The sequence below is a fragment of the Pseudoalteromonas sp. NZS37 genome, from assembly GCF_015864265.1.
Lineage (GTDB): Bacteria > Pseudomonadota > Gammaproteobacteria > Enterobacterales > Alteromonadaceae > Pseudoalteromonas > Pseudoalteromonas arctica.
Map to the genome: position 1 here is coordinate 1 of NZ_JADYXL010000006.1, position 57,671 is coordinate 57,671.

The 57,671-nt window shown below is 39.1% G+C and carries 48 protein-coding genes (1 of these 48 running past the window's edge); 27 read left to right on the top strand and 21 right to left on the bottom strand.

Features of this window, described 5'->3' with window-relative positions; translation table 11 throughout:
- Positions 1–156: 156 nt before the first annotated feature.
- The 5 genes from serA to metK all read right to left on the bottom strand — a co-directional run bounded on the left by serA (position 157) and on the right by metK (position 4,593).
- Positions 157–1,386 carry a phosphoglycerate dehydrogenase gene (gene serA, locus I6F47_RS12515; RefSeq protein WP_024594074.1) on the bottom strand — a complete coding sequence of 410 codons (1,230 nt, stop codon included), beginning with the start codon at positions 1,384–1,386 and terminating at the stop codon, positions 157–159.
- Between the two features lie 9 nt (positions 1,387–1,395).
- Positions 1,396–2,049: a ribose-5-phosphate isomerase RpiA gene (rpiA, locus tag I6F47_RS12520; RefSeq protein ID WP_101217710.1), complete on the bottom strand. Its 654-nt coding sequence runs from the start codon at positions 2,047–2,049 to the stop codon at positions 1,396–1,398.
- 53 nt (positions 2,050–2,102) lie between these two features.
- Positions 2,103–2,699: a 5-formyltetrahydrofolate cyclo-ligase gene (locus I6F47_RS12525; RefSeq protein ID WP_197183959.1), complete on the bottom strand. Its 597-nt coding sequence runs from the start codon at positions 2,697–2,699 to the stop codon at positions 2,103–2,105.
- Positions 2,700–2,717: 18 nt separating this feature from the next.
- Positions 2,718–3,266, bottom strand: a complete 549-nt coding sequence (locus I6F47_RS12530; RefSeq protein WP_197183960.1) for a hypothetical protein — start codon at positions 3,264–3,266, stop codon at positions 2,718–2,720.
- Between the two features lie 175 nt (positions 3,267–3,441).
- Positions 3,442–4,593, bottom strand: coding sequence for a methionine adenosyltransferase (metK, locus tag I6F47_RS12535; protein WP_101164183.1), 1,152 nt, complete (start codon positions 4,591–4,593; stop codon positions 3,442–3,444).
- Between the two features lie 304 nt (positions 4,594–4,897).
- On the opposite strand from metK, the gene tkt reads away from it, so the two are divergent.
- From tkt to I6F47_RS12570, 7 genes are all read left to right on the top strand, one after another.
- Positions 4,898–6,889 (top strand): transketolase, encoded by a 1,992-nt coding sequence (tkt, locus tag I6F47_RS12540; RefSeq protein ID WP_101217713.1) that lies wholly within the window; start codon positions 4,898–4,900, stop codon positions 6,887–6,889.
- A gap of 184 nt (positions 6,890–7,073) precedes the next feature.
- Entirely contained in the window at positions 7,074–7,388 is a 315-nt protein-coding gene (gene ppnP, locus I6F47_RS12545) for a pyrimidine/purine nucleoside phosphorylase (RefSeq protein ID WP_002958974.1), read from the top strand.
- A 177-nt stretch (positions 7,389–7,565) separates the two neighbouring features.
- Entirely contained in the window at positions 7,566–7,922 is a 357-nt protein-coding gene (hpf, locus tag I6F47_RS12550) for a ribosome hibernation-promoting factor, HPF/YfiA family (RefSeq protein ID WP_007584763.1), read from the top strand.
- 202 nt (positions 7,923–8,124) lie between these two features.
- Entirely contained in the window at positions 8,125–9,300 is a 1,176-nt protein-coding gene (locus tag I6F47_RS12555; protein ID WP_121954520.1) for an NRAMP family divalent metal transporter, read from the top strand.
- Between the two features lie 64 nt (positions 9,301–9,364).
- Positions 9,365–9,820, top strand: a complete 456-nt coding sequence (locus I6F47_RS12560) for a GNAT family N-acetyltransferase (RefSeq protein WP_197183961.1) — start codon at positions 9,365–9,367, stop codon at positions 9,818–9,820.
- Between the two features lie 334 nt (positions 9,821–10,154).
- A complete protein-coding gene (locus I6F47_RS12565; protein ID WP_149603689.1) occupies positions 10,155–10,553 on the top strand; it encodes a hypothetical protein in 399 nt (132 codons plus the stop codon).
- 460 nt (positions 10,554–11,013) lie between these two features.
- A complete protein-coding gene (locus I6F47_RS12570; RefSeq protein WP_197183962.1) occupies positions 11,014–12,384 on the top strand; it encodes a serine hydrolase domain-containing protein in 1,371 nt (456 codons plus the stop codon).
- A gap of 60 nt (positions 12,385–12,444) precedes the next feature.
- Here the strand turns inward: I6F47_RS12570 and I6F47_RS12575 are convergent, their stop codons facing one another.
- From I6F47_RS12575 to I6F47_RS12585, 3 genes are read right to left on the bottom strand one after another with little or no spacing between them, the layout of a single operon-like run.
- A complete protein-coding gene (locus I6F47_RS12575; protein ID WP_197183963.1) occupies positions 12,445–13,632 on the bottom strand; it encodes a vWA domain-containing protein in 1,188 nt (395 codons plus the stop codon).
- Position 13,633: 1 nt separating this feature from the next.
- Positions 13,634–14,482: an AAA family ATPase gene (locus tag I6F47_RS12580; protein ID WP_010554437.1), complete on the bottom strand. Its 849-nt coding sequence runs from the start codon at positions 14,480–14,482 to the stop codon at positions 13,634–13,636.
- Between the two features lie 52 nt (positions 14,483–14,534).
- Positions 14,535–14,774, bottom strand: coding sequence for a DUF1653 domain-containing protein (locus I6F47_RS12585; RefSeq protein WP_010554438.1), 240 nt, complete (start codon positions 14,772–14,774; stop codon positions 14,535–14,537).
- A 60-nt stretch (positions 14,775–14,834) separates the two neighbouring features.
- Here I6F47_RS12585 and I6F47_RS12590 point away from each other — a divergent pair, with 60 nt between their 5' ends.
- The 11 genes from I6F47_RS12590 (at position 14,835) to rpoS (ending at position 22,420) form a co-directional block, all read left to right on the top strand.
- Positions 14,835–15,314 carry a DUF2947 domain-containing protein gene (locus I6F47_RS12590; protein WP_010554439.1) on the top strand — a complete coding sequence of 160 codons (480 nt, stop codon included), beginning with the start codon at positions 14,835–14,837 and terminating at the stop codon, positions 15,312–15,314.
- A 74-nt stretch (positions 15,315–15,388) separates the two neighbouring features.
- Positions 15,389–16,024: a hypothetical protein gene (locus I6F47_RS12595; RefSeq protein WP_002958964.1), complete on the top strand. Its 636-nt coding sequence runs from the start codon at positions 15,389–15,391 to the stop codon at positions 16,022–16,024.
- A gap of 37 nt (positions 16,025–16,061) precedes the next feature.
- Positions 16,062–16,349 (top strand): cell division protein FtsB, encoded by a 288-nt coding sequence (ftsB, locus tag I6F47_RS12600; RefSeq protein WP_007584772.1) that lies wholly within the window; start codon positions 16,062–16,064, stop codon positions 16,347–16,349.
- Positions 16,339–17,040, top strand: coding sequence for a 2-C-methyl-D-erythritol 4-phosphate cytidylyltransferase (gene ispD, locus I6F47_RS12605; protein ID WP_165722867.1), 702 nt, complete (start codon positions 16,339–16,341; stop codon positions 17,038–17,040). Before ftsB ends, ispD begins: the two co-directional genes overlap by 11 nt.
- Positions 17,037–17,534, top strand: coding sequence for a 2-C-methyl-D-erythritol 2,4-cyclodiphosphate synthase (ispF, locus tag I6F47_RS12610; protein ID WP_010554441.1), 498 nt, complete (start codon positions 17,037–17,039; stop codon positions 17,532–17,534). The genes ispD and ispF overlap by 4 nt, the downstream gene beginning before the upstream one ends.
- On the top strand, positions 17,531–18,583 hold the full coding sequence (gene truD / locus I6F47_RS12615; protein WP_197183964.1) for a tRNA pseudouridine(13) synthase TruD: 1,053 nt from the start codon (positions 17,531–17,533) through the stop codon (positions 18,581–18,583). Before ispF ends, truD begins: the two co-directional genes overlap by 4 nt.
- The gene (gene surE, locus I6F47_RS12620) at positions 18,564–19,328 is read left to right on the top strand and encodes a 5'/3'-nucleotidase SurE (protein WP_007584778.1); all 765 of its coding nucleotides are present in this window, start codon (positions 18,564–18,566) and stop codon (positions 19,326–19,328) included. Before truD ends, surE begins: the two co-directional genes overlap by 20 nt.
- Positions 19,318–19,956, top strand: coding sequence for a protein-L-isoaspartate(D-aspartate) O-methyltransferase (locus I6F47_RS12625; protein ID WP_007584780.1), 639 nt, complete (start codon positions 19,318–19,320; stop codon positions 19,954–19,956). The genes surE and I6F47_RS12625 overlap by 11 nt, the downstream gene beginning before the upstream one ends.
- A 9-nt stretch (positions 19,957–19,965) precedes the next feature.
- Positions 19,966–20,544 carry a YqaA family protein gene (locus tag I6F47_RS12630; RefSeq protein ID WP_007584782.1) on the top strand — a complete coding sequence of 193 codons (579 nt, stop codon included), beginning with the start codon at positions 19,966–19,968 and terminating at the stop codon, positions 20,542–20,544.
- Between the two features lie 41 nt (positions 20,545–20,585).
- On the top strand, positions 20,586–21,410 hold the full coding sequence (locus I6F47_RS12635) for a peptidoglycan DD-metalloendopeptidase family protein (protein ID WP_165736245.1): 825 nt from the start codon (positions 20,586–20,588) through the stop codon (positions 21,408–21,410).
- 35 nt (positions 21,411–21,445) lie between these two features.
- Positions 21,446–22,420 carry an RNA polymerase sigma factor RpoS gene (gene rpoS, locus I6F47_RS12640; RefSeq protein ID WP_007584786.1) on the top strand — a complete coding sequence of 325 codons (975 nt, stop codon included), beginning with the start codon at positions 21,446–21,448 and terminating at the stop codon, positions 22,418–22,420.
- Positions 22,421–22,510: 90 nt separating this feature from the next.
- Here rpoS and mutS read toward each other — a convergent pair whose 3' ends face one another.
- The gene (gene mutS, locus I6F47_RS12645) at positions 22,511–25,096 is read right to left on the bottom strand and encodes a DNA mismatch repair protein MutS (protein ID WP_197183965.1); all 2,586 of its coding nucleotides are present in this window, start codon (positions 25,094–25,096) and stop codon (positions 22,511–22,513) included.
- A gap of 21 nt (positions 25,097–25,117) precedes the next feature.
- On the opposite strand from mutS, the gene I6F47_RS12650 reads away from it, so the two are divergent.
- Both I6F47_RS12650 and recA read left to right on the top strand, forming a co-directional pair.
- Positions 25,118–25,606: a CinA family protein gene (locus tag I6F47_RS12650; protein WP_165722864.1), complete on the top strand. Its 489-nt coding sequence runs from the start codon at positions 25,118–25,120 to the stop codon at positions 25,604–25,606.
- A gap of 68 nt (positions 25,607–25,674) precedes the next feature.
- Positions 25,675–26,718: a recombinase RecA gene (gene recA / locus I6F47_RS12655; RefSeq protein WP_024591486.1), complete on the top strand. Its 1,044-nt coding sequence runs from the start codon at positions 25,675–25,677 to the stop codon at positions 26,716–26,718.
- Positions 26,719–27,099: 381 nt separating this feature from the next.
- Here recA and I6F47_RS12660 read toward each other — a convergent pair whose 3' ends face one another.
- The gene (locus I6F47_RS12660) at positions 27,100–29,223 is read right to left on the bottom strand and encodes a TonB-dependent siderophore receptor (protein WP_101217727.1); all 2,124 of its coding nucleotides are present in this window, start codon (positions 29,221–29,223) and stop codon (positions 27,100–27,102) included.
- 220 nt (positions 29,224–29,443) lie between these two features.
- A complete protein-coding gene (locus tag I6F47_RS12665) occupies positions 29,444–30,610 on the bottom strand; it encodes a DcaP family trimeric outer membrane transporter (RefSeq protein WP_010554447.1) in 1,167 nt (388 codons plus the stop codon).
- 440 nt (positions 30,611–31,050) lie between these two features.
- Between I6F47_RS12665 and acs the strand changes: the two genes are divergently transcribed.
- Positions 31,051–32,991 (top strand): acetate--CoA ligase, encoded by a 1,941-nt coding sequence (gene acs, locus I6F47_RS12670; protein ID WP_121955524.1) that lies wholly within the window; start codon positions 31,051–31,053, stop codon positions 32,989–32,991.
- A 104-nt stretch (positions 32,992–33,095) separates the two neighbouring features.
- Positions 33,096–33,746 (top strand): response regulator transcription factor, encoded by a 651-nt coding sequence (locus I6F47_RS12675; RefSeq protein WP_007584799.1) that lies wholly within the window; start codon positions 33,096–33,098, stop codon positions 33,744–33,746.
- Between the two features lie 181 nt (positions 33,747–33,927).
- Here I6F47_RS12675 and purU read toward each other — a convergent pair whose 3' ends face one another.
- Complete coding sequence (purU, locus tag I6F47_RS12680; RefSeq protein WP_197101406.1) at positions 33,928–34,758, bottom strand: formyltetrahydrofolate deformylase; 831 nt, start codon at positions 34,756–34,758, stop codon at positions 33,928–33,930.
- 213 nt (positions 34,759–34,971) lie between these two features.
- Positions 34,972–36,858 carry a hypothetical protein gene (locus I6F47_RS12685; protein ID WP_165722861.1) on the bottom strand — a complete coding sequence of 629 codons (1,887 nt, stop codon included), beginning with the start codon at positions 36,856–36,858 and terminating at the stop codon, positions 34,972–34,974.
- Positions 36,859–37,075: 217 nt separating this feature from the next.
- Between I6F47_RS12685 and I6F47_RS12690 the strand changes: the two genes are divergently transcribed.
- On the top strand, positions 37,076–38,050 hold the full coding sequence (locus I6F47_RS12690; protein WP_197183966.1) for a DNA topoisomerase IB: 975 nt from the start codon (positions 37,076–37,078) through the stop codon (positions 38,048–38,050).
- Positions 38,051–38,098: 48 nt separating this feature from the next.
- Here the strand turns inward: I6F47_RS12690 and pelG are convergent, their stop codons facing one another.
- The 8 genes from pelG to I6F47_RS12730 all read right to left on the bottom strand — a co-directional run bounded on the left by pelG (position 38,099) and on the right by I6F47_RS12730 (position 52,766).
- Positions 38,099–39,463 carry an exopolysaccharide Pel transporter PelG gene (gene pelG, locus I6F47_RS12695; RefSeq protein ID WP_007584803.1) on the bottom strand — a complete coding sequence of 455 codons (1,365 nt, stop codon included), beginning with the start codon at positions 39,461–39,463 and terminating at the stop codon, positions 38,099–38,101.
- Positions 39,451–40,968 (bottom strand): GT4 family glycosyltransferase PelF, encoded by a 1,518-nt coding sequence (gene pelF, locus I6F47_RS12700; protein ID WP_165722858.1) that lies wholly within the window; start codon positions 40,966–40,968, stop codon positions 39,451–39,453. Before pelF ends, pelG begins: the two co-directional genes overlap by 13 nt.
- On the bottom strand, positions 40,961–41,944 hold the full coding sequence (locus tag I6F47_RS12705; RefSeq protein ID WP_197117782.1) for a HEAT repeat domain-containing protein: 984 nt from the start codon (positions 41,942–41,944) through the stop codon (positions 40,961–40,963). Before I6F47_RS12705 ends, pelF begins: the two co-directional genes overlap by 8 nt.
- Positions 41,941–43,239, bottom strand: coding sequence for a PelD GGDEF domain-containing protein (locus tag I6F47_RS20725; RefSeq protein ID WP_197183967.1), 1,299 nt, complete (start codon positions 43,237–43,239; stop codon positions 41,941–41,943). Before I6F47_RS20725 ends, I6F47_RS12705 begins: the two co-directional genes overlap by 4 nt.
- Entirely contained in the window at positions 43,236–43,751 is a 516-nt protein-coding gene (locus I6F47_RS12715) for a protein PelC (RefSeq protein ID WP_197117784.1), read from the bottom strand. The genes I6F47_RS20725 and I6F47_RS12715 overlap by 4 nt, the downstream gene beginning before the upstream one ends.
- Positions 43,752–43,765: 14 nt before the next feature.
- Positions 43,766–47,047 carry a tetratricopeptide repeat protein gene (locus I6F47_RS12720; RefSeq protein WP_197117786.1) on the bottom strand — a complete coding sequence of 1,094 codons (3,282 nt, stop codon included), beginning with the start codon at positions 47,045–47,047 and terminating at the stop codon, positions 43,766–43,768.
- A complete protein-coding gene (locus I6F47_RS12725; RefSeq protein WP_197117788.1) occupies positions 47,047–49,755 on the bottom strand; it encodes an endo alpha-1,4 polygalactosaminidase in 2,709 nt (902 codons plus the stop codon). The genes I6F47_RS12720 and I6F47_RS12725 overlap by 1 nt, the downstream gene beginning before the upstream one ends.
- 305 nt (positions 49,756–50,060) lie before the next feature.
- Positions 50,061–52,766, bottom strand: a complete 2,706-nt coding sequence (locus I6F47_RS12730; RefSeq protein WP_197183968.1) for an endo alpha-1,4 polygalactosaminidase — start codon at positions 52,764–52,766, stop codon at positions 50,061–50,063.
- Between the two features lie 525 nt (positions 52,767–53,291).
- On the opposite strand from I6F47_RS12730, the gene I6F47_RS12735 reads away from it, so the two are divergent.
- The 4 genes from I6F47_RS12735 to I6F47_RS12750 form a co-directional block, all read left to right on the top strand.
- Entirely contained in the window at positions 53,292–54,959 is a 1,668-nt protein-coding gene (locus I6F47_RS12735; protein ID WP_197183969.1) for a methyl-accepting chemotaxis protein, read from the top strand.
- Between the two features lie 120 nt (positions 54,960–55,079).
- Complete coding sequence (locus I6F47_RS12740; protein ID WP_231609222.1) at positions 55,080–55,616, top strand: MarR family winged helix-turn-helix transcriptional regulator; 537 nt, start codon at positions 55,080–55,082, stop codon at positions 55,614–55,616.
- A gap of 117 nt (positions 55,617–55,733) precedes the next feature.
- Positions 55,734–56,483, top strand: coding sequence for a serine/threonine protein kinase (locus tag I6F47_RS12745; RefSeq protein ID WP_197183970.1), 750 nt, complete (start codon positions 55,734–55,736; stop codon positions 56,481–56,483).
- Positions 56,484–56,797: 314 nt separating this feature from the next.
- Positions 56,798–57,671, top strand: partial view of a magnesium transporter gene (locus I6F47_RS12750; protein ID WP_007584828.1) — the 5' portion only. It continues 479 nt past the right edge of the window; 874 of the gene's 1,353 nt are visible here — the first part of the coding sequence; it begins with the start codon at positions 56,798–56,800; its stop codon lies beyond the right edge, outside the window.

Sequence of the window (57,671 nt, forward strand, 5' to 3'; positions counted from 1 at the left end):
AGTGTTGCTTGCAGTGCTTGTTCTATATTCACAAAAAAATCCGTAGTTAGTTTCCTAACTACGGATTTTGCATGATCGTTTGGATCGGTCAACCGGTCATTTTCTTAACTGATCGGCATTATCCATAAGGACCCTTTTTAATATCAAAAGTACTTATTAATGTAAAATACGTGCTCTAATTGTACCCTCAACAGCGCTTAGTTCTTTAAGTGCTACTTCAGATTGATCTGTATCTACATCAATAACTACATAACCAATAGATGCGTCTGTTTGTAGGTATTGCGCAGCAATGTTAATACCATGCTGTGCAAACGCTTGGTTAATTTGCGTTAGTACACCAGGGCGGTTGTGGTGTACGTGTAATAAACGGCTACGATTAGCAAGCTCAGGCAGCGATACTTCAGGGAAGTTAACGGCAGTAATAGTTGAGCCATTATCTGAGTATTTAGCCAGTTTACCCGCTACTTCAATACCAATGTTTTCTTGCGCTTCTTGTGTAGAACCACCAATGTGCGGCGTTAAAATAACATTGTCGAATTGGCGCAGTGGCGATACAAATTCTTCATCGTTAGATTTTGGCTCAGTAGGGAACACATCGATTGCTGCACCACTTAGTTTTTTCTCTGTTAGTGCTTCTGCAAGTGCATCAATATCAACAACAGTTCCGCGTGAAGCGTTGATCAAAATAGATCCCTGCTTCATAACAGCAAGTTCTGCGCTACCAATAAGATTTTTAGTTTGCGGTGTTTCTGGTACGTGTAAACTAATAATATCAGAGCGTTGTAATAGCTGAGTTAGGTTGTGAACTTGCTTTGCATTACCCAGTGATAACTTATCTTCGATATCGTAATATTCAACGTTCATACCGATATTTTCAGCCATAATACCTAGCTGAGTACCAATGTGACCGTAGCCAATAATACCTAATGTTTTACCACGTGCTTCAAACGAACCATTTGCTGTTTTTAACCAGCCACCACGATGAGCCGCTGCATTACGCTCTGGAATACCGCGTAATAAAAGTAGGATTTCACCAAGTACAAGTTCAGCAACTGAACGAGTATTAGAAAATGGTGCGTTAAATACAGCAATACCGCGTTCGCGTGCTGCATCTAAATCAACTTGGTTTGTACCAATACAAAAACACCCAACAGCAACTAGCTTGTCAGCTGAGTCTAATACGGCTTGGTTAATATGAGTACGAGAACGAAGTCCTACAAAGTGAACATCTTTAATGCGCTCTTTTAATTCGTCCTCAGGTAAGGATGTTTTAACGTAGTCGATATTGCTGTAACCGTTACGTTTAAGCGTTTCAACAGCGCTTTGGTGAACACCTTCAAGCAAGAGAATTTTAATTTTGTCTTTTGCTAACGATACCTTACTCATAACCTCATCCTATTTAATTTGTGGCCCATTTTTAGTACCGATAATCACTTTATCAGCACCACGCATTGCAAATAGGCCGTTGGTAACTACGCCAACAATTGAATTTATTTGTGCTTCAAGTTGTTTAGCATTGGTAATTTTTAAGTTAAATACATCTAATATAACGTTACCGTTATCGGTAACTACGCCTTGGCGATAAACAGGGTCACCACCAAGCTTTAATAATTCTCGTGCAACGTAGCTGCGAGCCATTGGAATAACTTCTACCGGAAGCGGGAAGTCGCCTAATGTTTTTACTAATTTGGTGTCATCTACAATGCACACAAATTGTTTAGCTACAGCGGCTACTATTTTTTCGCGAGTAAGGGCTGCACCGCCACCTTTAATCATTTCGTTTTGATCGTTTATTTCGTCAGCGCCGTCAACGTATACATCTAAAGCAGCAACGTTATTAAGCTCAAATACTTCAATACCTAACGCTTGTAGGCGCTCGGTTGAGGCTTCTGAGCTTGATACAGCGCCTACAATAGTGTCCTTTACTGAACCAAGGGCATCAATAAAGTGATTAACAGTAGAGCCTGTACCCACACCTACAATAGTGTTTTCTTTTACAAACTCGAGTGCTGCCCAAGCAGCTGCTTTTTTTAATTCATCTTGTGTCATTGCTTTGTGCTCATGTATGTCAGAAATATGCGGTTAGTAATCAAATTTAATTGTTACCAACAGTATGTTTTATCTGGGGTGATAATGGTTTTAAGTGGTACATCCCACGACTCGATTGGTAGAGCCTCAACTTTTTGGCATTCATGTGCAAGGCCAATTAGTTGTGGTTTTTGCCAATTTTGTTCGTGTAAACGTGCCAATGTCCGGTCGTAAAACCCACCTCCCATTCCTAGGCGATTACCTTGTTTATCAAATGCAACTAATGGCATAAGGAGGTAATCAAGCACTGGTAATGGGCATATTTGAGAGCAGTTCAGCTTAGGCTCCAAGATACCATAGCGATTTGCTCTCATGGGTGAGTTTTTCTCATAGCGCTGAAATAGTAAATTAGCGCCATTGAATGGGTGTATTATAGGTAGGTAAACGGTATGGTTTAAACTCCATAATTCTTTAATTAACAATGAGGTGTCTATCTCCCCATCGTTACTTAAGTAAATGGCAATATGCTTTGAATTCGTTGTTTTTTCGCTTTTTAAATGTTGAATAAAATTCATTTTTAGCGATTGCGCAGCAATTATTTGCTGATTATTTGACAAGTTTTTACGGGTATTACGAATTTCTGCTCTTATTTTTGCGCGTTTATTGCTCATTAAATTAATTAACCATTCTTAAAAAGAGAATAAATCGGGGAAAATTAAAAAAACAGCCAGTACGACTAGCAAAATGGTGGCAGTCGCAATCAATGAATATAAAAGTAAGTTACTGCGTTTTTTAGGAGGCGCTAAATCATCATCTAGCATTAGATCGTCACCTTGCCATTCGTCAATACTTTCGTCTGGTGCTTTTAACTGAGCTTCAGGAAGGCGTTGCTCTAACTCGTCTAACTTTTCTTCAAGGCGAATTAAGCTGCTAGTGATGTAATCGAGTGCATCAAAAATACGTTCATCACGTTGATTGTTATTTGCAGCAGGGGTTGAGCCATTTTGAATGATGTTTGAAACAGCTTGAAGCTTACTTTTAATGCCTAAGCCTGCTAGTAACTTAGCCTGTTTTAACGCTTTGTCTTTATCGCTTGGTGCAAACAGCGGCTTACCTTTAAAAAAAAGAGCTACTTTTTCATCTGACGTTTTTAATTTTGCAGCTAAATTTGTACATGCTGTTTTTATGTCAACGTTATCGGCAAGTCCTGCAAATATAACGCGAAAGTTATCGGCCATTTAACTGTCCCTAAAGCTTTTATAATGAAATGAGTATATACCTAAAGTACAAAAGAATTCGAGGTCGATTTAATAGTTATTTTGTAGACGCGCTACAAACAATATAGCGAATAAGTTTTAGATGCAAAAACGGCCCTTAAAAGGGCCGTTTTTAATTTACTACAACAATTTTGGCTTAAAGGCCAGCAGCTGCGCGAAGTGCGTCTGCTTTATCTGTACGTTCCCAAGGGAATTCGTCACGACCAAAGTGGCCGTAAGCCGCTGTAGGAAGGTAGATAGGGCGCTCTAAATCAAGCATTTGAATTAAGCCGTAAGGGCGCAGGTCAAAATGTTCACGAATAAGCTCGATTAAACGGCTTTCTTCTAGCTTGCTTGTACCAAACGTTTCAACGCTGATAGAAGTAGGCTCTGCAACACCAATTGCGTAAGAAACTTGTAGCTCACACTTGTCAGCAAGACCAGCAGCAACAATGTTTTTAGCAACGTAACGTGCAGCGTATGCTGCTGAACGGTCAACTTTTGATGGATCTTTACCAGAGAATGCACCACCACCGTGACGAGCCATACCACCGTATGTATCTACAATGATTTTACGACCAGTTAAACCACAGTCACCCATTGGTCCGCCAATAACAAAGCGACCTGTTGGGTTAATGAAAAACTTAGTTGCACTTGTGATAAGTTCTGCAGGAAGTACCGGCTTGATGATTGTTTCCATCACAGCTTCTACTAAATCTTTTTGCGAAATGTCTTCGCTGTGCTGAGTAGAAAGTACAACAGCATCAATACCTACAGGTTTGCCATTTTCGTATGCAAAAGTAACTTGAGATTTTGCATCTGGACGTAACCAATTAAGCTCGCCGCTTTTACGAACCTCAGCTTGGCGCTGTACTAAACGGTGTGAGTAAGTAATTGGAGCAGGCATTAGTACTTCTGTTTCGTTACATGCGTAACCAAACATTAAGCCTTGGTCGCCAGCGCCTTGCTCTTCTGGGCTAGTACGGTCAACACCTTGGTTAATGTCAGGAGACTGTTTACCAATAGTGTTTAAAATTGCACATGAATCGGCATCAAAGCCCATGTCTGAATTTGTGTAGCCAATGTCACGAATTGTTTTACGTGTAATTTCTTCGATATCAACCCATGCGCTAGTAGTGATTTCACCACCAACCATAACCATACCGGTTTTTACGTAAGTTTCGCATGCAACACGGGCATGAGAGTCTTGCTCTAGGATAGCATCAAGTACCGCATCAGAGATTTGATCGGCGATTTTATCCGGATGACCTTCAGAAACTGATTCAGAAGTAAATAAATGTTTTGCCATTGTAATTCTGCTCACAAATATTGCGCTTCACAAACGTCGGTATTAGCGCTAAAAAATTAAGGGGCGTATTTTATCGAAAACAAAACACCTTGCATAGTGTTTTTACGCCTAGACGTCTAAATAAAATTACTAATAACTTTTTGGTCTTAAAAAATATTCATAATGCCTCACTTTTATAGGGTTTTTAATTGCACACAGCCCCCACAATAAGTAAGAATGGTCGGTATAAACGAACCCAAGTTACTTGGGTGCATAAACAAACACATAAATACCCGCGCAAATACACATAAAGGTAGGAGAATTCATGCCATCTCGCAAAGAACTTGCAAATGCTATTCGCGTCTTGTCAATGGACGCAGTACAAAAGGCCAAATCTGGTCACCCTGGAGCCCCTATGGGCATGGCTGATATCGCAGAAGTATTATGGCGCGATTATCTAAAACATAACCCAACGAATCCAGAGTGGGCTGACCGTGACAGATTTATTCTTTCAAACGGCCACGGTTCAATGCTTATCTATTCTCTATTGCACCTAAGTGGTTACGACTTACCACTGGACGAAATTAAAAACTTCCGTCAAATGCATTCTAAAACACCAGGTCACCCTGAATATGGTTATGCACCAGGAATCGAAACTACTACGGGCCCATTAGGTCAAGGGATCACAAATGCCGTAGGTATGGCAATTGCTGAAAAAGCGCTAGCTGCACAGTTTAACCGTGAAGGTCACGATATTGTTGATCACTTTACCTATGCATTTATGGGCGATGGCTGCCTTATGGAAGGTATTTCTCATGAAGCAGGTTCACTTGCAGGCACATTAGGTCTGGGTAAACTTGTTGCATTTTGGGATGACAACGGCATCTCAATCGATGGCGAAGTAGAAGGTTGGTTTACAGATGATACACCAGCTCGCTTTAAAGCATACGGTTGGCATGTAATTAGTGGTGTTGATGGCCACGACAGCGATGCTGTAAGTGCTGCAATAGCAGAAGCAAAAAGCGTTACCGATAAACCTTCACTAATTTGTTGTAAAACAATTATTGGTTACGGCTCACCTAATAAATCAGGTAGCCATGATTGTCACGGTGCTCCACTAGGTGATGACGAAATTAAAGCATCTCGCGAATTTTTAGGTTGGACTGGCGATGCTTTCGAAATTCCTGATGATATTTACGCACAGTGGGATGGCAAAGAAAAAGGCAAGCAGCTTGAATCAAGCTGGGACGAAAAATTTGCAGCATACGCAAAAGCATACCCAGAGCTTGCAACTGAATACAAACGTCGTATTAATAACGAACTGCCTGGCGATTGGGCTGCAAAATCACAAGCGTACATTGAGCAATTACAAGCAAACCCTGCAAACCCAGCGTCTCGTAAAGCATCACAAAATGCATTAAATGCGTTTGGTCCGTTATTACCAGAATTTATGGGTGGCTCAGCCGATTTAGCTGGCTCAAACTTAACTATTTGGGATGGCTCTAAAGGTTTAACACGCGATGATGCAAGCGGTAACTACATTTATTACGGTGTGCGTGAGTTTGGTATGTCGGCAATTATGAATGGTATTGCCCTTCATAAAGGCTTTATTCCTTACGGTGCTACGTTCTTAATGTTTGTTGAATATGCAAAAAATGCTGTACGTATGGCTGCATTAATGAAGCAACCAAGCATTTTTGTATACACGCACGATTCAATCGGCCTAGGTGAAGATGGCCCAACTCACCAACCAGTAGAGCAAATTGCAAGCATGCGTTTAACGCCTAACTTATACAACTGGCGTCCATGTGACCAAGTTGAGTCGGCAATTGCATGGCAACAAGCTATTGAGCGTAAAGACGGTCCTACATCGCTTATCTTTACTCGCCAAGGTCTTGAGCAACAAGCACGTGACGCACAGCAATTAGCAGACGTTAAAAAGGGTGGTTACATCCTTAGCTGTGACGGCAATCCAGAGATTATCTTTATTGCGACGGGCTCTGAAGTGCAACTAGCACAAGATTCAGCAACTGAGCTACGCAGCCAAGGTAAAAAGGTACGTGTTGTATCTATGCCATGTACTGATGCCTTTGAAGATCAAAGCGCAGCATACAAAGAAAGCGTATTACCGGCATCTGTTTCACGCCGCGTAGCAGTAGAAGCTGGTATTGCTGACTACTGGTACAAGTACGTAGGCCTAAACGGCGCAGTAGTAGGTATGACTACCTTTGGTGAGTCAGCACCTGCAGGCGAGCTGTTTGAGCACTTTGGTTTTACAGTGGCAAACATTGTAAGCAAAGCAAACGAGCTTTTTTAATCGCTTTGATTAAATAAAGTAAGTAATTGAAAAACCCGCACATGTTGCGGGTTTTTTTATGCCCTTACATGAAGCAACTTCACCTTGATCAATGCAGCTTTCCTTGCAAGAAAGTAAGCTATCAGGCAAGGTAGTGCGATAAAATTTATAAATAAAAATCTTAAATTAATAGCAGGAGCTAAAAATGCCAAAGTTCGATAACGTGAGTGTAGTAAAAAAAGCCAATGTATATTTTGACGGAAAAGTGTCGAGCCGTACCGTTATTTTAGGTGATGGCGAAGCGAAAACGTTAGGCTTTATGCAACCAGGTGAGTTTGTTTTTGATACAAACCAAAAAGAGTGCATGGAGCTTTTAGCTGGCCAATGGGATATTTTATTACCAGGTGCAAGTGAGTGGAAAACATTTAACGCGGGTGAGTCGTTTAATGTTGATGCAAATGTAAGCTTTAAAGTAAAAGTATCTGATTTTGCTGACTACTGTTGTTCGTACACAGATTAATCAGTACAGCTAGACGTCTGAAAGCCCATGCACTATGGGCTTTGCATAAACTTTGCACAACGCATGATTTAAATCACCAAAAACCGCAAATAAACCTCAAATATCTCTATTTTTTCCTTGTGTTAATCTAAATAGCCCCCAATACTATTTATGAGGTAACAAATAAAAGGATACCCTATGAAAATTAATCTTTCTGGTCACCATGTTGAAGTTACTGACTCTATTAGAGAGCACATCAACGAAAAATTTTCAAAAATCGAGAGCCATTTCCCATCGCTTATTGCACTCGAAATTATTTTGTCTAAAGAACATCATAAAATCCAAGCTGAAATTAGCACTAATTATGAAGGCACGCGCATATCGGTAAAAGGGGAAAACGAAGTTATGTACCCTGCCATTGCAAGTGCAGCTAAAAAACTCGATGCAGCACTAAAACATCGAAAAGGGCAGATAAAAGCAAACTTACACGAAAAGCCTGTTAGCACTACACCTGAAATCGCACACGAGATCATCCAAGAGATGGATCTTAAATAAAATTTAGTCACAAAGTATTGTAAAAAAGAGCCGTATGGCTCTTTTTTATTGCCTGTAATTTAGGTAAGTTATGCGTTCTTGCAGTTTATTAATTATAAAAATTAATAAAAAGAACACACAACACACATATTTTGAGAAATTAATGCACACAACAAAAGCAGTATGGAAGTCTCGACTAGGTGCGCTTGGACCTGGAATACTCATGGCAACAGCCGCTATTGGCGGATCTCACTTAGTTGCCTCTACACAAGCTGGGGCAATATTTGGCTGGCAATTATTTTGGCTTATCCTCGTTGTTAATGTTTTAAAGTACCCGTTTTTTCGCTTTGGTATGGAATACACACTCGCCACTAAAAACAGCCTAGTGGAGGGCTATAAAAGCAAAGGTCCGTTTTACTTCTACAGTTTTATTGGCTTAAACATTGTTGCCGCTGTTGTTAATACCGCCGGCGTATTGCTGCTTACCGCAAGCTTACTGCATTACGCCTTACCCGTGGTTATTGAAGTAACCTTGCTTTGTTGGATGCTGCTGGGGGTATGTTTAGTTATATTGCTACTTGGGCACTTTAAAGCGCTAGATAACGTTGCCAAAGGCATTATGGGGCTGCTTACGCTCGCTACTTTGATTGCCCTTGCCATTGCATTTAGTAACGGCCCAATGGCACCTGCTGATTATGTGGGACCTTCACCGTATGAACTTGCCATGCTTAGCTTTATGGTGGCTTTAATGGGCTGGATGCCAGCCCCTATCGAAATATCTGCATTAAGTTCTTTATGGCTAAAAGAAAAACAAGCGCAACAAACAGTTTCTAAAAGCCAAGGCTTGTTCGATTTTAACGTAGGTTACTGGCTTACAGCTGGCTTAGCCTTGGTATTTTTTAGCTTAGGTGTATTAGTGCAGTACGGGCAAACCAGTAGTATAGAGCTCGGCGGCGTCGCGTTTGCCAAGCAGCTTATTGATATGTACGCATTAACAATAGGCGAGTGGGCAAGGCCGCTTGTATCAGCAATCGCCTTTTTATGTATGTTTGGCACTACACTCACCGTGCTTGATGGCTACGCCCGTACGCTTAACGAATCTCATAAACTACTTGGCTTTAAGCAATCAAAACACAGTCTAAATATTTGGTTAATACTACAAGCACTTGCCGGTATGGCCGTTATTTTATTTTTTAAATCAGCCCTTGGCCCCATGCTTACGTTTGCTATGACACTTTCATTTGTTACAACGCCTGTATTTGCATGGCTCAACTTTAGCCTTGTGCGATCAGAGCCTGCTATTAAGCATAGCGTGTTACTACGTAGTTTAACGTGGTTAGGTTTAGTGTACTTAGTTGGGTTTGCTGTCGCATTTGTAGTGTGGAAACTAGCATTCTAAATATAGCCACTTACTTTAGGGTTTTAATTAAAGCCCTAAAGCTTAAAATTTAAATGAGGTATAAATGGATATTAGAACAGGCGAGCTTTCAAACCCACACGTTATAAAGCTACTACAAGCACACCATAACGATATGCTAAAACACTCACCCGTTGAGAGCGTACATGCACTAGATGTGAGCAAGCTCACTCAGCCCGATATAACTTTTTATAGCTTATGGATTGATAATAATTTAGCGGGTGTTGGCGCTTTAAAAATGCTAAATACAACGCATGGCGAAATTAAATCAATGCGCACATCAAGCAGCTATTTACGCCAAGGCATAGCCGCTAAATTGCTCTCCCATATTATTGAGCAATCAAGCTCGCTAGGTTACAAAAAGTTAAGTTTAGAGACCGGCACGGCAAAGGCATTTTTGCCCGCACAAAAGCTTTATACTCATTTTGGTTTTAAAGAGTGCGAACCATTTGGTGATTATGAGCTAGATCCGTACAGCTTGTTTATGAGTAAATCGGTTTAAACTAAAATGAACGAGAAGTAACGTTTTGTAGTTGTATGATTTAAATATTATCTGCATGGCTGCTCAGAGCGATAAGCAGTCATTGAGATTGGATAAATATAATAGTCAATTTAGTGGTTAAACTGCGCTTTGCGCATATATTCATGAAAATGAGCGACGCGCGCATATTGATCTATTTAACTTAACTCAAATATTTTAGAAAACTTAGTGATAGTAATACCTTAGGTTATTTGTTAAAACTATATAGAGTAGACAAATGAGCGTTAAGTCGGCAGAAATATGTGCGATAAGCGCACTATTAAATTTTTATATACCTAGGGATAGCCCGAGTTAAATGGATGCATTGAGCAAGCTTCAAGAAAAAAACAAAATCCACTCTAAGCATCAGCGTAATGCTAGATGGAGCACTGTTTGGGCGTTTTGTCTATTGAGTCCTTTGCTATTTAGCTATGGCTATGAATTTTATTTTTCAGTGATACAAAACATTAAAATTGAGACTCTTCACCCATCTATAGCCTTATTTGGTTCGCTAGGTTTTGGTTTGCCTTTAGCGGCTATGGGTGACTTAATGCTTTTTAAGCGTGTTAGTAAATTATTCCTACTAACTATCGCAGAAGCTTGGTTTATCTGGCTTTGGGTTGTTACTCCATTATCGTGGCTAGCTTTTTTACCATTGATTCCTGCATTTGTTATATTGCAAGTGCAACTGCCTAAAATAAAAGCAGGCAAGTAAAAGGTATATAACAAGTGTCTAAGGTTACAACAGTCCGTTTATGGCACTAAGCAGCGGGTTGATCTGACCCGAAAAAGTAGACATTGAGTGGCTAGTTGATTTAACTCGTACCATCTAAGTAATATGATAAAAGAAGTTTTTTAGTTTTTATATAAAAACAATCTCCGTTTCTAATAATACTCTTAATTAGCAATGACTTACCCTTTTACTATTAATAGAAAATACTAAAATAAGAACGCTACCACGTTAAGGTAAAGAATGACCTCTGATAAAGCTGTTACATTCACTTGGCCTTTATAAGCAAATATACCTTCATTGAGAAAATTAAATAAGCTATTGAATAATATTGGTTTTCTTTATTAAATTGCAAGCAGCTGTTATATGTAATACCATTGATTACACGTGTAATCTGTGTGTTTTTTATTTACAGATTTATTTAATGATTAAGAGAACATAGTTTATGGGAAAAAATATATTTTTTTGTCTTTTTGTAGGGTTGTATGGAATAAAAGCAGTTGCACAACAACACAACTTTGCTGAATTAATGCAGTGCCATAACTCTTCAGAAGCTCCTGGCATGGTTGTTAGATTAGAACATTCAGGTAAACATATTTATAGTGGTGCGGTTGGTTTGGCAAATATTGATACTGAGAGACCCCTCAATGTAGATGATATATTTCAAATAGGTTCTGTCACGAAGACATTTACGGCTGCAGCGATCTTGAAGCTATCGGAAGAAAAAAAGCTATCATTACAAGATACATTAGCGCGATTTATTCCTGATATTAACCCTGAGTTTAGGTATTTAACGATTGATAGAATTTTAAACCATACTTCTGGTCTGCCAGATTACTTAGGGGATCCTTCAGTCAGTAAAATTTATGATAAATATGCTTCTATTGATCAAGTTATACAAAGTATAAGTAAACAACCCCTTAACTCTGAGCCTGGTAAAAAATATAGTTATTCAAATTTGGGTTACGTCTTTCTGGGAAAAGTAATTGAAGTTGCTTCTAATACTCCGTATGACCAGTTCATGTTAAACACATTTTTTAAACCTCTGAAAATGGATAATACTTTTGTTATTACTAAAGGAACATCTGCTGGGAAAGTAAACGGCTACACTACTAATCGTAATGAGCCTAAAAAGTATATTAACCCTGAAGATTCAACTGAAAGGCAATGGAATGTTGATCGTAGTTGGATCTATTCTGCGGGCGCTATTGCTTCTACACTTGCTGATATGCACCTTTGGCAAAATGCATTAAAGTCAGGGCATGTAATTTCAAAAGAAAACTATAAACTAATGACCACCAAGGCATTATTAAATAATAATTCGCATGTGGGTTATGGATATGGCTTAGATATATACAAAATAAGTGGATTAGATAGCTTTAGCCACCAAGGTCAGGTTCCCGGATTTTTTGCTTGGCATGTCTATTTCCCGAATGAAGATTTAACCGCTACAGCTTTAACCAACATCGACACAAAACACCCAGGCCCTGCTCTATTAGACATGATAGCGCTACAACTAAATTTATCTCCTAAGCAAGTAAATAGTCAAAAAGCAAAGGCCCTAGCAGCATCTTTAGTTGGAAGTTATCGTTCTTCCGATTCGAAAATTTTAAATATTTCGTTCGAAAAAGGTACACTTTATTCTCAATATGAAGGTGAGAGTAAACTAAAAATCATACCCAGGGAAAACAACTCGTACTCTTATGAGTGTACTGAAAATTACTTTCAGCTTAGAGAAAATAATGGGAAGCATGAAATCGTCCCAGTGCATTTATATCAAGGTGAGCAAGATGCACTTGTTAAATTAGAATTATGAAAAATAGGCTAAGGTTATCAACGGCTGCTCTTGGCACTGAGCTGTCATTGATATTAACTATCAACTCAGCTCTTTTATCGCTCTACTTATTCCATCTAAGCTCAGCGCATACATGCGGTTGTTCATTAACTCTTTTATAAAGCCAATCGATTGATAGTACGGCCAGTGTTCAACCGGTTGTGGGTTGAGCCAGGCGACTTTATCAAAGTGGTTTGTGACACGTTGTAACCATGCACTGCCGGGCTCTTCGTTGTAGTGTTCTACCGAGCCGCCAGCATAAGCTATTTCGTAAGGGCCCATAGTGGCATCGCCAACAAATATTACTTTATAGTCGCTGGTAAATTTATTAATCAGTGTCATGGTGTCTATTATGTTTGAATGGCGGCGCGCGTTGTCTTGCCAAACGTGCTCGTATAAACAGTTATGAAAGTAGTAAAACTCTAGGTGTTTAAACTCGCTGTGAGCGGCGCTAAATAGCTCTTCGCAGGTATGAATGTAGTCATCCATTGAGCCGCCAATATCAAACAGCATGAGTACTTTTACTGCATTGTGGCGCTCGGGTGCCATTTTTACGTCCAGCATGCCGCCTTGTTTTGCAGTAGCGCGAATAGTCTCGTTTAAATCAAGCGTGTCGCTTGCGCCAGTGCGGGCAAATTTACGTAGTTTTTTAAGGGCGAGTTTAATTGTGCGCGAGCCAATTTCTCTGTCGGTGTCGAGGTTTTTGTATTCTCGTTTATCCCACACTTTTACTGCTTGGCGGTTACGGTTGCCGTCTTGCCCTATACGCACGCCTTCTGGGTTATAGCCGTATGCACCAAAAAGTGATGTGCCGCCAGTACCTACCCATTTATTGCCGCCAGCGTGGCGTTTTTGTTGCTCTTCTAAACGCTCTTTTAGGGTTTTCATAAGCTCATCGAGCCCGCCCATGGCTTTAAGTTGAGCTTTTTCTTCATCGCTTAGGTTTTTTTCAAACTCTTTACGTAGCCAATCTTCAGGTAAGTTGTGCTGTTGCTTTAAACTCTCGAGCAAATCAAGGTCGGCAATACCGCTAAAGTAGTCGCTAAAGGCTTTGTCGAAGCGATCAAAGTGCGTTTCGTCTTTTACCATTATGGTGCGTGCTAAATGGTAAAAGGCGTCTACGTCGGCAAATATAACGCCTTTTTTTAAGGCGTTTATTAAATCGAGTAGCTCGCGCAGGCTTACCGGTAAGCGGTATTCACGCAGTTTGAAGAAAAACGCAATCAACATCTTAACGGCGGCTCATAAAGGCTAATTTTTCGATTAGGCTGATGTCTTGCTCATTTTTAAGTAATGCGCCAAACATGGGCATTAAACCACCTTTTTTAGCTTTATCGTGCAGTGTTTTAGCGTCTATGTCTTCAGCCATTAAAAGCTTTAGCCAGTCGAGTAATTCGCTCGTGGATGGCTTCTTTTTAAGGCCGTTGGCTTCGCGCAAGTTAAAAAACACCTCAAGTGCTTGGCGTACTAAATCCTGTTTAACGTTAGGGTAGTGCACGTCAATAATTTGCTGCATTTCGTCGCTGCTAGGAAAATCAATATAATGAAAAAAGCAGCGGCGTAAAAAGGCGTCCGGCAATTCTTTTTCATTATTTGATGTGATGATCACAATAGGGCGCTCTTTTGCGACAATGCGTTCATTAGTTTCGTAAACATGAAACTCCATTTTATCGAGCTCAAGTAGTAAGTCGTTTGGGAACTCTATGTCGGCTTTGTCTATTTCATCAATTAAAAGCACTGGGCGTTTGCCGTTAAGCTCTGCATATGTAAACGCTTGCCAAAGCTTACCTTTAACGATGTAGTTGCCAATATTGTGTACACGCTCGTCACCTAATTGGCTGTCGCGCAGGCGCGAAACCGCGTCGTACTCGTATAAGCCTTGCTGTGCTTTAGTAGTCGATTTTATGTGCCACTGAATAAGCGTGGTATCTAGGCTTTTAGCCAACTCCTCAGCCAGCATAGTTTTACCTGTGCCAGGTTCGCCTTTAATTAAAAGTGGTTTTTCGAGCATAATGGCAGCATTTACAGCTTGTTTAAGCGCGCTACTCGCTATGTAATTGTCAGTTGAATTAAATTGCACGGTGTACCCTTGTCTGGTCTGAGGAGTAAGTTATTTTGTTATAATGCCATAGTTAAACGGCAGGTCCAAGGTAGGCAAAACGCGGTATGACCTCACCTTCTTTTTCAACAGTTTCTAAAAACATACTAAGTGGGCGCGCCCACATACCAAATTCACCATAGAGTGCTTGATAAATCACAAGCTGCTCCTCGGTTTCGCTGTGGGTGGCAACATGAACAACTTTGTATTGCGGCCCTTTGTAGTGTTGGTATATGCCTGGTTTGAGTGAAAGTGGTTTTATTGCTGTAGTCATGTTTTGATCTCTTGTATAATTTGGCTTTGCACTTTTAATGTTAACTAATTTGCCAATACTATGAACTATATTTCGCTAGATGATTACAAAAAAGCATGGGTTTTTCGTCATAAAGACTTACCTGTATCAGATGAAGACGCAGTAAAAATAAAGCCTATGGGAGATGAGCGCGCAGCCGTACTTTGGACAACCATGGTAAGCCGTGAGTTTGATCACCCAGATTTTTTTGAAGACACCGATTGGTGTGGCCAAGAAAAAAGCTTTAGCCAAGAAGTAGATTGGCAAGATGCGTGGGAAAATGGTGATGCGCAACCACCAGAAGCAATCTTAACGTTTTTAGATTGGGAAGCTAACACCACTGTTTATTTTTGTATGGCACGCGATAATATTATCGAAACAACATTTGATGTATTTAAACGCAATTGGCAAAACTTTATGTTTTTAGCTGATGGCAGTTTGTTGATTGGTAAAAAGCGTAATACGGTTGTGCAATTTTTAGAATCAGGTAAAGCAAAATTAGGTGAAAAGCCAAGCGCTTAATTAGTGCGCTGCGCTTAAAAAACATTCAATACTGTGTTATAAAACATTTACCTGAATATTTTTGAGTACAGCTTTTGGTCGCTAAAAATCAGTCACTTGGTGCTCAGCAGCAAGTTGAAATTTGGCAAACTGATGCACAAAAAGTGTTGTATGCACAATTGTGTAATGCGTTTTATCAGCGTGAGGTTCAGCGATTAGTTGCAGAGCCTAATGCCGATAAACTGCGCCGTCAGTTAAAAAGCCTACCTTATTATATTGAGCGAGCTGCAACGTTAGTTGCCAATGGTGACACGCCTTTTACGCTGGACGCGCAAAATGGTACGTGGCTTGAAAAGCAAAAACCGACCCCACCCGATGTAAATGTTCAAGCTAATGAACTTTTTTATCAAACGTATGCCAAAGTGGGGCTTATAGTGCCCGTTATATTACATGGCTACGATCAGGTGCGTCTTAGAATAGACAGTATCGATCAGTTAGGCGAAAATAAGCTGCATTGTAACGAGCTTGGTTGGTTTGATTTTTTAGGAAATGGGCTAGAGCAGCAAAATGCTCAGTTAATAAAGCCAAGTAAAGTGAGTTTAACCGCTGCATGTTGCGGGCATCAGTGGCAATTTTCGAAGCGTTGTATGCCACGGGTTTTATCACTACGCGAAATGCTTTTAGCGGGTAGTATTAATTGGCGCAATTTAAAGCGCCCCTTAGCGTATTAAAGTTAAGGTATTTGGAATTTAAAATAAGGAGTGTTAAATGCGTATTTTTCAAGTTGGCTTACTGTGCTTAGCACTGTTTGTACAATACAGATTATGGTTTGGTCATAATGGTTTACAAGACTACACACGGCTAAAAGGTGCTGTAGCGTCGCATCAAGAAACCAACGAAAAGCTCATTAAACGTAATAAAGTACTTAAAGCAGATATTGAAGACTTAAAGCTTGGCCAAGAAGGCATTGAAGAGCGTGCACGCAACGAATTGGGAATGATTAAACCGGACGAAACATTTATTCGTGTTTTACCGGGCAAACAATATGACAAATAAACAGACTATTGCAGCAATTGTACCTGCTGCGGGCGTTGGCAGTAGAATGCAGCACAATGCGCCTAAGCAATATATACAATTAGCCGGTAAAACCATTTTAGAACACACCTTAGCTAAACTTTCTCAATTACCTCAATTACGCACTATTGTTGTTGCCCTTAGCGACAGCGACCCCTATTTTGACGAACTCCCAACACTTGATAAGCGCATTGTTCGCGCCAGTGGCGGTAAAGAGCGTGCAGATTCAGTACTTAATAGCTTACTTTTTTTAGCACCTAACCCGCCTACATGGGTGTTGGTGCACGATGCTGCGCGTCCGCTAGTTAATATTAGTGATATAGAACGTTTAATTGATGAATGTATACGCGCTGATGAAGGCGGTATTTTAGCTAGCAAAGTAAAAGATACCATAAAACGCGGCCACACTCATGCCCTACAAACTGTGCCACGAGACGATTTATGGCAAGCACTTACCCCGCAGTTTTTTAAATATGACGAGCTTAAAAATGCATTGCAAAACGCATTAGCAAACGGGGCTACTATTACCGATGAAGCCAGTGCAATTGAGTGGGCGGGTAAACCGGTTAAGCTTGTAGCAGGTCGCAGCGATAATATTAAAATAACCACGCCAGAGGATTTAGACTTGGCTGGGTTTTTATTACATAAACAACAAAACGAGAGTGCATTATGATACGAATTGGCCATGGTTTTGACGTACATAAATTTGGCGGCGAAGGCCCGTTAACTATTTGTGGTGAAAAAATTGATTATCCACAAGGCTTTTTAGCGCACTCAGATGGCGATGTCGCTATTCATGCATTATGTGATGCTATTTTAGGCTCGCTTGCAATGGGTGATATTGGTAAGCACTTCCCCGATACGGCTAGCGAGTATGAAAATATCGACAGCCGTATTTTACTTCGCCATGTGGTGAGCTTAGCTAAAGAGCAAGGTTATGTAATTGGCAATGGCGATGTGACTATTGTTGCACAGGCGCCAAAAATGCTGCCACACATTCAAGCTATGCGTGCTAATTTAGCCAGCGATTTAAATTGTGACCTTAGCCAAATTAACGTTAAAGCCACTACTACCGAAAAGCTAGGCTTTGAAGGGCGTAGGGAAGGCATTTCTAGCCATGCGGTGGTTATTATGAGTAAAGAGCTTGCGAGTACAAAAAACGCATGAGCGATTTAAATTATTTATACGGTGCACCGCTTTCTAAAGCTGATTTTAAAACCACTGCTGAAGACTTTATGGTTGATGAAGACCTAGGTATAGAATTTACCGGTAGTGGCGAACACGTGTGTTTGCAGGTGGTTAAAAAAGGCGAAAATACGCAATATGTTGCCAAGCTAATTGCGCAGCGTGCGGGTGTTTCACCGCGAGACGTAAGTTACGCCGGCATGAAAGATCGCCACGGTGTGTGCTCACAGTGGTTTAGTGTAAAAGTACCGATTAAAAAGCCTATCGATTTTAGCGATTTAAATAGCGAGAGTATTTTTATTGTGTCGCAACAGCGCCACGACCGTAAATTACGCACGGGCTGCCACAAAGGTAATAAATTTACTATTACGCTTCGTAACGTAACCAAGCCCCTTGATATTTTATGCCGCATTAACGCAGTACGCGCAGGTGTGCCTAATTACTTTGGCGAACAACGATTTGGGCATGGCGGTCATAACTTAGTTATGGCTGAAAAAATGTTTGCCGGTGAGCGCATTCGCGATAAAAAACTGCGCGGTATTATTATTTCAGCAGCGCGTTCTCATGTATTTAATCAAATAGTAAATTTACGTGTTAAAGAGCATGGTTTAGCTAAAACAATGCACCGTGAAGTATTTATGCTCAGCGGCAGTAATGCATTTTTTGAAGATGCAATTAACGACGAAAACATAGAGCGATTAGCCACTGGCGATATTATGATGTCGGCACCTATGGTGGGGAAAAGCGAAAAAGGTTTGACCGAACAAGAAAAAATATGGCTTGAACCTTTCAAAACATGGTGCGATGGCTTAGGTGAGCTAGGCCTTAAAAATGAGCGTAGGATGCTGCGTTTAATTCCGCAAAACTTAACGGTTGAGACCATAGATGAAACCAGTTTAAAACTGAGTTTTGGTTTGCCAAAAGGGTGTTTTGCAACTGCATTATTACGTGAGCTGGTGGATTATAAAGATGCTAGCCCTCGAGAGCGTAAAGAAAAGGATAATGACATAAATGAAGATACTGTTAAGTAACGATGATGGCGTAAATGCTAAAGGCATTGCGGTTTTATATCAGGCGCTTATACAAATTGCAGATGTAACCCTTGTGGCACCTGATCGCAACTGTAGTGGCGCGAGTAATTCTTTAACACTAATGAACCCGCTACGAGCGACTACACTCGAAAATGGTTTTATGTCGGTTAATGGCACACCTACTGATTGTGTACATTTAGGTGTAAATCAGTTAGCTGATGAAAAACCAGACCTTGTTGTTGCTGGTATTAACCATGGTGCCAATTTAGGTGATGATACGCTTTACTCTGGCACTGTTGCCGCTGCAACTGAAGGTCGCCATTTAGGCTTACCTGCAATTGCAGTATCGCTTTGCTCACATAAGGGCGAGCATTTTGAAACAGCCGCTGCTGTTACCGTAAATATTATTAAAGGTTTGGCTTCGCATCCGCTTCCAAAAGATCAAATAATAAATATAAATGTGCCAGATATTCCATTAAGTGAATTAAAAGGGGTGCAAGTAACTCGTTTAGGTGCTCGTCATAAAGCAGAAACCATGACCAAACAAACCGATCCTTGGGGTCGAGATATTTATTGGTATGGATCGCTGGGCATAGAAAGCGATGCAGGTGAGGGTACCGACTTTTACGCAATCAATAACGGTTATGCCTCTGTTACGCCATTAAGTGTTGATATGACAGCCAAAGACAGCCTAAAAGCAGTAGGAGACTGGTTAGCCGATTTGGAGATTAATCGTGCTCGCTAATTATACCCGCAGTGCAAAAGCGCTATCTGACTTATTAAAGCGCGAAGGCGTTGAAGATACACAAGTACTGAGTGCTATTGCTGATATTCCGCGACACATATTCGTAGACGATGTGCTAAAACACAAAGCTTATGAAAATACGGCGCTACCTATTGGGCAAGGGCAAACTATTTCCCAGCCTTATATAGTAGCGCGCATGACAGAGCTACTTCGCTTAGCTGGTGTGCGCAATAAAGTGCTGGAAATTGGTACTGGCTCTGGATATCAAACTGCAATATTAGCCAAAACGTTTACAAAGGTTTATTCGGTAGAGCGTATTAAAACACTTCAGTGGCAGGCAAAGCGTCGATTGCAGCAACTCGATTTATATAATGTAACCATGAAGCATGGTGATGGTTGGCAAGGCTGGCAATCACAAGCACCTTTTGATGGTATTATAGTGACTGCTGCGGCCTCTAAAGTTCCGCAAGACTTACTTGCTCAGTTAGCCGATGGAGGCGTGTTATTAGCGCCCATTGGTGAGAGCGATCAAAAATTAGTAATGGTTATCCGCGAAGGCGATAATTATAAAGAGCATGTTATTGCTCCCGTTAGATTTGTGCCGTTAGTACCTGGCGATATTGAATAGGAATTCATTTTGAAGTTGTTTACCAAGTTATACGATATGGCCCTAGTGTGGGCAAAGCACCGCCATGCAGAACGTTATTTAGCTGCAATGAGCTTTGCAGAGTCAGTTTTTTTTCCAATACCGCCCGATGTAATGCTTGCACCTATGTCGCTTGCGCAACCCAAAAAAGCATGGCGTTTTGCAAGCTTTGCCACAATAGCATCGGTTGTTGGTGGAGTAGTTGGTTACTTGCTTGGGTTTTGGCTATTTGAACCCGTAGTTGAGCCATTGATTGCACAAATGCACTGGCAAGAAAAGTTTGATATCGCATTAAATTGGTTTAAAGATTACGGTGTTTGGGTTGTGTTTTTAGCTGGTTTTTCGCCTATACCATATAAAGTATTTACCATTGGCGCAGGTGTTTTACAAATGGCATTTTTGCCATTTTTACTCGCATCGGCGATTGGACGTGGTGCGCGATTCTTTTTAGTTTCAGCCTTAATGAAGTGGGGCGGGGCTAAAATGGAAGCAAAATTACGTCAATATATTGAAATACTTGGTTGGGGATTAGTGGTATTAATTGCGCTAGCGTACTTTTTATTGCGTTAAGCGTTAAAAATATCAATTGTCTAATTTGGGAGAAAAATACAATGAATAAACAGTTTTTACTGTATGTGACTATATTTGTTGGTGTTTTTCTCTCAGGTTGCTCTTCTCGCCATATTCCAGCGCCTGTTAGCAGCCTAAATAATAATGTTAATGATTTAGGTCATACCATTAACATAAATGGCGATATTTATAAGGTGCAAAAAGGTGATACGCTCTATTCGATAGCCTTTAGCGCCGGTAAAGATTTTAGATTACTTGCAAAAAACAATTCAATTCCATCACCTTACACAATTTTCCCTGGGCAAAACATCTCCTTAACCCCCAAGCCCGAAAAAACAAAAAGGGATGAAAAATATACGAATTTGAGTAAAAAGTCTATAAAAAACACACAAAAAAATAACATAATATTAAAGAAAGAGCTTGATCCTCCAAAACAACGAGAGTATGTTCAGAAACAAGCCAGTAACAAAGTTAGTAATACTAAACGTTTGTCGAGCAGTAAAGTTAAGTGGTTTTGGCCTGCAAAGGGCAAAATTACCAAACGCTTTTCTAATAAGGAAAACGGTTATAAAGGTTTACAGATTACTAATCGCAAAGGGGCTTCAGTCTTAGCTGCGGCACAAGGAACAGTGGTATACGCGGGTAACGCTCTACGAGGTTATGGTAGTTTAATCATATTGAAACATAATGATGATTACCTAAGTGCTTATGCACATAACTCGAAATTACTTGTTAAAGAAAAGCAGAAGGTTAAGGCAGGACAAAAAATAGCAGAAATTGGTAATTCAGAATCTCCGGTCACCGCGCTTCGTTTTGAAATTCGCTACCGAGGGCAAGCTGTCAATCCTGCTAAATACCTACCCTAATTTTCAGGTATTGATAATTGCTCGGGAGAAGGCTTATGGCTAGCGCAGCAAAACTTGACAAACACACTACGACTGACGAAAAATTCGATGACATCGCTGCTGATGAAAGCACAACTTTACTAGATAAAGTAGAAGACGATGAAATCTTTGCAAAAGAAGAAGTAACTAAAAATCTTGATGCAACTCAACTTTATTTAGGCGAAATTGGTTTTTCTCCTTTGCTTAGCGCAGAAGAAGAAGTGTTTTTTTCTCGTAAATCACTTCGAGGTTGTGAAGCCTCACGCAAACGTATGATTGAAAGTAACTTACGTTTAGTTGTTAAAATAGCACGCCGTTACAATAACCGTGGCCTTGCTCTACTCGATTTAATTGAAGAAGGTAACTTAGGCTTAATTCGCGCCGTTGAAAAATTTGACCCTGAGCGTGGCTTTAGATTCTCTACTTACGCTACATGGTGGATACGTCAAACAATCGAACGTGCCATTATGAATCAAACTCGCACCATCCGCCTACCAATACATGTTGTTAAAGAGCTTAATGTTTACTTACGTACAGCGCGTGAATTAACTCAAAAACTTGACCATGAACCAACAGCTGATGAAATTGCAGCTTGCCTAGACAGACCCGTTGAAGACGTAACTAAAATGCTACGTTTGAACGAGAGAATAGCATCGGTTGATATGCCGATTGGTGGTGAAAACGACAGTGTACTGCTTGATATCATCCCAGATGAAAAAAGTGCAGGCCCTGAAGGCGAAGTACAAAATAATGATATTAATAAACACATTGTAGATTGGTTAGGTGAATTGAACCCTAAACAACGCGAAGTGTTAGCTCGTCGATTTGGATTACTTGGCTACGAGCCATCTACACTTGAAGATGTAGGTCGTGAAATAGGCTTAACACGTGAGCGTGTAAGGCAAATTCAGGTAGAAGCATTACGTCGTTTAAAAGACATTTTGCAACAAGAAGGTTTAAGTACAGATAGCTTGTTTAATCAGTTTTCGTAACTAGTTAAATAGTATAAGAGACTATGTGTGTTAAAAAGCCGAAGAATTTATTCTTCGGCTTTTTTATGTTTGTAAATTAGATGATATAAATTACAACAATGCTTTTAGTTTATATAATAAATCGTGCGCTTGGCGTGGCGATAAATTATCAGGGTCAATAGCTCCCAACTGCTCTTCCACTTCAGAAGGTGTATTTTGTGCAACTTCATTATTAAAAGTAAATGCTTGTTGCTCTGTATTTGGTGCAGTAACGCTTTGATGATTTTCGAGTAACTTAAGTTTTTGCTTTGCTTGTGCAATAACAGCTTTTGGCACACCCGCAAGAGCAGCTACCTGTAAGCCAAAGCTCTTACTTGCTGCGCCATCAAGTACTGTATGCATAAAGGCGATTGTATCGTTATGTTCTATTGCATCGAGGTGCACGTTTACCAGACCTGTTGTTTGTTCAGCAAGTTCTGTTAACTCAAAGTAGTGCGTTGCAAACAATGTTTTAGCTGATATTTTTGACGCTAAATGATCGGCTGTTGCATACGCAAGCGAAAGCCCATCGTAGGTACTTGTACCACGACCAATTTCATCCATTAATACCAAAGACTGCGCCGTGGCATTATTTAAAATAGTTGCTGTTTCTGTCATTTCTACCATGAAGGTTGAGCGACCTGATGCTAAATCATCGCTTGCACCAATACGTGTAAATATGCGATCGATATTGCCAATTTTAGCGCTGTCTGCAGGTACATAACTGCCAATGTGAGCCATTAGTACAATAAGTGCTGTTTGGCGCATATAGGTTGATTTACCGCCCATGTTTGGACCCGTAATAATCAACATTTTACGTTGGCTGTTTAATTCAACAGGGTTAGCAATAAACGGTTCTTTCATTACTTGTTCAACAACAGGGTGACGACCTTGTTTAATGCTTATATTGTCGTTATCGCACAATTCTGGTTTTGCATAATTGAGTGCGAATGCACGCTCAGCTAAATTGTTTAAAACGTCTAAATCAGCCAATGCTGCTGCCATCATTTGCAACTGCTCAATATGTGGAGCAATAAATCTAAATAGCTCTTCGTATAGTTGTTTTTCAAGCGCTAAGGCTTTTGATTGGCTACCAAGTACTTTATCTTCGTGCTCTTTAAGCTCAGGAATAATATAGCGTTCGTTATTTTTGAGCGTTTGGCGACGAATGTAGTCGGCTGGCACTAAGTGGGCATTGGCGCGGCTTACTTCAATAAAAAAGCCATGTACGCGGTTATAACCAATTTTAAGCGTACTAATACCCGTGCGTTCGCGTTCACGTAACTCTAGTTGATCAAGTACATCGGTTGCACCTTTACTTAAGTTACGCCACTCATCTAGTTCGCTGTTGTAACCAGGGGCAATAACGCCACCGTCACGAATAAGTACCGGTGGGTTTTCTATCACTGCACGTTCTAATAACTCTTGTAAATCAGGGAGCTCAGGCGAGTGCTTGATAATACCCGCTATACGAGGATCGTTAGCATCACCTAACAAAGTATGTAGTGGCGCAAGTGCTTGTAATGCGCTGCGAAGGCGAGTTAAATCGCGCGGGCGAGCTGTGCATAAAGCTAGGCGTGCAATAACACGCTCTACATCACCAATCTCTTTTAATGATTCGTGTAATTCGCCGCACAGTTGTACATCTAAAATAGCGCTAATTGCATTTAAGCGAGAATTTAGCTCGTCTTTATTACGTACAGGTGTATGAATACGGCGCTTAAGTAAACGAGAGCCCATAGGTGTTGCTGTTTTATCAAGTACCTGGGCAAGTGTGTTTTCAAAACCACCTGATAGATTAACGGTAAGTTCTAAGTTTTTACGGGTTGCGGCATCTAAAATAACAGCGTGTTCGTTGTGCTCAAGTGTAATTGCACGAATATGTGGCAGTGCAATACGTTGTGTATCTTTTACGTATTGCATTAAACAACCGGCAGCAACAAGCGCGCTGTGGGCTTTATCAACACCAAAACCAACTAAATCTTTAGTACCAAACTGATCGCATAATAAGTGCTCGGCCGTATCTAAGTCGAACTCCCACTCTGGGCGGCGGCGGGCACCTTTTATATGCTCAATTAAATGAAAGTTTTCAAAGCTTTCGCTATACAGAAGTTCTGCCGGAGCTAAGCGCTGAATAGTTGAGCTAAAGGCTTCGTCGGTGTTAACCTCTACAACGTTAAAGCGACCAGAGTTAATATCAAGGTACGCGATACCGTACAGACCTTTTTTACTTTGCCAAACGCTGGTAAGGAGGTTGTCTTGTCGTTCTTGTAAAAGCGCTTCATCAGAAATTGTACCAGGTGTAACTATACGAACAACTTTACGATCGACAGGGCCTTTACTAGTTGCAGGGTCACCCACTTGTTCGCAGATAGCCACTGATTCACCCATTTGGACTAGGCGTGCTAGGTAGTTTTCTACTGCATGATAAGGTACGCCCGCCATAGGGATAGGATCGCCACCGGCTTTACCGCGATGAGTTTGCGAAATATCGAGTAATTGAGCGGCGCGTTTAGCGTCATCAAAAAAGAGTTCGTAAAAATCGCCCATACGATAAAACAATAAAATATCGCGATGCTCTGATTTTATTTTTAGATACTGCTGCATCATAGGAGTTTGTTGTTTTATAGTGTGTGGTGCATAAAGATCAAACGACATGTATTTACCCAAAGGCTGAATATGGAATTACATCAAGAGATTAAAACACTTGCTGCGCAATTAGGCGCTATTTTAACGGATAAATGCTTATGGATCACTAGTGCTGAGTCATGTACTGGTGGCGGAGTGAGTTATGCCCTTACAGATACGCCTGGAAGCTCTGCTTATATTGACCGCGCATTTGTGACTTACAGTAACCAAGCAAAGCAAGACTTACTAAATGTAAGTGCCAGTACATTAGCGCAATTTGGTGCTGTGAGCGAGCAGACAGTACGTGAAATGGCACTAGGGGCAATAAAGGCAACAAATGCAAATATATCTATAGCTGTATCGGGTATTGCAGGACCTGGCGGGGCAACTGATGGCAAACCTGTGGGACTTGTGTGGTTTGGCATACAAATTAATGACAAAGTACTGACCTTTAAACAAGTATTCTCTGGCGATAGGGCTCAAGTTAGACTGCAAGCTATTGTATTTGCATTGAAAAGTGTAATAGATGAGATAAAATAAAAAAATTAGCTTGATACTGTGATTTCATACAGTATACTTGATTCCATTAGCTGGATTTGGAGAATAAAATGAACGATAACAAACAAAAAGCGTTGGACGCTGCACTATCACAAATTGAACGTCAATTTGGTAAAGGCTCAATTATGAAATTGGGTGATAACAAAGCGTTAAACATTGAATCTGTATCTACAGGCTCATTAGGTATTGATATTGCTTTAGGCATAGGTGGTTTACCTATGGGACGTATTGTTGAAGTATACGGACCTGAGTCATCTGGTAAAACAACGCTTACTTTACAAGTTATCGCAGAAGCACAAAAAGAAGGCAAAACATGTGCCTTTATTGATGCTGAGCATGCTCTAGATCCAGTATATGCCCAAAAATTGGGTGTAAATATAGATGAATTATTTGTATCTCAACCAGATACAGGTGAGCAAGCACTAGAAATTTGTGACATGTTAGTACGCTCAAGCGCAGTAGATGTTGTTGTAATTGACTCGGTTGCTGCACTAACACCAAAAGCTGAAATTGAAGGCGACATGGGCGACTCGCACATGGGCTTACAAGCACGTTTAATGTCGCAAGCATTACGTAAGCTTACTGGTAACATTAAACGCTCTAACACGTTATGTATTTTCATTAACCAAATCCGTATGAAAATTGGTGTTATGTTTGGTAACCCAGAAACAACAACGGGTGGTAATGCACTTAAGTTTTACGCATCGGTACGTATTGATATTCGTCGTATTGGTTCTGTTAAAGAAGGCGATGAAGTTGTTGGTAACGAAACTCGCGTTAAAATTGTTAAAAACAAAGTAGCGCCGCCGTTTAAACAAGCTGAATTTATCATCATGTATGGTGAAGGTATTTCTAAGCAAGGCGAGCTAATTGACCTAGGCGTTAAGCATAAAATTGTTGAAAAAGCAGGTGCTTGGTATAGCTACTGTGGCAACAAGGTTGGCCAAGGTAAATCTAACTCAATTAAGTTTTTGAAAGAAAACCCAGAAATTGCAGATGAGATTGAAGGCAAGTTACGCGAAATGCTTTTATTAAAAGCAACTATTGAACCAGATGATGGTGAAGATAAGTTGGGCGATGACGCTGATCTTTAACAGCCTCAAAATGAGTTTTTAAGCTTGATTTGACCCGAGCTTTAAAAAGCGTTAATCAGTAATGATTAGCGTTTTTTTGTTATTAAAAACTTAAAGTAGATAACCTGAGCTCTGGATAATAAATCTATCTCGAGCAGCTATTTTCAGCGCTAACTGCGTTGAATTTACTTGCAATAGGCCAGCTATTGACGCGTAAATTCGCCTTGTTTCCACTGAAAATCTCTGGCTAGAGAAAATAAATTTAAATACCACTATGATTCAATACGTTAGTAAATCTCTTAACCAGAGTTCAGGTTAGATAAAATAAAAACGACACATTAAAAATGTGTCGTTTTTTAATTTAACTGCAAAAATCTACAGCCTTTAATTAATCAAATATATTTATAACTGCCAATTTACAGATAGAGCATAGTTACGCGGTGCACCGTAGTAACCTTGTTCCCAGTATAGGCTGTGCAAATATTTTTCACCTGTGGTGTTATTAACGTTGAAAGTGACTCCTACGTTATCTGTAATTTTGTAAGTGGCCATTAAATCAAGTAACCCGTATGCATCTTGGTTGGTAGTAACACTTGCAATACCATTAGCATCTTTAACTTGAACTCGGCTAGTTGAATCCTGCCAGCGATAGTTTGCACCAAATGATAAGCCATCAACTAAAGGCACTTGGTAGGTTGCGGCCACTTTAAGTTGGTTTTCTGGTGTGTAATCTTTTACTAAATCATCACCATCAATATTTAAATTACTAAAGCTAATACTTGCACTTAAATCATCTGTAAATTTACCACTTAACTCTACTTCAAAACCATTACTACTAATGCCATCAGCTGCATAATAACGCGTATCACTTGGTAATGAGTTAGCTATAGCAACAGCAAGGCCATCTTGTTTTGCATCAAAATAAGCAAACGTTACAAATAACTGGTCGTCTAGAAGCTGTGCTTTGACACCTATTTCGCTACTTTTTCCAGTAACAGCAGGTAGTTGATTGGCATTTATGTCTAGTTCTTTTTGCGGTACAAATGTTTCTGTATAGCTTGCATAAGCCGATAGAGATTCGTTAAAGTCGTACACTGTACCAATGTACGGTATTAGCTCAGAGTCACTTCGAGTTTGAGCAACGCCATAGGCTGTGCCTTTTGTTTCCCAATCGGTATAACGCACGCCAGCAAGTACACTTAAAGGCTCGCTTAATTTAATGCGAGTTGATATGTAAGCTGATTTTTGCTCGTTAGTAATATCACTACCATTTACGCCATCAGCAAGCGTTGCTTCTGGTATTACACCATCCCACGTTCTAAGTGATGGCATATCTGGAAAACCATTACCTGTAGTGTAATCGTAAAGAGATTGCTCTGTGTAATCCATTTTTGCTTGGCTAACACCAAATGATAGATCGTGCTCTTGATTAAATAAATCAAATTTACCACTGGCATATAGATCAAATAAATCATGCTTATCTTCGTAATCATAACGACTTGCATAACCTGTTAAACCAAGTTCAGTGTCTTTATTTGGTGTACCGTATACGTAGAACAGCTCTGAGTCTTGCTCGTTTTCGATGTGCGCATAGCGTGCTCTAGCCACCCATGTTGCTGATAAGTTTTGTTCAAGCGTTACATATACTTGCTCTGCACTGTTATCCCAGTAAGACCAATCAGCAGCAGTACTGGTTGATTCGTCATAGTCGGTTGGTGAGCCGTCGGTGTAATAAAGAGGTAGTGCCCCCCAAAGTGGGCTATCAGCATCTTTTTGTTGGTTAACGTAGTTAACGCTTAATAATGTGTTGTCTGTTAATTTGCCTTCGTAGGCTAAATAAATAATTGTTTTATCTGTTTCGTAACGGTCTAGGTATGAATCAGCTTTTTGCTTTGTAAATACAGCACGTACGGCGTGTTCTTCATTTATTGGCGTAGATACATCTAAATCTAAACGTTTTTTATTCCATGAGCCATACGAGGCTGATGCATTTGCTTGTGTTGTGTAAGTTGGTTTCTTTAAAACCATATTTACAGTTGCAGAAGGATTACCGGCACCGGTCATTAAGCCATTAGCGCCACGAACTATTTCTACACGGTCATAAATTGAAGTATCAAGACTGCCTTGAATAGATCCAGAGCTTTGTGGAATACCTAAGCCATCAACTTGAAAGTTAGTAATTTCAAAGCCACGAGCTTTAAAGTAAGTACGATCTGTTTCTATTTGCTCTACTGTTACGCCGGGGGTGCTTTCAAGTACTGAGTTTATATCGTCTAGTGAAAAGTCGTCCATTAATGCGCGTGATACTACCGAGATTGACTGTGGTGTTTCTTTAATTGTTAAACCTAGTTTGGTAGCTGATTGCGCTTCTTCTGTTATGTAGTTTTTGTGATGTTGACCATATACCGCAATTTTTTCGAGAGGTTCATCTTTTACAGTTGCTTCATCAGCAAGTGCATAACCAGATAGAATTAAAGAAGTAGCAAAGCTTAATTTAGATAAACGCAAAACTTGAGGGGACGACATAAGTTTTTCCAGTTAGTTCAAAAAGAAGTGCGTAACTTAATCTAAATGATATCGATTTGCAATTGAGTTGTGTGTTTTACCTATTATTATTCTATTTTGTTGGATTTTAGCGTCACATAAAGAGATTATGGGTACGAATTGATGAATTATATAGAACTTAATATCCCTTATAAAAAAAGCGGCCTAGGCCGCTTATTTAAAGTAGTTAGCTTTTTAGTTATTAAAAAGAGTATTTAACAGAGAATTGTAAACGATCTAAATCGCCATCTACGCCACTTTCAGTTTCACGCTCAGCATGTTTTAGCTCAGCTCCAAATGTTAGGCGTTTAACAGGGGAATATAAAATGTTAGCGCTATAGCTTTGGCTTGATTCAGTCGGATCACCAGAAATAGCTAATAAATCAGTGTTGTTATCAGCAGAGAAGAAAGAGTATAAGAACGTTGAACGCCATTGGCTTGTCCACTTGTGCTGGTAAGCAACAAAACCAGAAGTCGAATCAATGGCATCTAGTTCATCGCCATTAAGTACTGCGCCGTGAGCAACGTTTAAGCCTACGTAACGGCCTAAGCCTTTACCTTGAGTAAGCATAAATTTAAGGTTGTCTTCACCAAGGTTTATTTTACCCGACGCACTAATACCAAAAGATGTTTCATCTGCATCAACACTGCCTACTTTATAAGTAAGTTGGCGAGCAAGCGCTGCAACAACAATGTTACCCCAATCAGCTTTGTGTGTGTAACGAGCTGTAAAGTCAGGCAATGATGCATCATCAGTTACTACCATACCGCTAGTAGTAGAAATTGTACTTTCTGGGTTTTCTAATGAGAAAGACCATGCGCCAGTGGTATATTTAATTTGCGATTGGCGAACAAATATAGTGCCTTCAGCTGGGCCTACAAAATCAAGCGTTTCAGCAAGGGCACCCACGTTTTGAAAGTTAGACCATGTTTGACCAAATAACCAACCGTCGTATGTCACAAACGCATGGCGAATACGTGGAGCATAAGAGTTTGATACACGTTCATTGCCGCCAGCAGCTGAGGCTAAAAAATCAATCTCAATTTTAGTGTTAACGGTCTTACCGTTATCCATAACAGTGGCTGTGCCAAAGTTAAAGCGTGACTCGCGAGCATGCATATCAAACACAGCATCTGAGCTGTTATCGTCGCCAACTGTTAGCGTACTTGGTACGTAAAAGTCACGACCTACGTTTGAACCTGCAGGCGCACCCGCTGAATAATCACTCCACATAGAGTCGAGTTTAATGTATCCACCGTAAGTAAATTCGGTATCACCAATTTTTGCAGCAGTTGCCGCGTATGCAGTACTTGATAGTGCACATAGTACAGCGCTTGCTGCCAATGTTTTTAATGGGGTAAATTTCATTGTGGTGTCCTTTATAGGCTACTTGTTATTTATTACTTTTTTTTCATAGATATTTGTATTACTTGCTACGAGTATTACTTACGAATAAAAAGGGTTGTTAATTTGGCTTTCAATTCACTTTCTATTTTCATTCGTTAAATAAAGCATTTTAGTAAGTACAACAAAATATCTTTATTAGAGTACGACAACACTGTTGAATATGTGCAATATTTACTCAATTACCTATTGGTCTATAAGACTAAGGTTTGAGAGCAGATTAGTTTGTATTTACTTACATTTAACGCGTTGTATTATTTATGTAAAAAAATTGAAAGCAGAAGGATTATAAACTACAAATGAGGAAATTGAAGAGGTGTACAACTAAGGTCTAATACTTAATGTAGCACTGCTGAGTAATCCTTGATAAAAGCTTAAGGCAAGTAATTTAAATGGAGACTAAGATGTCACAAAGTATCTATCCAGTTCCTGCGCATATTAAAGATGCGACTCTTGTAGATAAAAATAAATATAATACGCTTTACAAGCAATCTATTGATGACCCAGAAAGTTTTTGGCGTGAGCATGGCAAACGTCTTGATTGGTCTACCCCTTATACAAAAGTTAAAAACACATCATTCGACAAAGGCCATATAAATATTAAATGGTATGAGGATGGCTACCTTAATGCTTCGTACAATTGTATCGATCGTCACTTAAAAACCAAAGCAGATAAAACGGCGCTTATTTGGGAAGGTGACAGCCCATCTCAAAGTGAGAATATTACTTATCAACAATTGCATGATGAAGTAGCCAAGTTTGCCAATGGTTTAAAAAAGCTAGGTGTTCAAAAAGGTGACCGTGTAGCGATTTATATGCCTATGACGCCTCAAGCTGTTTATGCAATGCAGGCTTGTGCACGTATTGGTGCTATTCATTCGGTTGTATTTGGTGGCTTTTCACCTTCTGCGATTGCAGATCGTATTCGAGATTCGGGTGCCAAGGTCGTTATTACTTCAGATGAAGGGCGCAGAGCGGGTAATTGTGTTCCATTAAAAGCAAATGTAGATGAAGCGGTAGCGCAAGAAACTGTAACCTCAATTGAGCATGTTATTGTGCACCAATTAACCGGCGGTGAAGTTGATTGGAATGAGCACGATATATGGTGGCATGACCTAGTTGCTGATTTACCAGCAAAGTGTGAACCAGAGCCAATGAACGCTGAAGATCCATTGTTTATTCTATATACGTCAGGTTCAACAGGTCAGCCGAAGGGGGTTGTGCATACGACTGGTGGCTACTTAGTTTACTCATCAATGACACATGAATACGTATTTGATTTAAAAGAAGACGATGTGTATTGGTGTAGTGCCGATGTAGGTTGGATCACAGGCCACAGTTACATTGCATACGGGCCATTAGTAAACGGTTGTACACAAGTATTATTTGAAGGTGTACCAACTTATCCAACTGCAGGACGTATGGGCGAAATTGTTGATAAACACGGTGTAACTATTTTATATACTGCGCCTACAGCAATTCGTGCGCTAATGGCGAAAGGTGATGAGCCAACAGCTTCGTCAAATCGCGATAGTTTACGTATTTTAGGCTCGGTTGGTGAGCCAATAAATCCAGAAGCATGGACGTGGTATTACGAGAGTATTGGTAAATCTAATTGTCCGATTGTTGATACGTGGTGGCAAACAGAAACCGGTGGCATAATGATTACGCCTTTACCGGGTGCAACTGATACAAAACCTGGTTCTGCGACACATCCATTTTTTGGTATTGCCCCTGCATTATTTGATGCTGAAGGCAATAACCTTGAGGGTGCTGTAGACGGTAATTTAGTAATTTTAGATAGCTGGCCATCGCAGGCGCGAACGGTTTACAACGACCATGAACGTTTTGAACAAACTTATTTTAGCGCCTACCCAGGTGTTTACTTTACAGGTGATGGTTGTCGTCGTGATGAAGACGGGTATTACTGGATCACAGGACGTGTGGACGATGTACTTAACGTATCAGGCCATCGCCTTGGTACTGCCGAAATTGAAAGTGCTTTAGTTGCGCACGAAGCAGTAGCCGAAGCTGCAGTAGTGGGTTACCCGCATGATATTAAAGGCCAAGGTATTTATGTTTATATTACGCCTAACGAAGGTGTAACAGTAAGCGATGAGTTAACCAAAGAGGTACGTAACTGGGTTCGTAAAGAGCTTAGCCCAATAGCATCACCAGATATGATTCAATGGTCACCGGGTTTACCTAAAACGCGCTCAGGCAAGATTATGCGTCGTATTTTACGTAAAATCGCTGCAAATGAGCACCAACAACTCGGTGATACGTCAACGCTTGCAGATCCATCTGTAGTTGATGAACTAATCGAGAACAGATTAAATCGTTAAATGTGCGTTAAAAACTTGATTACAAGTTGATTCTAAACGTAGTATATCGGCTGTCAGTAATGGTTTTATACCTAACTGGCAGCCGAATTTATTAGGAGTGAACCATGAGTCAGTTTTTAATAGCGGACGACCATCCGTTATTTCGTGAAGCACTAAAGGGCGCATTGAGCGCAAAATTTGAAGGTTTAGAGGTTTTTGAATCATCCGATTTTGACAGCACACTGCAAGTGTTAAGCGAGCAAGAGGATCTTGATATATTACTGCTAGACCTTCACATGCCAGGTAATGGTGATTTATATGGTCTTATTCGTATTAGAGAAGAATACCCAAGCTTACCTATTGCCGTTGTTTCGGGTAGTGAAGACGCTAATATAGTTTCTAAAGTAATGGGTTACGGCGCTATGGGTTTTATTCCTAAATCGTCATCGTCTGATGATATTGCCAGTGCAATTAACCAAATACTTGAAGGCGATACATGGCTACCAAAAGAGCTAAAAAACAAAGTAGCTGAAATTGAAGGTGAAGACCGAGAAATAGCAGCGCAAGTTGCCTCATTAACACCTCAACAATACCGAGTGCTGCAATATCTGCACGAAGGTTTACTTAATAAGCAAATTGCTTATGAACTGCACATATCAGAAGCAACAGTAAAAGCACACATTACAGCCATATTTAGAAAACTCGGCGTGTACAATCGTACCCAAGCCGTTTTAATTGCCGCTAAATTAAAACTCGAGCCAATAGAGCAGGCATAATTTACATTTAAAAAGTCACTTGCTTATTTATGAGCAAAAAAATGCCAGCAACAATGCTGGCATATTTTTATGTGTAGAATAATCAATTAGAATTCAGGTTAATAACAAAATGCATACCTTGTTATCAACACTGTTTTATTACCTCAAAATAAACTACTTAATTAAGCGAATTGGTACAATGCTAAGAAAACACTACAGTTTTATTACCATTAATAAATAGCTTATGCTCTGATGCAAGTTGGAGTGCTTTACAAAACACTGTTTTCTCTACATCTTTACCCATTTTAGCCATCATTTCGGCGGTATTAGCATGTGTAACGCTTGTTACATCCTGCAAAATAATAGGGCCTTCATCAAGCTCATTATTCACAAAGTGAGCGGTAGCACCAATAATTTTTACGCCGCGCTCAAATGCTTGATGATAAGGTTTAGCACCAATAAATGCGGGTAAAAATGAATGATGAATATTAATTATTTTGCCTTCGAAGCGACCCACAAATTCAGGGCTTAAAATACGCATGTATTTGGCAAGACCAATAATATTAGGGTTGTAGCTGGCAATTAAATCACCTACTTTTTGATCGTGCTCGCTACGAGTTAGTCCTTCGTGCGATACAACATGAAACGGCACATCAAACCCTTTTGCTAAAGGCTCTAAATCAGCGTAGTTAGCAATAACGGCTAATACTTCAATATTAAGAGTTTGTTCAAATTGCTTTAGCAACATACCACCTAAACAATGGGCTTCTTTAGTTGCAAGTAAAACTACTTTAGTTTTTGCACCGCAATGTAGGGCAAGTTTAGCGCCTTGTGGCAACAGTGCGCGTAGTTGATCTAAAAAGTCGCTTTGTGGCTCGCCTGTAAGCTCTGTGCGCATAAAAAATCGCTGTGCGTCTTTATCTACAAACTCGTTGTTACGCGTAATATTTAAATTATTTTTATGACAAAGCCCTGTGATTTTAGCTATTAAGCCTACGTCGTCAGCACATTGGGTGGTTAGTATATAGCTCATTGTCCTCATTCTTACCCTGTGATTAATACTTCATTATTTGTGTTTTGGCACATAAAGCAAGGGCTTTGTGGACTAATCCAATATTAATCATGTTGTTGAGTATAAAAGAGGTAGTAAAGTTAAAAGGTATTGAATAGAGGTTAATAAAGGATAAAAAAATGCCACCTAATTTACAAGGTGGCATTAATACTAATAATCCAGAGTTTAAGTTAATTAACCCTTTGGCTCGGGAGATAAGTTTTCTTCTTGTCTTAAATACCCGGCAGCTTCTTCGTCATCTTTAGCTATCGCTTGCTGAGTAGGTATAGCACGCGTTTGCTGGTTTAATTGATGTATTTGTGACGCATTACCTAAATCACGCTCACTGGTGATTGAGGCGATAGATTCACGGTCTTTCAAGAACGCGATAACGTCTTTTTTGATTGCTTGTAATTGTCCTTCGTCTTTATGCATTTCCATAATATGGCGAGGATGTTCAAGATTTTTCATACCTGTTGCTGCAAACGTAGTAGAAACAACACGAGAAACAATAATCCAAGGCGTTATGCTACTGCGTACTAAAGTATTTTCTGAGCGAGTACTATCGTGAATACCAGTACCTGTTGATATTTTAGACTCAGTAAATGTGCCTTCGCATTTAAAGTACACTAGTAGTGATTCAAATTGCATTTCAGCAAAAAATAGATGAGCTGTATTTGTAAGCAATTGCGCAAATGCTTTAATAAGTATACCTATTAGCAATAAGTGAAAGCTTGTCATTAATAGCTCACTAAATTGAATAACATGTTGGTTATTAAATGCTTGTTTAAAGCTACTAATATTTGCAGCGTCAACGTAATGATAAATATTAATAAACGAATACGCTAAAAACACAGTAAACGCTAAGGCTATAATATAAAGCAAGTTACCACTTACTAAAGCAAGTAACCGTGCTAGCGTAAAGTTTTTACCTAAGTCTATTGAGTGCAGTTTAGGTTGAATCTCTTGGATCATTTCACCTTTAAAACCGCCTTTACCTTCAATTTGTTCTTGAAGCTTAGGATCTAATTCGCGATAAACTCTGTTAGGTACTTCTTTATAACGACGGTTAGCCATTACTAGATTGTCTAGGTTTATAAAAATTTCGTCTGGATGAACAGACTCTTGCCAGTTTTCACGTAGTTCTGATACTTCAGCAGAAGGGGTAACTGCATTTAAACGCGCTTTAATCATAATAAAAGCAATTGCGCAGCTCAGAGTGGCTAATACAATAATCGCAATTAAGTACATGCCAGCATGAAGACTAGGTAGTTGCTCAATCCAGCCATCTATTTCTTGTTTGCTAATGTGTTGTTCTTTCATCAGCCATGACATAGAAAGGCCAATAGCGATTGGTAGAATAAAAGATAAAGAAATAATTTTAGCGAGTGCACCGGTACCAAGTGCTTCAATATTTTTTTCAGCGTTTCTAGAAATAGGTTTACCCGTAGAGCGCCACGAAAAAAGCACGTAGAACATTAATATGGCACTATAAACAGGAAATGCTAATTCGCCTGCTTCACCGGTAAAACCCGATAAAGATACAAATGCCACAAGGCCATAAGCAATAAGTGCAACAAGGGTACTTACCCATGAGCCAAATAAGCGCTGAGCAACATTACGAATAGGATAAGGTAGGAATAATAACTTAGGGATTAAGCTGTGAAGTAAACGTGATAAAAAACCATTAGGCTCTTTAAACGTACTGTTTTTACGACCAACCAGCATTTCTTCGAGTGATTGCGCGGTGTAGGCTACTTCTTTTTCTTCTTCTTTGGCGGTTGATGCTTGTGATTTACTGTAGTTATAAGCAAGTGAAGTAGGGTGGTTTCTGCCTACAAAATACTTAAGAGTTGCATAAATACCACTTGAAAGTGAGCGAATGCCGAATGCTAAAATAAGCATGCCAAACACCATTAAAATCCATCCAGCGGTTGTATCTTCTTTTACTGAGCCCGCAGCAATAACAAGTAAACTAATACCCGCTATAGACTCGATGAGTCCTCTTACAGCTGTTACTTTACCTTCAAGTTTGAAGGGGTTTTTTAGTCCAAGATCAATCGATCCATAATCAAAAGCCATTGAATGCTCCTTTTAAACAGCATGCCCAATTAAGGGAGAATATAAGCGTAGTTATAATAACCATTATATATATCGTATTTTTGTTTTTGCTCAATTTTTGATTATATATCAATAAAGTCGTTCAGTTTAAGGTTATTTTAAAGTGGTACATTCTATGCTTTGAAATATAAGCTTAAGCGAGTTAACAATATCTCTTTTAAATGCTTGAGGAGGAATGATGGAATTGATTTACGTTGATGATAGTTTGCCCGGAATTACCCGAAAGCAAAAAAACAAACATTGGCAGTATTTTGACCCAATAGGAAAAATAATTAAAGAGAAGGCCGTTATTGAGCGCTTAAATTCACTCGCGTTCCCGCCTGCTTATAAAAGTGTATGGTTTTGCCCTGAAGAAAATGGGCATATTTTAGCAACAGGTTACGACAGTAAAGGACGAAAGCAGTACCGATATCATCCATTATTTACACAACAACAAGATGCTAAAAAGTATCAAGCTTGTAGTGTGTTTGGACATAAGCTGCCGTTACTTAGGGCTCAATTAATGGAAGCATTGCAAGGTGATGAGCTCGATTATGAACGTACTTTAGCAGCCATTGTTAGATTAATGGATTTAGGTGCTTTACGGGTGGGGAATGAACGTAATGTAAAACAAAATAAAAGTTTTGGTGCGACAACCCTAAGATCAAGGCATGCAAAATTAACAGGTAAAAATATTAGATTAAAATACCGTGCAAAGTCAGGTAAAGAAAGGGAAGTAAATATAACGGATAAAGCATTGAGTAGTGTTATTAAGGAGCTTCAGGACTTACCCGGGCAACACTTGTTTCAATATATAGAAGAGGGGGAGCGCTCTAACGTTACTTCGACTGAAATCAATCAGTATATTCAAAATATAATGGGTGAAGAATTTAGCGCAAAACACTTTAGAACATGGCGAGCAAGTGTGATTGCTTTTAAAGAAGTGTACGAAGCAAAAGGCGCTATTACATTAAAAACAATGCTTGATGAAGTGTCTTCAAGGCTTGGGAATACGCCAACAATAGCGCGTAATTCTTATATTCATCCTGATGTTATTGAGCTTTGTAAGAAAAATGAATCAGAACAAACTCATTGGCGCGACAATTTTAAATTACCCCGTAAAACAAAGTATCTTAGTCGGTTTGAGCGCGGTTTATTAGAGTTTTTAACGTAACGATAAAGGCTGTAGCTTACAGCCTTTATGCTAAGTTTTTATATTATGCTATTGCAGCATAAACGTTTCGTATTCTAAATCTTCAAATTGTTTTGAAAGCCAAAACAATCCTACTACCGAGGTAATAATGGTCGCTAATGCAAAGCCATAGCCATAAAACTGCGGTCCAAAAGCAATTGATAACAAAGTTAAAACAACATTGATTACCAAAAATAACCCCGCTAAAAATAGTACTGTTGAGCGTTTATCTAAATAAAACAAAATATTTAAAATAGATAAAAATATAACTTGTACGCCTACACCGACTACATCAATAAATAAAAGCGTTTTATAGTTTGGATCAATGCCAATAAAGGTAAGTATTTGCTCACCCCATAATAATAAGCAGGCAACGGTAATACCCTGAATTTTAAATATATCGTATAAACCGGCACGCGCAGTTTGGATCATACTGTCTTTTAATATGTAGATCTCTTCAAGAGATGAGCCACCACGAATAGCGGTGTAAAAACGGTCGTACTCTTCTACAAAGTCGGTTTCCATTTTTACTAAAAATACCGCCATACCGGGGATAATAGACAAATAAGCCAAAAATATAGGTAAGTCATAAATTGGGCTTGCTCTTAATGTGCCAATAATTTGAATTGATGTGCTTGGAGAATACCAAAAAATGATTTTATCAGCCCATACACCAATGTTATAAAACAGACCACAAAAGAATAGGCTGTAATACACTTTTTTATTGCTTAAAAAGTCAAAGCTTATAAGTTTTTCACCAGGGTAGCGGCGAATAATCATAAATAAAAAGCTAAAAAAGAGCAGTGCTTCGCCAGCAAAAAACGCAAAAAATAAGCCGTCTAACTGCCAGTCTCTTAATAAATATGCAAGCAATACCATAAAGGCGTAACCACTTAGCATGGTAATTAAAATTAACCGGTATTCTTTCATACCTGATAGAAAAATAGCGCCAAGCCACTGATTACATAAGCTTACAAAGGCACCTAAAATTATAATCTTAGTGACAACGGGTATAGGGAGCATAGGCCATACAGCTAAGCCCACCAATAACGCAGCTATTGTTGTTACAAGTTGCGCACCAAGTAAATTAGGGAGTACTTTTGCCTCTTCTTTTTGAAAAAACAAATCGGCAATAAACCGAGTTAGTAATAACTGCAAACCACCCGTTAAAATAAGTGAGGCGGCCATCATGTAGGTAACAAGCGTTAAAAACTGAATAATAAGTACTTTAGGTAATACAATCCCTAAACTTAAAATACCAATCAGCATTAACGCTACAATAGAGAGCAGCCAGGGGCCTGAGCCTATTAATCCTGCGTAGCCGTATGCTTCAAAAACTGAGAGCAGGGTATTTTTTTTGAGAATTTTTCGTATCTCAAAACCTATTCCGGCCATGCCATTGTATCCTTATAAAGTTTATCGTAACGGGCAAACATGTGGCTCTCGTCATAAAATTTTTGTACGCGGTCTAAACCACTTTTTTGATACTCAAGCCAAGCTTGCTCATTTGTTAGCATATTTGATATTTGTTGTGCTGTTTCGCTAGGAGAAGCAATTGAGACAACTTCACCTGCTTTACCTAATGCTTTATCTTCATCGGTTCCGCCTTCGATTATTTCGCGGCACGAGCCAACATCACTAGCCAGTACAGGCACACCGGCCGCCATTGCTTCTAAAAGTACTAAAGGCTGCGCTTCGGAAATCGAGGTTAAAGCAACAATTCCGAGCTTAGGCAAAATTTTGGTAATATCTTGCATACCTAAAAACTTAACACTGTTTTGTAAATCAAGGCTGCCTACAAGTAGTTCACACTCTTTGTAATATTGCGGATCTTCTTCATAAGGGCCGATGATCCAGCCTTCGACCTCTGGTAATATCGATTGCGCTTCTTTAATCGCACGTATAAAGGTTTTAATATCTTTTATAGGCACTACACGTCCAATTAACCCAACAACCGGTGGTATCTGTTTTGGACGCTGATCAAGCGCTTCAATAAAGCGTACTGTTTTAATGCCATTAGGTACAACAAATGCTTTTTCAGGCGCTGCACCATCTTTTATTTGGCGCTGTCTGTTACCGTCGTATAGCGAAATGATCTTATCTGCTTCTTGGTATGTTGTTCGGCCTATTTGCTCAAAAAAGCTGATCCACATTCGGCGAATAAAGCCCATCTCGGTATTTAAGTTTTTACCTAGGCTTTGTTCAGACTCTTTGATCCAACTGGCTTGAATAAGATCTATTTTTCTCTCTTTGGTGTAAATACCATGTTCGGTCAACAAAAAGGGAGTATCGCTTATAACACTGGCACCAGATCCTAAAATACCAGCATACCCGGTAGATATTGAGTGAATAAGTTTAACTTTTGGAAGTCCACGTGCAATTTCGGCTATTTTAAATAGCGGTTTATATAAATTGCGATATGACCAAAAAAAGTCAATAAAAGAGGATTCATCACAAAAAGTTGAATAGTAATTAGTGAGCACTTGCCACGATGATTCACTATATAAAAAGTCGGCTTCGTTAATACCGTCTTTTTTAGCCAAAGTTTCAAATGCAAATTTTAACAATTCAGTCGGGATAGGCTCGTTACAATCTCTAAAATAATTTTGTAGTTGTTGCCAGAAATCAAAGAGCTCTTTTTTATATTTAACCCCATGCTTGGCTTTTATTTCAGAAGTATCATTTTCCACTAAATAATGAACATGCAGCTTGGTAACGTTTTCAGGTAAAGTATATTGAATCTCGCCATAATGCTCTGGTGCTCCACCTATAAAAACAAGCTCAAAGTTATAATGAGGTAACCCTTCAATTATTTGATGAACCCAACTAGATACACCACCACGTACGTAAGGGTAGGTACCTTCCAAAAGCAGTAAAATGTCTGCATTTTTATTACTCATGCCAATACTCCTGCAAATGACGTAATTCACTGCCTTTAGGTTGTTCTGGGAGTTCTTTTAAATAGCGTTTACAGTCGTCAAACTTGTTCATACAAAAGGCAACTTCGGCTTTATAAGGGAGAACATGACGCCTTGCCATACCAAACTCAGTTGCTTTAAGTAAGTACTCATGGGCTATTTCGTATTTGTCTAAGGCTAAAGATATACGGCCTAAAAATATAAAGGTTGCAGGTGTTTTTACGTGCTCAATACTTTGCTCTGCAAGTGCTTCTGCTTTTTCTAAAACATATTTACGCAGTGCACCTTGGGCTAAACCCAAATAGCTAAGTTCCCAATACAGTTCGGCTAGCTGTTTTTGTAAATGGCTCAATTTAGGCTGCTTAGTCGTAATGGCTATTTCTTGCTGATACAAACTGATTTTTTCGTTGAGTTTGGTTTCTTTACCATCAAGGGTTGAGTAGGCGAGTAGTCGAATATCATCTTCTAAATCTTTAAGTGCTAGCTTTAAAATAGGAATAGCTTGTGAGTCACTCATGTGACGAGCTGCCATTACAGCACTTAAACGTTTATTTGGTTCACTCGCGTGCTTCAAAATTGCTTTAAGTCCGCCAATAGAATAGGTCGGGTTTGCTGATATTGCTCTGGCTTCAAAAGGAAGCTCAGGTATTTTATGCTCTTCTATTTCTATCTCGTCGTTTTTGAGAGGTTTACAAAGAGCAAACGTAAGCGCTACTACAACACCTATAATTCCAAGTACTGGTAATGTAAACAATAATAAAAACATGAGTAGCAAAGAGCTATAAGGAGTCGTTTTGTATTTTTTAGGTATAAAAACATAACTAACAATAGCAAAAAGGATGCTAGCAATAGCATGCAATAATATAGCTAAAAACCAATTAGGTGTTTCCAGTACTTCTATTAATGCAAAGTACTGGCAAATACACCCTAAAATAGCCGCTACAATAATTATAATCATGAAAGTGAAACCAATCTCTTTATATCATCTGAGCTTATTGGTAGTGCAAGTTGTTGCTCAATAACAATATCAAGCTCAGCTAAAGTGTTACCAGTGCGCTCTTTACACCAAGTGTTCATTCGGGCGATAAACCCTGCTTTTTCAAGTTCATCAGCTAATGGCATTAATAGCAGTAATACCTGATTTTGATTATCGTACAAATAAATGTCTAAACCACGGCGTGCTTCACTTAAATAACTCATAAGTTGAGTCGATTTATCAGTAATATTATTGGCTTTTATTTTTAGCAGCTGCGATGGAATGTTGTATCGTTTTGCTTCTTTATTCGCGCGTTTAACTTGGCGAATAAAGTACGGAGACTCTTCATACGTCATTACTGGGTTTGTTATTTCATGGCGCAGTAGGTCGCCAATATGCCCAGCCATAACAGCAAGTAGTGTAAGAGTGGTATTTTTAAGCGCAAAAAATTGTACTCTTTCAACTAAAATAGCGCCATAAATTGTATTATTTACGTCGATAAGTGGGATTGCCATATGGTATTTACTTATACCTGATGCCATTTTTGCGTCTTTTACTGATACTAATTCTTTTTCTTCAATCATCGCTAGTATAAGAGGATCGTTTTCAGCTATTTGACTCATTTTGCCAATAGAGGCAAGTGGTGGCTCTAAAACAGTGTCGTTTTCAACTTTATATAAACCCGCTCTTTCTAATAAACCATATTCAACGAACAGGTCGATTATTTTTTGCGCTGCGCTATCAAGTCTTCTTTCTTTTAATAGCCCGATAGAGGTTCTTACTGCTTGTAGCGATTCACGCAAACTTAACGTATGGCCAGCAAGCATTTGCTCTATTCTATCGTGAGATGAATTAATTAAGTGATACTGACGAGTAAATGTTTCAAGGCGGTCGGTTACGTACTCAAGCTGAATACTTTGTTGTTGATTAGTGCGCTCCCACACATCCCTAAACTCACCTGTGATCATAATTACAATAATGTAGCCAATCATGGCGTTAATATTGAAGTCGCTTTGTGGTGATAAAATATTTGCTTGAAGTAAAAAAAGTTGGCCAACAAGCAAACATAAAATACTAATAAAGCCTTTTGAAAAGCCATAACGTAGAGAAACTAAAAGTGGGCCAAGTACAGGCCACGAAAACCCTCCCTCAGTCCAAAATGGGTCCTCTGCGTTAAATAATACAGGCAGCCCTAAAGCAAGCGCGGTAAATATAAATACCTCAGCCCATATTTGTAGCTCAGGAACGTCTCTTGGTCTAAGGAAATGTGTTTTCACTCACTAACCTCTATATAAGAAATTAAATCGGCAATCACATCTTGTGCTGTTGCTGCAATGCTATCGCGGCCCCAACCACTTTTAGCAATAGTACCGGTCCAAATCGGTGTTGTTTGTCCATTTACAGTGAGTGATAATGTAAGTGCAACAACGGGTTCGCCATCAAGCCCAGCTTTGTAGCGCCACTCTTCAATACTGCCTGTTAATACATAGTCAGCTTGTTGAGTGTTTAACCACTGCATAGCATTGTCTAAGCGGTATTGATCGTCCAGTGGTGGAAGCTCTTTGGTGTTAACGCGAGGTGCGCGTATAAGAGTTGGTAATTTATTTTGTTGCCAAATACTGGCTAAAATATCTTCAGCACGCTCACCTGCAAGCGGTGTTTGAGCATGATTAACAAGTGGCATTAATGCCACTGTTTTTAAAGGGCTAAGCTCTATATCATCAGCAACTCTGCTGGTGGTACATGCTGATAATAGTAATACCAAACACGGTATAATTAAACGAAACATACTCTCTCCTAACATTAAAAATGTACGTAATAACCTAATTGTAATTGTGTATCTGAGTTACCCACTTTATTACTACTTTGGTAACCCAGCTGTAATTTAAATAAATCATCGCCTAGTACAGACCAACCTGCGCCACTCGAAACAGATACATCTACTGTATCGTTAAGTGTTTGATAGCCAGTACTTATATCGAATAGCCATGAAGGGTTTGCGCCTAAATAAGGCGGCTCTAACGAACCCGTTGAGGCAAATGAGGTACCTAGTGCAAAGCGCCTAAATGGTTGAAGGTCAACTCTTAGAGGTCTTGTGTCTGTATTTATTAATGCATTTACACGTTCAAAGTCTTGCCATTGTGCACTAAAATAAGCGTTCCAAATTGGGCGATCTTTTAAAATGCTGTACTGGTAACGTGCATTATATTCTTGGCCATTAATGAGTGAGCTGCCATCGTCTCTTCGAGAAAAAGACATCGCTGCTGCTGATAGTTGTACGTTTTGTCTACCATCAATGTTGTAGTTAACATAAGCCGTGGCTTTATCTAGTTGAGCATAACTAAGTAGCGCTTCTGATTGGCGGTTTTCAACATTATATTCAAGCTTTAAACCTATCTGTGTACGCGAATCCCATTGATAACGAGAGTCTAAGCTAAGACCTTGGCGGCTAACTAAGCTGCCTTGGTGAGAATCTATTTTTGCATCAAAATACCAACGACCAAATGTCATTTTATCTTCTATCGCAAACAGTAATCCGTTGTTATCAAGATTTTGCTGATTACTTAAACTTAATTTCCATTGCCCATTAGCATAAGGAAAATAAACGTTTACATCGTACTGGCTACTGTTTAAACCAGCCTCTGGCGATAGGTTAATTTCAAGCGCCCTAAAGTAGGATGCACGTGCATTTCTAAGTAAGCTCAATTGTGATTCGTCAAGCTCACCAGTCAGTTCTTCATACCAACGCTGCATTGTTGCGTATGGCTGCTTTAGATAGAGTAGGGCGTTTAGTTCATCTAATTTGCTTAGTGAGCCTTCGGCTAATAGTTGTTTCGCTTTATTAAATTCGCCGTTGGTCATATAAAGTTGTAGTTTTTGCCATGGCTCTAATTTTTGTGCAGCCCTGCGCGCTAACCACCAGTTTGTTTGGGGCTCACCAATAGTGTCGGGGGCAAGTTCTTCCATTGTGTTTAATTGCATTAAATGAGGAACAGCCATCGCGCCCGCCCAGCGGAACATTAAGCCTCTGTATGCATATTTATCTTTAGGTAAGTGTTGCAGTAAATAGTGATTAAGTTCAGCAGCATTTGCATAATAACCAAGTTGCTTCATTACATCGGCTAAGTTAACCAGTGTTGTTAAATCGCTTGGATCTGCAATGGCTAATTTACGCAAATAAAAGTAAGCACTGTTATATGACTTTTCGTGAATAGATAAGCTTGCTAATAGCTGGGTCCACGCATAGGAAGGGTCGCTTTGAGAATAGCGAGCTAAAATGCGGCTGATCATCACGGTGTCGTGCATTTGCAGCGCTAACCAACCTTGTGCCAGCACAACATCAGAGTCATATTCACTTAATTTAGCGGCGCGGTTTAAAGTTGTATAAGCTGAATTTAAATCACTTTGGTTTTGATACCAATTTGAAAGAATTAACCAAGCAGGGTAGAGAGCTTTATTGTAGCGCTGCTTATCAAGTTCAGCATGAATACGTGCAACTGATTTAGCATCATTTACTTGTGTGCTTAATAATGCAATTTGAATCAATTGACGGTCAGTTTGCGACTCACTTTTCCATAAATAATCAAGAAGCTCCTGAGGCCGACCTTCAAAGCGCAGTTGTTGGTAGTGCAGCATGTCGCCTACGCTCAAAGGACTTATTTTTTGTAACTTTTCTAATGCATATAGCTCATGAGCTTTGTCCTTAACTCGCATTGCCATGTCAACATTGGCGCTCCAAAACTCATCGTCAGAACTTTCATGTTTGTTTTTTAGTACTTGCAGAGCTGTAGAAAAGTCATCTTCTAGCCAAAATGCGCGGGCAATCCAAAGTAAATCTTCTTCATTTTTAGGCCCTTTATATGTAGGCCACAAAGCTCTTAATGCTTTTAAATTACCAGTATCGTGAAGTACTTTTGCTTTCCAATATTGTGATAATGCACTTTTACCATTTATTTGCTCAAAGCGTTCAATATTATTTAATTCTTGCTTTGTGTTACCAATAAATTCGTTAGCTTGCATCCAATTAGCAAAGCCATTACCTTTTAGATTTCTATTTTGGGCTTTATATTCGTATATATCATTAGCGTCTTGGTATAAATATAAAGCGGTGGCATCGTTAATACTATCGGTAAGCATCGCAGGAGTTACAGCTTTGTTAGACATTAGCCATTTAAACTCTCGAAGTGCTTCTTTAGGCTTGTTTTGCCAGCGCTTTATCTTCCAATTTAATAAATGTAGCTCTTTGTCAGCTGGGCTTTGTAGTAATAACTTTGCGAGTAATTGCTCTGCCCCTTTTGCATTTGCATTTGCTAAACGCAGGTGCATCGCTTGTGTTAAGTACTCTGTGTTATTTGGCTCAACTTTTAATAAACTTTCAATGGCTTGAGCCGCATCTTCTGTATTGCCTGCTAAGTTAGCCAAATAAAGTGTGCGTTTAATATTGGCTTTGTCACCATAGGTTTTCCACCATGCATAAGCTTGTATCGGGTTATTTGCACCAAGTGCAGTTTCAATCGCTTTAGCTGCAATATCAGCATTTATATTTGTTTTATAAATAGCGAATGCTTTGTCTGGTTCGCCTGCGCTTAACCAGTAATCGGCTGCAAGGAGAGGCTGTTTATTTTTTTGATAGTACTGAGCAACTTTTGCATTTAACCCAACTGCTTTTGCAATAGTTAATATTTGTTCGTTCCAGTTTTTATGAGCACCAATTTTTAAAGATAACTCTTCAAAGCGGTCGTCAACTTTAGCACCGCTTGCTAGCCATAATGAGTAGAGCAGCTTTATTTCAAGTGTTGCTTTGCGCTCACCTCTAGGTAGCTTTTCAAGCTCGTTAGTAGCTTGTGAATACTCACTAAGCCCTATATGTAGCTCAACTAATTTTGCGCGTAGCTTTTCGTTGTCGGGCTCTGTATTGAGCGCTGCATTAAGGTAAGACTTCTCAAAGGTATAGTCTTGTGAAAGTGCATCATCTTCAAAAAATAAGGTATGTGGAAATAATGCATAAAGTGCAAAACAACTTACGGCTAATATCGCTAATATTGTTTTTACTGAAATTAACTGAGGGCGCTTTGTAGTATTCATTATAGTGCGGCTCCGTCGCAGTTAAGGTAACCATAAAAATCACCTGCAGGTATTTTGAAATGTGTTAATTTACCTCGGTTAATACCTTTAAAGTGCTCACCCAAACCAGATACAAACTCACAAGAGCGTGCATTCATTAAATCAAGCGAAGCAGGTACCCACGCTTTAAAGCTAACAGGCCCGTTAACTTGCCAGCTATTAACAACCACATTTGCAGATGCTAAATAAGGTTTTTTACTATTTTGGCTATGATCAAAGCTAAGGCGAGCTATGTTATTTATAATATGTATGTAGTCACCTTTTTCAGTTACACCAGATACACCTTCACTTTGAGCTATGTTTGGCACATCAAAATCGGTAGGTATTCGCAAAGTATGAATGTACTTTGAGCTAAATAACCATTCATTATTACTGTTTTTTGCAAGTGCAGAAAAGTAAAAATCCTTTGCTACTTTTGCATAATGGCTTAAATGCACAGGTGTATTTGGTCTTGCTAAAACATAATCTATGTTGTGTTTAAGAGCGTCTAGTCCCGCAAGAACTTCACCTGAATAAAAGTGATAATAAATAGTGTAAGGTTTTAACCTATATGGCTTTTCTGTAATTTCGAAAGTTTCAGTTAAGCGTCTAAAGCCATAATAAGGGCCATGCCATAAGTTAGTGTAAACATTTTCATTTAATATGGGGGCATAAATTTGATACAGCAAATCTCTTTCAGGGCGGCCAATAGGTGATATATGTGTAAGGCTAGGGTTATCGGAATTTACATCAGTGTTGCCGCCATTTACGTTTAGCACACCAGCATCACGAGCCAGTTCAAGCGCTTTAGGACCAGGAGTTGCATCGCCTGACCATAACATCATCACTGTTTTTTTATTTTTAGGTGTGAGTTTTTCATCAATATATTTTATCGAATCTGTAATTTCTTTTTTAAGGCTGATGGTGTTGTAGCCAGGTACATCTAGATGAAAACCGTAATCAGTGTCGTCTTCATCTATTTTTTTTCGCCCAGATAGAGCAGTCCAAAAATAGGGGTGGCTATAAGTATGCGAAGCAACTTCTACGTAAGGTAGGTTAAAAATACTACGTGCAATGCCTTCAAGTTTGGCACTTTGTTTAGAGTGAATACCGCCTTCTTCAATGTCAGCTTGGATCACTGAGGACGTTAACGGTAGTTTGTAGTGTTTAATTATTTCATCTCGAATTACTTCTGCTGAATAAGGCCTACCCGCATAGTGGGCAACACTTGTAAATCCATCTCCATCTATATGCAGCGTAAGCATTCGCCTGCCGCTTTCGGTGGTTGTATCTGGCACTAATATAGGTGGTAGTTCCATAGCCTGAGTTAGTAATGTACGTGGATCAATAACCCATTTGCTGCCTTCCATCGGAAATGTATCAATTAGCCAAGGAGCAACCACGACTGCACCATATTTAGTTTTAGCCGCTTGTACAATTATCGTGTTATCAGCTGATTTTATTGTAATTAAAGGAGTCGCATTAGTTGCTAATTTTAGTAAATATGGTTTAACGATAGGGGGAGGTGTTGTGGATTCTCCTTTGAGCCAAGGTGCAAAGCTATCTTGTTTATATGGACCTTCAGGTAGTGTGTTTAACGACTCAATACCCATGTTAAATAGTAATTTAGTTGACTGTGGTAACTCGCCTAAAATAAGTTCTGGCACAACACCTAAATTAGCTTCAAGCCAATTGGTAAGTGTTGGGGTGTAAAATGCATCGCTTGAGGTCCACGAAATAATACCGGCATGTAAGCTAGGGTCAACCAAAGGTAAGTCGCGTTTTGCCATATCTATGTAATCAGGTATGTACCCCAAATACTCAATCATGGTCGCAAGCTTTAAGTGTACGGTAGTGTATATGAGTGGTTTTACGTTACTGTTATAAGGGATTAAAATGCGCCTAGGGATCGGCGTAATTGATGATGTGCCCCACGTTTGCAAGTGACCGTCGGTCACCCACGGATTGAAACCTGCGTCTATAATATTTTGTGCCATAGTAAGGCGATTACCGGGCTTTGCATAATCAATAACTTGGACGTTGAGGCCTAAACTTTGTGCTGTTTTTAATTGTGCGCTTAGCCAATCTTGGTCGTTTTTGTTGGTCACTTTATAGCTATTGTCGGTTGGATTGAAGTGGCTATACAAACCCTCAGCAACTAAGTCACTTGCTAAATTAGCGAGTTTAGGCAATAACTCAAATCCCCGATTGAGGATAAGGAGCTTATCAAAAGTCTCAGATAGTGAGCTTATTATGGTGACTAACCCAGCTTGTTGATCGGGTTTACTGTGTGTAGCATCTAATAGCTGATAGCTGTCTAGGGTATCTAAAAATAAGCCGCTAAAGCCGCGTGCTTTTAATGCCACAGCGCTACTTTTAATATGTTGTTGCCAATGTGCTGATGCCAAATCGGCAATATGGCTATTCCAGTTAGGGTTAACTGCGAGTGAAGACTTACTTTCAATAAACGACTCACCAACACTTAAATAAGCATAGACAGCAATATTACGCTGTTTAAACCAATTAAGTTCGTGCTCAGTGACTAATTCGGGCTGAACTACAACGCGAGAATAAAAGGTCATTTCGGCTAATGGCATCGGCGCTGAGTAGTAAAATGCAATACTATTATTCACAGGCTTTGCAAATACTTGACTAGAAATTAAAAGCACTAGGTATAAAAAATATTTCATTAGTAATTCATTTCAATTAATTTATAACTGTGGCTCAAAGTAATACGTTCCAATTTATCTAGCTATTTGGTATTAGTAATATAGGGTTATTATATGTTAATGGAAGATTAATTTCTACATGTTAATTCAACCATATAATCAAGGGGTATAATAACATGCTGGTTTGATTAACTCACCACAATAAAACCCATTGGTTTGCCACTCGAGTTATTAAGAGCAACCTACAAACCTATACTTAGAAAAACGATAAAAGAATGTATTAATATGTTACTTATAATAAGAGCTTAGTTTTTTATTACTCACCATCAAGCAGCTCTTTTACATTTTAAGTAACCATAGAATTGACCTTTTGGCAGACTAAACTGTGTGATATCAGCATTTGATTTACCTTTAAAGCGCTTTCCATCATTAGAAACAAACTCACAAGAACGGCCATTAACTAAATCAATTTTAGCAGGCACCCATGCTTTAAAACTGACAGCTCCATTCACTTGCCAATTATCCATGGAGACATTAGCTGAAGCTAAATACGGTACATTGTTTTCTTGGCTGTGATCAAAGCTAAGCTTTGCTAAATCATCAGTTATATGAATGTAATCACCCTTTTGAGTGACGCCGGATATTCCTGAACTTTGAGCTACATTAGGAACATCAAAATCATTGGGAATACGTAATGTTCGAATGCTTTGAGAGCTAAAAACCCATTCGTTATTGCTATTTTTAGCAAGAGCTGAAAAATAAAAGTCTTTAGCTATTTTTGCATACTGGCTTAAATGTACTGGCGTATTCGGTCTTGCAAGTACGTAGTCTATATTATATTTCAGGGCATCAAGTCCAGCAGGTAGTTCACCAGAATAAAAATGAAAGTAAATACTATAGGGTTTTAATCTGTATGGTTTTTCTGTAATTTCAAATGTTTCGATTAGGCGCTTAAAACCATAATAAGGTCCATGCCACAAGTTGGTGTATACGTTCTCGTTAATAATGGGTGCATAAATTTGGTATAACAAGTCACCTTCAGATCGTCCAATTGGCGATACATTTGTAAGTGTTGGGTTATCAGCTTTTACTGAAGTATTACCACCATTCACGTTGAGCACGCCAGCTTTTCTTGCTATGGCTAAAGCCTTTGGTCCTGGAACTGCATCGCCTGACCATAGAATTAATACTGTTTTTTTATTCTTTGGCGTCAGTCGTTCATTAATATATTGAATTGACCCTGAAATTTCTTTTTCTAAATCGACAGAGAGATACCCAGGAATATTTAAATTAAGTCCGTATTTCGTATCATCTTCATCTATGTTTTGTATTCCTGATAGCACTTTCCAAAAGTAAGGGTGGCTATATGTGTGCGATGCAACCTCTACATAAGGTAGTTCAAATATATCTCTTGCAACTTGCTCAAGTTCTTTACTTTGTTTTGAATGTAAGCCGTTAGGCTCTATATCTGCTTGTATTATGGAGGAGGTTAATGGCAATTTGTACCTTTTTATTACCTCATCTCGAATTACTTCTGAGTTGTATGGCTTACCTTTGAAGTGCGCAATGCTACTAAATCCATCGCCATCTATATGCAAAGTTAACATACGCCTTCCGCTTAGAGTCGTTGTATCAGGAGCTAATATTGTGGGTAAATTTAGTACTTTCTTTAACAATTTCTTAGGGTCGATCACCCATTTACTGCCTTCCAGTGGTAAATTATCAATTAGCCAAGGGGCTACTATTATGCCACCCAGTTTAGTCTTACTTCCTTGCGCTAGTGTTCTGCCGTTTGCTGAAGTAATGCTAATTAACGCTGTGGCGTCTGAGGTTAATTTAAGGAAGTTTGGTCGGATTATTACAGGCGCTTTTGTAGTTTCACCTTTTAGCCAATCGGCAAAGTATTCAACTTTATAAGGTCCAGCTTGCGCAACATTTATATTTTCTACGCCTAAACTAGCTAGTAATTTATTTGATTGAGGTAATTCCCCTAATATTAGTTCCGGTACTATTTCTAAACCTTCTTCTAGCCATTTAATAATCTCAGTACTATAAAATATATTACTAGTAGTCCAAGAAATAATGCCGGCATGTAAACTCGGATCTATTCTAGGTAACCTTTCTTTAGCGATGTCTACATAATCAGGAATATACCCTAAGTATTCTATGATTGTAGCAAGCTTTGAATGAACAGATTTTTTAACTAATGGTGAAATATCGCTATTATAAGGAATTAATATTCGCCTAGGCACCGGTTTTATTGATGATGTACCCCATGTTTGCAAGTGGCCATCTGTCACCCATGGATTAAAACCTGCGTCTATAATCTTTTGTGCCATAGCGAGGCGGTTATCGGGCTTTGCATAATCAATAATTTGGACGTTGAGGCCTAAGTTTTGTGCTTTTTTTAATTGTGCGCTTAGCCAATTTTGGTCGTTTTTGTTAGTCAGTGTATAGCTACTGTCGTTAGGGTTGAAGTGGCTATACAAACCCTCAGCAACTAAGTCGTTGGCTAAATTAGCGAGTTTAGGCAATAGCTCAAAGCCCCGGTTGAGGATAAGGTGCTTATCAAAAGTCTCAGAGAGTGAACTTATTATGGTGACTAACCCAGTTTGTTGATCTGGTTTACCGTGTTTAGCATCTAATAGCTGATAGCTATCTAGGGTATCTAAAAATAAGCCATTAAAGCCGCGTGCTTTTAATGCCGCAGCGCTACTTTTAATATGTTGTTGCCAATGTGCTGATGCTAAATCGGCAATATGACTATCCCAGTTGGGGTTTATACTAAGTGATGACTTATTTTTATTAAAGGACTCGCCAACACTTAAATAAGCATAAACAGCAATATTACGTTGTTTAAACCAATTAAGTTCGTGCTCAGTGACGTGTTCGGGCTGAACTACAACGCGAGAATAAAAAGTCATTTCGGCTAGAGGCATCGGGTACGAATAGTAAAATGCAATACTATTATTTACAGGCTTTGCAAATACTTGACTAGAGATTAAAAGCACGAGGTATAAAATATATTTCATTAGTAATTCATTTTTATTAATTCATAACAGTGGCTCAAAACAATATGTTTTAATCTATCTGGTTATTTGGTCTTAGGAAGATAGGATTATTATATGTTAATAAAAAATTAATCTCTACATATTGATTTTACCTTGTCGTCAATATTTATACTCACTTGCTAAATACTCTAACTTGCTACAAATAAAACTAATTAACCTAAAATACAGGCAGTAAACCTACATGAATACTATTCTATAGATAGTGTTTTAAATAACGGACAAATGTTGGGTAAATTATTTTTTGATTAAGACTAAGGTCTCTGTGCTATTGGTGTCTAAAAGGTCGAGTTGGGACTATAATGTGGCTAAGCTGACCTCTTACAAACTTGGTCCTACCTGTTTTTATTTATGCTTTTCTTATATAAGTTAAAAGCGATATAAATGAGTGAAGTTATTTTTGGGCAAATAAGTAAAACTGCAAACTATATTGTTTTTGCTAGGTTTTAGTTGTTGCTGCATCTACGTCTTTATTTACCCGGAGAAAAAATGAGTAATTTAAGCTTAAAAAACAAACTGTTGTTATTAGCTATATTGCCCTTAATGCTACTTTTGATTAGCTTGATGCTGAGCTCTTATTATTTAGAGAACAAGAATCAGCAACAAAACTTTGATTCATTTCAAACTAAGCTAATTCGTGACAAACAAACGCTATTGGGCACTGAAGTAGAGATTGCAAGCAAAATTGTTCTCTATCAATTGGCAAATGGCTCTGAGCAGGATGCTAAAAATGCTTTAAGAGACTTAACGTTTGGTCAAGGTGGTTACTTTTTTATATACGACACAAATGGCGTTAGTGTTTTTCATGCATTATTAGGTGATGCTATTGAAGGACAAAATAAAATAGGGATGACTGACCCTAACGGTAAAAAAATAATAGTGGGCTTATTAGATCAAGCCCGAAAAGGCGGCGGTGCTTTTAATTATCATTTTCAAAAACCAAATACCACAGGCTTAGTTGAAAAAATGGGCTATGCAGCAATGATCCCAGGTACAAACTGGATGATTGGTACTGGCGCATATATGGATGATATAGACGCAGAACTACTTAAATATCAAACAGCAATGCAAGAGCACATGAATGATAAGGTAGTGACCTTATTGCTAATTGCTTTATTTTGGGTTGTGTTAACTATTATATGTGCGTTAGTTGCCGCAAATACAATGGTAAAACCAATACAGCGTATGGCGCAAAGCCTTGACGACATTGCTAAAGGTGAGGGCGATTTAACCAAACGTTTAGACATTGATACTAACGATGAAATAGGCCAACTTGGCGAAGCATTTAATATGTTTGTAAGTAAGCTACATGGCATTATTGCCAATGTGGTTGATGTAACACACGATGTAAAAACAGCCTCTAGTGATATAAATACACAAACACGATTAATTGAAGACAAACTACTTAATCACAATCATGAAACAGACCTTGTTGCGACGGCTATTACCGAAATGTCGGCTACTTCTCATGAGGTGGCTCAAAATACGAATCAAGTGGCAGAGTCAACCCAAGCGGCAACGCAAGAAGTTGCTAAAGCTCAAGAGTGTGTTGATATTTCACTCAGTGAGGTGTCTAACCTAATGGGCGAGATAAACCTAGCCGCAGAACAAGTTGATTCACTCAGTGATCAATCTAAAAAGATTAATAGTGTACTAAGCGTAATTGGTGGAATTGCCGAGCAAACAAATTTACTTGCACTTAATGCTGCAATAGAAGCTGCACGAGCAGGTGAGCAAGGGCGAGGGTTTGCTGTTGTTGCTGATGAGGTAAGAAGCTTAGCAAGTCGTACTCAAGTTAGCACATTAGAGATTAGTGAAATGTTGAGTGAGTTACATAATTTAGTATCGGATGCTGTAGCCGCAATGCAAGCGAGTCAGAATAGTTGTAATCGCTCAGTAGAATCGTCTCGTGCTATTTCAGAAAGTTTAGGTGCGGTAACAACCTCAGTTAGATCAATTAACGACATGAGTACGCAAATTGCGACAGCGGCGCTGGAGCAAAGTAGCGTTACAGAAGAAATAAACCGTAATGTATTTGCCATTCAAGAAATCGTTAATGAACTAACTATTTCAAGCAAAACTACCTCTTCGGTAGGCCAGCATTTAGCTGCGCGTGGTGAAAACTTAGGCCAGCTTGTTGGCCAGTTTAAAATTTAACAAAGTTTAAAGCTTTACAGTAAAAGCCGCTAATAGCGGCTTTATTTTTGTGGCTTAGTTTTAGCTGCTTAGTTTTTATAAAAATTATTGAATTTTTTGTATGTGTTAAGGTCTATCAGCATGCAAATATACCTATACAGTGGAATAACCATGCAAAACATGCCATCAATTAAACGTTGTACTCGAGAAGAGTTAGCGCCAGAGCAAGACTTGGGGCGTTTAGTGTCTTTTTTACGCTCGAGATTAGCCATTCATGTTGATGCCAAGTTACTCCCTATGGACTTAACCTCAGCGCAATATATTGTGGTAGTACTACTTGCGAGAGAGTCGGTTAATACGCTTGCAGGACTTTGCGAGTATATGGTTTATGATCGTGGCGCTATGAGCCGCTTACTAAACCGACTTGAAGAAAAAGGACTCATTATTAAAACGCAATGTGAGCTTGATAAGCGCTCAACTATTTTGTGTTTAAGTGAAAAAGGTAAAGCTCTTTGTCCTGAAATTATGCCTGTAGTAAACGAAGTCTATGCTCAAGCATTAAATGGTTTTTCAGAGCCAGAAAAAAATCAAATAATAGACTTACTATTTAAAGCTATAAATAATCTAGATACATTACCCGAAATTCCCCCCCCCACAAATAGATTATCAATAAAATAGCGATACTGTTTCAACAGAAAGTTAGCGTGCTAATTAGTTGATCTGATTGTGCGTAGAATCTAACTTTGATAATATAGTTGCCTAGGCAATTAAAGTTATCATCTTGTTAGGTTTGTTATGATTGAAAATAATTTGTTAGTACAATTACAGCAGCAATATCCAGAACATACTTTTATGCAACATCACTTAAGTGTTGTCCATAAGGGACGTTTTGCTAACGCGATTGTGTATCGATATAAAGATAATGAATTTGATTTAATTGTTAAAGATTTTAGCCAAAGCCCGTTATTTATCCGCAAAACATTTGCGCGACTATCTGTAAACCAAGAATATAAAGGATTGAGCCGTTTAGCTGAGCTTGATGCAGTCGCTAACCGCTTTTGTAGACTATCGCCGATAGCCGTAGCTTATAACTATATTGAAGGCACACCACTGCGCGCTTTAATTCATGAAGATAAAACGCTACCAGTAAGCTTTTTTAGCGAGCTTGAGCGTCAAGTAGCAAAAATGCATCGTAAAGGCATCGTGCATTTAGACTTGCGTAATATGGGTAACATTTTATGTGGCGCAGACGGTAAACCTTATTTTATTGATTTTCAGTCCACTATTAGCTTTTCACGTTTTCCGCGCTGGTTGCAACGCTTTATGCGAGGGTCTGACATGTCAGGTGTATATAAAGCATGGAATAAATTGGGTGAGCAACCTCTGCCACAAAAAAAGCAAGACTATTTAGAGCGCTTTAATCACGTGCGTAAACGCTGGATTTTTAAAGGTTACCCAATGCAGCGTGGCTATGCGTGGGGCGCTGCACTTATTACTCAATTTGTAGATTCTGACTTAGTACGAAATATTACTGATAGACTTTAATTTAAAGCATAAACCGTAATTTAAAAACACCTAATTCATTGTGTGATTTTGCCCATATTAGCCTAGCTAATATGGGATTTTTTTTATTATAAGTAATCCCTTTGGTTTGCTTACTTGTTGTTTAATCCCTCAAAAACAATTCCTTTTACTGTTTTTTTAATTTTTTAAAATAAATATTAGTACTGCATTTAGTTTGCCCATACAATGCGCAAAAATAGCTTGCGCATGCTTAATAAGTTCACGTTTTTTCTGCAATTTTTTATTGTTCAAGTAGACTATAAATAATGTGCGCTTTTAAATTTTAAGGTTTTAAGATGATTGAGTATCCGGTAGACCAACTTCCACAGCTCATAAATGATTTATTGCAATGCGATACAACAGAACGCAAAAATAAATTATTAGCAGATGCGCAGTTAACGCTTTCAACAGAGCACCTGTCATTACTTTTTGAGGCGATACCAAAAGAACAACGACTTGAAATTTGGCAGTTGCTTGACGAAGACACGCAACACGAAATTTTTGTTAATTTAAGTGAAGATAGTTGCTTGTGGTTGCTGCAAACACTAGAAGACACTGAGGCTTTTAAACTTCTTGATGAAGTTAATGTAGAAGAGCTACTGGAACTTGAAGAAGTTATACCAGAGCGATTTGTTGAGTATGCAAAAAAGCAACTCGATGAAGCGCAAACCAAACAATATGATTTAGCGCAGCAATACCCGCCAGAACAACTTGGTCACTGGTTAGGTTTTGACTTTTTAAAAGTATCGGAGAAGCTAACAGCCGGTGGCGCTAAAAAATTGCTACATAAAGGTTTACCGCAATACAGTGAGGTTATTTATTTGGTAAGCCGTAAGGGCAGCTTAATAGGTGAGGTTGCGGTAAATGATTTAATAAAAGCCAGCGACACCGATAACTTAATGACATTGGCAAATCATGACTTTTCATCGCTCCATGCTGATGATGATTTATATGAAGCGGCAGAAGTGGTGATCCACAGTGAAAAAATGGCACTGCCAGTGGTTAATGCTGATAACAAATTACTTGGGCGATTAACCATTGCCTCTGCTTATGAATTACGACAAGAAATTGCTGATGAAGCTGCCGCTAAAGCCGGTGGTTTACGTGAAGACGAAGACCTGTTCGCAAGTGTGCGAAAAAGTGCTAAAAACCGTGGTATATGGTTAGGTA

Bases quoted from the DNA above. Each gene is read 5' to 3' on its own strand.
- I6F47_RS12575 (WP_197183963.1), bottom strand. From the start codon at position 13,632: ATGTTGATTGCGTTTTTCTTCAAACTGCGTGAATACCGCTTACCGGTA.
- I6F47_RS12585 (WP_010554438.1), bottom strand. From the start codon at position 14,774: ATGACTACAGCAATAAAACCACTTTCACTCAAACCAGGCATATACCAA.
- serA (WP_024594074.1), bottom strand. From the start codon at position 1,386: ATGAGTAAGGTATCGTTAGCAAAAGACAAAATTAAAATTCTCTTGCTT.
- I6F47_RS12660 (WP_101217727.1), bottom strand. From the start codon at position 29,223: ATGTCGTCCCCTCAAGTTTTGCGTTTATCTAAATTAAGCTTTGCTACT.
- ppnP (WP_002958974.1), top strand. From the start codon at position 7,074: ATGCCAAAGTTCGATAACGTGAGTGTAGTAAAAAAAGCCAATGTATAT.
- mutS (WP_197183965.1), bottom strand. From the start codon at position 25,096: ATGTCGTTTGATCTTTATGCACCACACACTATAAAACAACAAACTCCT.
- I6F47_RS12715 (WP_197117784.1), bottom strand. From the start codon at position 43,751: ATGTTTCGTTTAATTATACCGTGTTTGGTATTACTATTATCAGCATGT.
- I6F47_RS12735 (WP_197183969.1), top strand. From the start codon at position 53,292: ATGAGTAATTTAAGCTTAAAAAACAAACTGTTGTTATTAGCTATATTG.
- I6F47_RS12635 (WP_165736245.1), top strand. From the start codon at position 20,586: ATGAATAAACAGTTTTTACTGTATGTGACTATATTTGTTGGTGTTTTT.
- I6F47_RS12685 (WP_165722861.1), bottom strand. From the start codon at position 36,858: ATGGCTTTTGATTATGGATCGATTGATCTTGGACTAAAAAACCCCTTC.
- I6F47_RS12720 (WP_197117786.1), bottom strand. From the start codon at position 47,047: ATGAATACTACAAAGCGCCCTCAGTTAATTTCAGTAAAAACAATATTA.
- I6F47_RS12705 (WP_197117782.1), bottom strand. From the start codon at position 41,944: ATGATTATAATTATTGTAGCGGCTATTTTAGGGTGTATTTGCCAGTAC.
- recA (WP_024591486.1), top strand. From the start codon at position 25,675: ATGAACGATAACAAACAAAAAGCGTTGGACGCTGCACTATCACAAATT.
- I6F47_RS12560 (WP_197183961.1), top strand. From the start codon at position 9,365: ATGGATATTAGAACAGGCGAGCTTTCAAACCCACACGTTATAAAGCTA.
- I6F47_RS12525 (WP_197183959.1), bottom strand. From the start codon at position 2,699: ATGAGCAATAAACGCGCAAAAATAAGAGCAGAAATTCGTAATACCCGT.
- I6F47_RS12570 (WP_197183962.1), top strand. From the start codon at position 11,014: ATGGGAAAAAATATATTTTTTTGTCTTTTTGTAGGGTTGTATGGAATA.
- acs (WP_121955524.1), top strand. From the start codon at position 31,051: ATGTCACAAAGTATCTATCCAGTTCCTGCGCATATTAAAGATGCGACT.
- I6F47_RS12530 (WP_197183960.1), bottom strand. From the start codon at position 3,266: ATGGCCGATAACTTTCGCGTTATATTTGCAGGACTTGCCGATAACGTT.
- I6F47_RS12675 (WP_007584799.1), top strand. From the start codon at position 33,096: ATGAGTCAGTTTTTAATAGCGGACGACCATCCGTTATTTCGTGAAGCA.
- ftsB (WP_007584772.1), top strand. From the start codon at position 16,062: ATGCGTATTTTTCAAGTTGGCTTACTGTGCTTAGCACTGTTTGTACAA.
- I6F47_RS12665 (WP_010554447.1), bottom strand. From the start codon at position 30,610: ATGAAATTTACCCCATTAAAAACATTGGCAGCAAGCGCTGTACTATGT.
- rpoS (WP_007584786.1), top strand. From the start codon at position 21,446: ATGGCTAGCGCAGCAAAACTTGACAAACACACTACGACTGACGAAAAA.
- pelF (WP_165722858.1), bottom strand. From the start codon at position 40,968: ATGAGTAATAAAAATGCAGACATTTTACTGCTTTTGGAAGGTACCTAC.
- pelG (WP_007584803.1), bottom strand. From the start codon at position 39,463: ATGGCCGGAATAGGTTTTGAGATACGAAAAATTCTCAAAAAAAATACC.
- surE (WP_007584778.1), top strand. From the start codon at position 18,564: ATGAAGATACTGTTAAGTAACGATGATGGCGTAAATGCTAAAGGCATT.
- I6F47_RS12730 (WP_197183968.1), bottom strand. From the start codon at position 52,766: ATGAAATATATTTTATACCTCGTGCTTTTAATCTCTAGTCAAGTATTT.
- I6F47_RS12590 (WP_010554439.1), top strand. From the start codon at position 14,835: ATGAACTATATTTCGCTAGATGATTACAAAAAAGCATGGGTTTTTCGT.
- tkt (WP_101217713.1), top strand. From the start codon at position 4,898: ATGCCATCTCGCAAAGAACTTGCAAATGCTATTCGCGTCTTGTCAATG.
- ispD (WP_165722867.1), top strand. From the start codon at position 16,339: ATGACAAATAAACAGACTATTGCAGCAATTGTACCTGCTGCGGGCGTT.
- I6F47_RS12555 (WP_121954520.1), top strand. From the start codon at position 8,125: ATGGCAACAGCCGCTATTGGCGGATCTCACTTAGTTGCCTCTACACAA.
- ispF (WP_010554441.1), top strand. From the start codon at position 17,037: ATGATACGAATTGGCCATGGTTTTGACGTACATAAATTTGGCGGCGAA.
- I6F47_RS12740 (WP_231609222.1), top strand. From the start codon at position 55,080: ATGCAAATATACCTATACAGTGGAATAACCATGCAAAACATGCCATCA.
- I6F47_RS12650 (WP_165722864.1), top strand. From the start codon at position 25,118: ATGGAATTACATCAAGAGATTAAAACACTTGCTGCGCAATTAGGCGCT.
- I6F47_RS12745 (WP_197183970.1), top strand. From the start codon at position 55,734: ATGATTGAAAATAATTTGTTAGTACAATTACAGCAGCAATATCCAGAA.
- metK (WP_101164183.1), bottom strand. From the start codon at position 4,593: ATGGCAAAACATTTATTTACTTCTGAATCAGTTTCTGAAGGTCATCCG.
- purU (WP_197101406.1), bottom strand. From the start codon at position 34,758: ATGAGCTATATACTAACCACCCAATGTGCTGACGACGTAGGCTTAATA.
- I6F47_RS12690 (WP_197183966.1), top strand. From the start codon at position 37,076: ATGGAATTGATTTACGTTGATGATAGTTTGCCCGGAATTACCCGAAAG.
- rpiA (WP_101217710.1), bottom strand. From the start codon at position 2,049: ATGACACAAGATGAATTAAAAAAAGCAGCTGCTTGGGCAGCACTCGAG.
- truD (WP_197183964.1), top strand. From the start codon at position 17,531: ATGAGCGATTTAAATTATTTATACGGTGCACCGCTTTCTAAAGCTGAT.
- I6F47_RS12725 (WP_197117788.1), bottom strand. From the start codon at position 49,755: ATGAAATATTTTTTATACCTAGTGCTTTTAATTTCTAGTCAAGTATTT.
- I6F47_RS12565 (WP_149603689.1), top strand. From the start codon at position 10,155: ATGGATGCATTGAGCAAGCTTCAAGAAAAAAACAAAATCCACTCTAAG.
- hpf (WP_007584763.1), top strand. From the start codon at position 7,566: ATGAAAATTAATCTTTCTGGTCACCATGTTGAAGTTACTGACTCTATT.